Genomic DNA, 55,058 nt, shown 5'->3' on the forward strand with positions numbered 1-55,058 from the left:
CGCTCACCAACGGAGACCAGCCGCCGGCTGAGTCCTCAAATCAGAAAGTCTCCGAACTCACCGGGGCGATTCACACCGGTCACACGAAACGAGGTGTGCATCAAACCCGGGATGGTTCAGAATGCGGTTGACGCAAGCCGCTGACCTGCCCTCGATGATGCGCAGCAATGTCTCTGATGCAAAACATACTTCGCGCGTCCACCAGGGCAAGCCGGGGAGCAAAAGGGGCGTGACAGACGCTCCAGAATCAGCCTGATCAGCGGTTTCTTGGGTAGGCCCAGGTCTGTATCGGCTGACGACTGATCATGTGCCGTTATAGCACCACCACACCAAGGCCTGTCTCATATTCATGTCATATAAGTGACATTGGAATGACACGCAGATTGAGACAGTGACATCGCATTTGAGAACTGACACGAACCGCTTTGTTCCTCGCACACCTACCCAAAGCTGCCATTGACTAATGTCACCATTTGTTGTTGACTGCGTTGCATGACGGACGGCGTTCCGGCTCGCGGGTCGTTGCGATCCCGCGGCGCGGCAGCGGTAAGTACGTACACCCTGCGGCCGATCACCAGCGTGATCCCGCCCGAACGGGCATGGGGCCTGTGGTTATCGCGCCAGATCGTTGCCAGAATCATGGGGACCTTCGGTCCCTCGCTCGCGGGCACCCGCGTCGAATCCGTCGACACCAGGCTGGCCGATGGCCGACGCGTCAAAGGTGAATGGGTCTACGGTCCCCGAACACCCACCAGTGACACCGCCCGCTCGTCGACGAGCGAGGGTGCGATCTACTACGTACACGGCAGCGGGTACGCCGTGTGTTCGCCAAAGACGCACCGCCGGTTGACATCCTGGCTTTCGTCCTTGACCGGCCTTCCGGTGTTCTGCATCGACTACCGACTCGCCCCAAAGCATCGCTTCCCCAGCGCGGCCGACGACGTCCGCACGGGCTGGGACTGGCTGGTCGATACGTGCGGCGTTGCGCCGAAACATATTGTGATTGCGGGAGATTCGGCGGGCGGTCATCTGTCGGTGGACTTGCTGCTGCAGCCCGGGGTCGACCACCCCGCCGCAATGGTGCTGTTCTCTCCCCTGTACGACCTCACGTTCGAACTGGCGCTCGCCCGGGAGCGAATCCGCCCCGACCCCGCTACCCGGGCCGCCAGCGCGGTCCGGCTGGTCGGCCTTTACCACCGCGGCATCGACCTCACCCATCAACGGCTGACGCTCGACGTCGCCGGCGGCCCCGCGCTCCCCCCGGCCCTGATTCAGGCCGGTGGCGCCGAGATGCTGCGCGAGGACGCGCGACAGCTCGCCGCCGACATCCGAACTGCCGGGGGCAGATGCGAATTGCAGATCTGGCCCCATCAGGTGCACGTCTTTCAGGCGCTGCCTCGCATCACACCGGAAGCCGCCAAGGCGATGGCCTATGTCGCGCGGTTCATCGCGCACGCCCTGCAGGATGCGCGTGCCGTCACCGAGGGGGCCCACTGACATGTTGGACAGACTGCTCAACCGGTCGAAGACCAGCCGCGGCGCCTCGGCGGTGGTGACCGGCGCCGGAAGCGGCATCGGTGCCGCGTTCGCCGTCGAGCTGGCCAAGCGTGGCGGGGCGGTGGTGTGCAGCGACATCGACGAGGCGGCCGCGCGGCGGACGGCCGACTCGATCACCGACCACGGCGCAAGGGCGGTCGCGATCCGTTGCGACGTCTCGCGTTTCGAGGATGTGCAGGCGCTGGCCGAACTGTCTCAGGCGTGGTTCGCGTCCCCACCCACGCTGGTGATCAACAATGCCGGTGTCGGCGCGGGTGGTGCCGCCATCGGCGACGCGCCACTCGACGATTGGCTGTGGACCCTGGGCATCAACCTATGGGGCCCGATCCACGGCTGCCATGTGTTCGCCCCCATCCTGCGCGAGGCAGAGCGGTTACCCGCCCCCCGCGGCATCATCAACGTGGCCTCGGCCGCCGCGTTCGGCGCCGCGCCCGGCATGGCCGCCTATAACGTCAGCAAGGCCGGTGTGGTCTCCCTCTCGGAAACTCTCGCCGCCGAATTGGCCGGCGCGCCGGTGCGGGTCACGGTGCTGTGCCCCACCTTCGTCAAGACCAACATCCTCGAAACCGGCCGCATCAGTGAGCAATCCAGCCGATTGGCCGCAAAACTGATGCGCTGGACGGGCTTATCCGCCGACAAGGTCGCGCGGGACTGCCTGGACGCGCACGACCGCGGCGAGCTGTACTGCATGCCCCAGTTCGACGCCAGGATCGGCTGGAACATCAAACGCCTGGCCCCGCAGACCTATACGCGTGCGGCCGGCCTGGTGTCACGCATCAACCTGCCCTGATCACCGGAACGAAAAGGAGCACCCAATGGCCATCGACATGGAAGCCATGCTTGCCAAGATCAAGGATCGCCAGTGGGCGCTCGCCGACATCGATTGGGACGCACCCGGCGCCGACATGATCACTGATGAACAGCGACCGCAGCTCAAGGCATTCATGGCCGACCTGTGCTGGATCGAAAACATCGGCGCCAGGGGCTTCGCGGCGTTGGCGAAGAAGGCACCTACACCGACCATCGCCGAGATCTACCGCTACTTCCACGCCGAGGAGCAGCGCCACGCCAACGCCGAACTGGCGCTGATGAAGCGCTGGGGCATGCTCGAGGACGGCGAGATTCCCGAGCCGAACGTCAACATCCGCCTGGCGATCGACTGGCTGGACCGCTGGGCCGATGACATGCCGCTGTCTCTGCTCGGCACCGTCATTCCGATGCTCGAAGTCGCACTGGACGGCGCCCTGTTGAAATTCCTCCTCGACGAGGTGCACGATCCCATTTGCCACCAGGTCTTCGAGAAGATCAACAATGACGAATCACGCCATCTGGTTGTCGATTTCGAGGTTCTCGACATGATCGGGCACGCGAAGATGCGGCGGTTGCTGATCGATTTCGTCGGTCACAATGCCACTCCCGGTCTCATCATCGGCGCGATCACGGGCGCACCGCTGATCAACAGGATCCGCAACGAGATCACCGCCATGGGTATGGAGCCCGAGCGGCTTTACCGGGCCGTGAAGCGGTTCAAGGAGCTCGGTGACCGCGGCGAACGTACCGGGCGGGTACCGACTTATCGTTTCCTGAGGCGTTACGCCGGGGTGGTCACGAGTCCACGCCACCCGTACCACCTGCTGGCCAATTCGATGGTGTGGCTTTCCGACCGATATCCGCGGCCTCTGCTTCCGCCGGTACCGACTTGGGTTGGAGAACTCACCCACGAGCCGGCGGCGTGACCGTGGCGAACGACCGCGCCCATGCGGCGCTCATCATCGGGGCAGGCTTCACCGGACTGGGGGCGGCGATCCGCTTGGCCGAGGCCGGGGTCGACGACATCGTGATGCTCGAGCGTGCCGACCGCGTCGGCGGGACCTGGCGCGACACAACGTATCCCGGTGCCAGCTGCGACGTCCCATCGCTGCTGTACTCGTACTCGTTTGTCAAGAACCCGACCTGGTCACGGACCTACTCCCCCGCGCCTGAGATCTACCGGCACCTCGAGGACATGGCGGACAGGTTCGGCATCCGCAGCCGCATCAGGTTCGGCCACGAGGTCAAGGGCTTGGCCTTCGACGAGGAAGCAGGCGTCTGGACCGCGACCACCAAGAACCGCAAGAGGTTTCGGGCCCGCACGGTCGTGCTCGCCTCGGGTCCGCTGTCCGACGTCAGCTTCCCCGACATCCGGGGCCTGGACAGCTACCGCGGACACAAGATCCACAGCGCACGCTGGGATCACGACTACGACTTCACCGGCAAGCGGGTCGCGGTCATCGGTACCGGCGCCAGCGCCATCCAGATCATCCCGGAGCTGGTCAAGCGGGCCGGGTTCGTCAAGGTCTTTCAGCGCACCCCGTGCTGGGTGTTACCACGCCTGGACGTCGCCACCCCACCGGCCGTGCAATCGTTGTTCACCAAAGTTCCTGCTGTCCAACAACTTGCGCGCCAGGCGCTGTACTGGGGCCACGAGGCGAGCGCCACGGCGCTGGTATGGGACACACCGCTGACGTCGCTGGTCGCCCGGCTGGGCCGGGCCCACCTGCGCGCCCAGGTGAAAGACCCCTGGCTGCGCCGTCAGCTGACGCCGGACTTCAGGCCGGGGTGTAAACGCATGCTGGTGTCCAGCGACTACTACCCCGCGGTGCAGCGCGACAACTGCAAGCTCATCGACTGGCCGATCGCCACGTTGAGCCCGGTCGGCATTCGCACCAGCGATGGCATCGAACACCACCTCGACTGCATCGTGTTCGCCACCGGCTACGACGTGCATCTGACCGGACCGCCCTTTCCCGTCACCGGGCTCGGCGGCCGGTCGCTGGCCGCCGAATGGACCGGCGGCGCACAGGCTTACAAGAGCATCAACGTGCACGGGTATCCGAACCTGTTCGTCATGACCGGCCCCAACTCCGGGCCCGGCCACAACTCGCTGCTGGTCTACATCGAGGGCCAGCTTGACTACGCCGTGCGGGGCATCACCACCATCCTCAACGACGACCTGCGTTATCTCGATGTCCGTGACGAGGTCCAGCGTCGGCACAACGAGGAACTACAGCGTCGGCTCACCAGGACGACGTGGATGTCGGGGTGCCGCAGCTGGTACCTCACCAAGGACGGCTTCAACGGGTCGATGTACCCCGGCTTCGCCACGCAGTATCTTCGCCAGATGAGGAATTTCCGCTACGAGGACTACCAGGCGGTGGCACGCCGCGCCCCAACGCAGGCCACTGCGTCGGCCTGAAATGCCGCACTGACATGGCCACCGAGCGCGCATCGCGGCCCGAACCCGGCACCATCGCCGGCGTGCTGCACAACGTGCGGCGCGCACCCAAGCGCGTGCGGCGCCAATCGCGGGAATACCGCCAACTCATCGAGGGGGCGGTGTCCCAGCTTTTCGAGTCGGCCGCCCGACACCCGCACGGCGCAGCGAACTCCGGTGAATACCGCATCGACGACCTGGCCCGGCTGGCGGGCACCACGACGCGCAACATCCGCGTGTACCGCGACCGCGGGCTGCTGCCGCCCCCGCTGCGGGTGGGGCGCATCGCTCTGTTCAACGACACCCACCTGACCCGGCTGCGGCTCATCACCTCGATGCTCGACCGCGGTTACAACATCGCACATGTGCGAGAAATGCTCAGCGCATGGGAGGAAGGCAAAAACCTCGGCGACGTGCTGGGCCTCGAAACGGCGATCGCGGGCCCGTGGACCACCGAGAAGCCGGAGAGCATGCCGCTGTCGGAGGCGCAGCGATTGGTCGACGACGCCGATGCGTTCGAACGTCTGGTCGCGCTGCAGGTGATCCGGATCGATGGGACGCAGGCCACCGTCACCCGCCCGAAACTCATCGAGGCGTTCAACGAAATCCGCGGCTACGGCGTCAAATTGGACAAGCTCATCGACCTCCACGAACAGATCGTCCCCGAGATCGACAAGATCAGCGACATGCTGGTGCGCGCCGGCGCGGAACACGTGCTCGACCGGATCAAGCCCGGCGAACCGCTGCCGGAAGACGCCGAGATCGCCGAGCTGATCACCATGTTGGTGCGCTTCCGCACTCAAGCGGTGGCGACCGTCACCGCCACACTCGCATCCTCGATCGAATCCAACATCGAGTCGCTCGTCGGCCGCATCTTGGCCGACTACCTCGAATCGGGCTCGTCGGTCTGAGTCTGGTTCGCGCGCACCTCGGGCCGTGCGCGCGCAAACTAGACGGCGGGCAGCATCAAATAGGAGTACTGACCACCGTGCAGGTTAAGCACGTGTAAGTGCCCGTGCAGGCCGCAGCCGTCGGGTAAGTGAGGGCCAGCATTATGGCAAGAATGACTTTGGACTTACGGCCAGACACAAATACTCCATCCCGTTGAAGTTGGCACAGATGCTAAGCGGGGCACCGTCGGAAAACCGGAAAATGATAGATTTTCGCTGCAAATCCGCAGCAGCCATACAGAATGGCGCGTCGCACCGGCCCGACGGCGGGCGTCAGCAGCGCATAACCGGCGTCAGTGTTGGCTCAGCGTCAGCGTTCCTTTTGTCTGCAACACTTTGCTAGCGGTGATCTTCTCGGTTCTGCGCGCCTCACGCTCGAGGTAGCGCTGCTTGGACTCGTCGAATTTCACCGAAGCGTCCTCGAGTTCCTTGACCAGCAGCGCGAGATCGTCGCGCATCGCGGCGGCCTCACCGGTGAAGTCTTCGCGTTCGAAAATCCGCCACTTCTTCAGGACGGGCAGCACGACTTCCTCGAGATGAATGCGCGGGTCGTAGACGCCACCAACGGCGATGATCACCGCCTTGCGGCGGAACTCGGGCACCGTGAATCCGGGCATCTTGAAATTGCGCAGAATCCGATGCACGGACCTCATCGCCTGATCGGGTGCGATGTCCAAACCCGCGGCGCTGATATCGCGGTAGAAGAGCATGTGCAGGTTCTCGTCGTGCGACACCCTGGCCATCAACTGCTCGGCGATGGTGTCATTGCTGGCTTTGCCCGTGTTGCGGTGTGAGACGCGGGTGGCGAGTTCCTGAAACGAGACGTACATGACCGAGTCGAACAGGCTCTCAGCGAACATGTCGCCCTGCTTATTCTGTCCCGGACTGAAGCCTCTGGTCATTTGCTCGAGCCGGAGCTTCTCGAGCTCCACCGGGTCGACGGCGCGGGTCACCACGAGGTAGTCGCGCAGCGCCGTGCTGTGCCGGGCCTCCTCGGCGGTCCACCGATTCACCCACTGTCCCCACGGACCGTCCATGCTGAAATTCATCGCGATCTCACGGTGGTACGACGGCAAATTGTCTTCGGTCAGCAGGTTTTGCACCATCGCCACCTGCGCGACGTCGGGCAGCGTGCTCTGCCCGGGCTGCCAATCCTGGCCGTCGGGCCCGTAGAAATTCTTCCCGTCCGACCAGGGCACATAATCGTGCGGGCTCCACTCTTTGAACATCGAGAGATGGCGATTGAGCAGGCGCTCGACCACCGGCTCGAGCTCGTGAAGTAGCTGCAGGTTGGTCAGGGGTTTGGACACTTAGCCCTCCCGGTTATCCGTCGCGGTCGTAACGCGCATGTATCTGTGTCATGCGGTTACATAAAGATGGCACGCGAGCGGACCGGGCAAATAGGGCCGAAAGTCCCCACGGCGCCAACCGTGACGCAGAGAACACCCGACCGCCGATCGGGACCGGCTTATCGATTAAAAGCTATTGGCGCGCAATCAAATACGGGGCCAGGGTGGACAGCTTCTCGCAGGTCTCTTCGAACTCGCGATCGGGTGTGGACTCTTCGATGATGCCGGCGCCCGCCCGCAGCCACGTCTTGCCATCGCGCTCGTAGGCCGCCCGCAACGTCAGCGCCGCGTCCAGGCCGCCGTCGGCCGAAATCATCACGACCGCACCCGAATACAGACCGCGTGGTCCCTCGTCGAGGCGCATGATCGCTTCGACGCCACCGGCTTTCGGGATGCCCGACGCGGTGACGGCCGGGAACAGCGCTTCGAGCGCGTCCATCCGGTCGTTCGAGGTGTCGAGCCGGCCGCTGACCGTGGACCCGAGATGCTGCACGCTCCCCCGTTCGCGCACCGTCATGAAGTCGGTGACGACGGCAGTACCGGGCTCGGCGATCTCGGCCATTTCCTGCAGCGAGCTGCGTACCGAAATAGCATGCTCGACAATCTCTTTGGAATTCGATTCCAAGTCGTCGCGGGCTTGACGGTCGCGGACCGCGCCACGGCCGAGCGCTCGGGTGCCCGCCAGCGGTTCGGTCACCACGACGCCGTCGTGGTGGACGGCCGCAACCAGTTCGGGGCTATAACCCACGGCGCGAATTCCGCCCAGCCGCAGCAGAAATGACCTCACCGGTGTGTTGTGCCGGCGAGCCAAGCGATAGGTGGATGGGAAGTCAAGCGGGAAAGGCACTTCGAGAGAGCGCGAAAGGATGACCTTGTGGTAGCGGCCCGCGGCGATCTCGCCGACGGCCGACGCGACCCGATCGCGGTAGCCGGACGGGTCAGCGACCACGTCGACCGCCGAGGCGTCGCGCACGTCGGGCACACCGTCGCCGAGCACGCCCAGGACCTCGTCCCGGTGGTCGGCCGATGTGCCGAACAGGCGGATCCCCTCCCGGGTCACCACGATGCGCCCATGCGGCCAAAACACCCGGGCCAGTGGGGTTCCCGGTGCCAGCCGCTGCTGCAGCCCGTAGCGATACACGCCGAATTCGAAGGCAATCCAGCCGAAGAGCTGGTCGGTCTCCAGCAGCAGCCGGTCAATGGCTTCGCCGAGAACCGGCCCCGGCCGGCCCGACCACTGTTGGCACTGGGTCACGCCGTCGCGGATCACCCGCAGCTCGTCACTGTCCAGCTCGATCATGGCGCGCACGCCGGTGGCGAGCACCCATTCACCGCCGCGCTCGTAGAGCAGATACTCGTCCCCTACGCGCTCGGACAGCACCACGGCCAGCTCGGCCGCCAGGTCCGCGGGATCGATATGCACGGGAAGCGGGATCGACGGCGACTCACAGCCGGCGGAACTTGTCTCGACGCTGACCTCGGTCACGGTTAGTAAATGTAGCCTAACCTATGTAGCTACGCGCAACCGATCCCGCCAACTGATCCCTCGATCGCCGCGTTCAGCTAAAACTTCCGCGGAGTTAAAGCCCCGGCCGGTCCGTGTCCAGCGGGCCAAGTCGGCTGACATGCGGTGGCCTCCGTCGCGTTCCCGCAGTTAATTGGCGCTACGGGAGGTCGCCGCAGCGCCGACCAGGGGCCCGCCTGTGAAGATCGCCACTCCAAAGGTTTCCCTACCGTTTACGTCGTGGCCGCACAACGTGGCGCTTTGGCGGCCAGACTTTTCCTAGCGCACATTGCACCCTGCCCACACCCGCCGGATTGGAGGAACACGGTGTTCATCATTCGGCTTTTCAACGGCGAGGAAGTGCATGCGAGCGAGGGCGACGAGCTCGAAATCAATCCACAGACCGGGGTGCTTTCGGTTTCCCGGATCGATGGCTTCGAGGAAATCACTACGCATTTCTCGCCGTCGGCGTGGCTGTCGGTGACGCACCGCAAAAAAGGGGCCGGCGTGCGGCCCTCACTCGTCCCGTCGGCGCGTTGATCCGAATTTGACTGCACAGTAAATGCACAGCACCTTCACACCAAACTCGCGGCACCCGATGCACACCCGTGCGCGGGATTCCTCGCGGTTAATTTCGCTCTGACCAGCACTTTTACCGGGCATTAGCGGATCCCGACACGGCCTTCGCCCTGTGAGCGTTGAACTGGCGACGAGTCGGCCGCGGGGATAAATTCTTGACGGTCGTCGGGATGTTTCGTGGTTGCTCCGCTTGCGGACGGTGCTTCCCCCAGATCAGCGCGCTAACCAACGGAGGCATCGATGCTGCAAGAGTTTTGGCACAACTTCACCCATAACCTGTTCAAACCGCTTCTGTTGTTCTTTTACTTCGGGTTCCTGATTCCGATCCTCAAGGTGCGGTTCGAATTCCCGTATGTCATCTATCAGGGATTGACCATGTACCTGTTGCTGGCCATCGGCTGGCACGGCGGGGAAGAACTAGCGCAAGTCAAGGCATCCAGCGTCGGGGTCATCGTGGGCTTCATGGTGCTGGGCTTCGTGCTGAACTGTGCGATCGGCGGCCTGGCTTACCTGGGCCTCGGCCGCCTGAAATCACTGCGAAAGGTCGACCGCGCAACGGTCGCCGGCTACTACGGGTCGGACTCGGCGGGAACGTTCGCCACCTGCGTGGCCGTCCTGACCGCGGTGGGCATCGCGTTCAACGCGTACATGCCGGTGATGCTGGCCGTGATGGAGATCCCGGGCTGCTTGGTGGCGCTGTATTTCGTTGCCCGACTGCGGCATCGGGGCATGGACTCCGCCGGCTACATGCCCGACGAGGCCGGCTATACGCCGCCGGTCAAGGTCGGCGTGGGACCCGGGACCGCCGCGCGTCCTCCGCAGGGGCAGAGTCTCGAGAGTCAAGAGGAAGCCGGGATCGAGCAGGAGCTGGAGCTCTCGCTGGAAAAGCTGGAGCACCCGGATTGGGAGCCCGACCAGAGCCCGCCGCGCCCCAAGGGCAAGAAGGTGCCCATCTTCTCCCGGGAACTGTTCCAGGAGGTCTTCCTCAACCCCGGCCTCGTCCTTTTGATGGGGGGCATCATCATTGGCCTCGTCAGTGGGCTGCAGGGGCAGAAGGTCGTCGCCGACGACGACAAGTTCTTCGTGATGGCCTTCCAGGGCGTGCTGTGTCTGTTCCTGCTCGAGATGGGGATGACGGCGTCGCGCAAGTTGAAGGACCTGCGCGCGGCCGGTCCCGGATTCATCGTCTTCGGCCTCGTGGCACCGAATGTCTTTGCGACGCTGGGCATTATCGTCGCCTGCAGCTATGCGTCGCTGACCCACACCGACTTCAAGACCGGAACCTACGTGCTGTTCGCGGTGCTGTGCGGTGCGGCGTCCTACATCGCCGTTCCGGCGGTGCAGCGCCTGGCGATCCCCGAAGCGAGCCCGACGTTGCCGCTGGCCGCCTCACTGGGCCTGACGTTTTCCTACAACGTCACCGTGGGGATCCCGCTCTACATCGAGATCGCCCGCATCTTCGAGCGTCTGTTCGGAGTGTGACCACGCCCGGAAGGCCGCTACCCCAATAGCGTTCGCACCACAGCGTCGGCCAGCAGCCGTCCGCGCGGCGTCAGCACCAGCCTGTCACCCTCGGACACCAACAAGCCGTCGACCACCACGCTCTCGGCGCGGCCGCGCTCGGCGGCACTGAGCAGGTCAACCAGAAGTCCTTGGCGCAGACGCGTTTTCAACAGCACGTCTTCGGTGTGCAAGGCGTCGGCATCGAGCCGCTCGAATCCGGCCACCGGCAGCTCCCCGGCGCCCAGCCTCTCCGCATACGCGTTGGGATGCTTGACGTTCCACCACCGCGTCGTGCCGAGGTAGCCGTGCGCGCCCGGTCCGGCGCCCCACCACTGACCGCCGTCCCAGTAGCCCAGGTTGTGGCGGCATTCACCGCCGGGCCGCGACCAGTTGGAGACTTCGTACCAAGACATCCCGGCCTGCGACAACCGCGCATCGACCAATTCGTAGCGGTGGGCCAGCACGTCGTCGTCGGGTGGGGCCAATTCGCCGCGACGGACCCGCCGGGCCAGCGCGGTGCCCTCCTCGACGACGAGCGCGTAGGCGGAGACGTGATCCACGCCGGTCTCCACCGCCGTGTCGACCGACCGCAGCAGGTCGTCGTCGGACTCCCCCGGCGTGCCGTAGATCAAATCGAGGCTGACGTGCTCGAAGCCCGCCGCCAAGGCCTCGCGGGCGGCGGCCGCCGACCGGTTCGGGGTGTGGATGCGGTCGAGGACACCCAGCACCCTCGGCGCCACGGACTGCATCCCCAGCGATACCCGGGTGAAGCCGGCCGCGCGAATGGCGTCGAAGAAATCCGGCCAGGCCGACTCGGGGTTGGCCTCGGTGGTGACCTCGGCGCCGGGAGCCAGCGTGAAGTGGCGACGCAGCATGTCCAGCAGTGTGGCCATCCGGGCACCCCCCAGCAGCGACGGCGTTCCGCCCCCCACGAACACGGTGTTCACCGGGGGCGCCTGCAATCGCGCGGCCGCCAGTTCGAGTTCGGTCCCCAGCGCGCCGAGCCAGGCGTCCGGGTTGACGCCGCCCAATTCGGCCGGGGTGTACGTATTGAAATCGCAATAACCGCAACGTGTTACGCAAAACGGAACGTGCACATAGATGCCGAATGGCCGCCCGGCGACCACCCCGACGCCGGGGAGCTCGACCGGTTTTTCGCGAATGGCCATGCCAAATGATCCCACGACAGGCGGAGTGACCCGGGGTCGTCGATGGCCACTAGGGAACCGGCCCGCACGCAAGGGAACAGTCGCATCAACTTCTAAGGGTTTGCCGGGGAGATCTCCCAGGCTCGGCCGGTAGTTTTAATCACCGTGAGCCAAGATTTGACCTGCTCGCACGGCCCTTCGGCATCCGTGGCACAATGGTGGCGTGACTGTCGACCGGCCCGGCCCCCACATGGTGCTCGTGGCGCGACGGCACATTGATCTCAAGCGCGTTTGCAGCTGTATCTGTCTGCCTTGACGTGGTAGACCCAGGCCCCCTGTGTCTCCAGCTGGCCGATGGTTCCGCGCCGCCTGAAAGTGCCGGTGAACTGTGCTGGCCGCGCTGGCGATCTTTTTAAAGGAGAGAACTTCCCGATGACCACCGCCAGAGCCGCGAAGCCCCGTAACGAGGGCCAATGGGCACTGGGAAATCGTGAGCCGCTGAACCCGAACGAGGAGATGAAGCAGGCCGGCGCCCCGCTGGACGTGCGGGAGCGCATCGAGACGATCTACGCCCAGAACGGCTTCGACAGCATCGACAAGAGCGACCTGCGTGGGCGTTTCCGCTGGTGGGGGCTCTACACCCAGCGTGAACAGGGCTACGACGGGTCGTTCACCGGCGACGACAACGCCGAGTTGCTGGAAGCCAAGTACTTCATGATGCGGGTGCGCTGCGACGGCGGAGCCCTGTCGGCGGCCGCGCTGCGCACCGTCGGCCAGATTTCCACCGAATTCGGCCGCGACACCGCCGACATCACCGACCGTGAGAACGTCCAGTACCACTGGATCGAGGTCGAAAACGTCCCCGAGATCTGGCGGCGGCTGGCCGCGGTCGGCCTGCAGACCGCCGAGGCGTGCGGTGACTGCCCCCGCGTGATCCTGGGCTCGCCGCTGGCCGGTGAGTCGCTCGACGAGGTGCTGGACCCCAGCTGGGCGATCGAGGAGATCGCGCGCCGCTACATCGGCCAACCCGACTTCGCCGACCTGCCGCGCAAGTACAAGACCGCGATCTCGGGTCTGCAAGACGTGGTGCACGAGGTGAACGACATCGCGTTCATCGGCGTCAACCACCCCGAGCATGGCCCGGGGCTGGACCTGTGGGTCGGCGGTGGCCTGTCGACCAACCCGATGCTGGCCCAGCGGGTCGGCGCCTGGGTGCCGCTCGACGAGGTTCCCGAGGTGTGGCACGCGGTGACGTCGATCTTCCGCGACTACGGCTACCGCCGGCTGCGGTCCAAGGCGCGGCTGAAGTTCCTGGTCAAAGACTGGGGCATTGCCAAATTCCGGGAAGTTCTCGAAACCGAGTACCTCAAGCGTCCGCTGATCGACGGCCCGGCCCCCGAGCCGCTCAAGCACCCGATCGACCACGTGGGCGTGCAGCGTCTCAAGAACGGGCTCAACGCGGTGGGCGTCGCCTCGATCGCGGGCCGGGTGTCGGGCACCATCCTCACCGCGGTGGCCGACCTCGCCGAGCAAGCCGGCTCGGACCGGATCCGGCTCACGCCCTACCAGAAGCTGGTCATCCTCGACGTGCCCGACGACAAGCTCGACGAGCTGGTCGTCGGCCTGGAGGCGCTGGGCCTGCAGTCGCGGCCGTCGCATTGGCGGCGAAATGTGATGGCGTGCACGGGGATCGAGTTCTGCAAGCTGTCCTTCGCCGAAACCCGGGTCAAGGCGCAGTCTTTGGTGCCCGAGCTGGAGCGCCGGCTCGCCGACGTCAACGAGCAGCTCGACGTGCCCATCACTGTCAACATCAACGGCTGCCCCAATTCCTGCGCCCGCATTCAGGTCGCCGACATCGGGCTCAAGGGCCAGATGGTCGATGACGGAGAGGGCGGCTCGGTCGAGGGTTTCCAGGTTCACCTGGGCGGAAGCCTGGGCCTGGACAGCGGGTTCGGCCGAAAACTGCGCCAGCACAAGGTCACCAGCGACGAGCTCGGCGACTACATCGAGCGCGTCACACGCAACTTCCTGAAATATCGCGGTGAGGGTGAACGTTTCGCACAGTGGGCTATGAGGGCAGACGAGGACGATTTGCGATGAGCGAACGAACAACCAAGCTTCCAGAAGCCGAATTGCGGGCGCTCGCCGCCCGCGGCGCGGCCGAGCTGGAGGGCGCCAGCGCCGCCGAGGTGTTGCGCTGGACTGACGAGACATTCGGCGGCATCAACGGGCCCCGCGGCTGGGCCACCTGCAATTACGTGGTGGCCTCCAGCATGCAGGAGGCCGTATTGATCGACCTGGCGGCAAAGGTGCGCCCGGGCGTGCCGGTGGTCTTCTTGGACACCGGCTATCACTTCGTGGAGACCATCGGTACCCGAGACGCGATCGAATCCGTATACGACATCCGGGTGCTCAACGTCACTCCCGAACACAGCGTCGCCGAGCAGGACAGGCTGCTGGGCAAGGACCTGTTCGCCCGGGATCCCGGCGAGTGCTGCCGGCTGCGCAAGGTCGCGCCGCTGGGCAAGACGCTGCAGGGGTACTCGGCGTGGGTGACGGGGTTGCGCCGGTCTGAGGCCGCGACGCGCGCGAACGCGCCGGTGGTCGGCTTCGATGAGGGCTTCAAGCTCGTCAAGGTCAACCCGATGGCGACCTGGTCCGACGAGGACGTGCAGAACTACATCGACGAGCACAGCGTGCTGGTCAATCCGCTTATCTACGAAGGCTATTCATCGATCGGCTGCCAGCCCTGCACGGCCAAGCCGCTGGCCGGCGCCGACCCGCGCAGCGGCCGCTGGCAGGGCCGGGCCAAGACCGAATGCGGTTTGCACGCCTCGTAAGAGGCTCACGGTCAACGTGTTTCGCCGCCCCCGGCCGGGTGAGAACCGGGCCGGTGAAAAGCGATAGCGCGTTCGCGGAAAGCAACGGTCGGCCCGGGGTTACCCACGCGGGATAAGGGGCCCATGCATCACGCGGAGGTCAGCGTGCTCTCATCCTGGTCGGCCTCATCGGCGCCACTTGCGTTGTCGGCCAAGGCGATCGGCGGGACCCTGGTGGCACGCACGTAGACGGTGTCGCCCTCGCGAAGGGCCAGGGCCTCGGCGTCGCCGCGGGTGATCTGGGCGGTGAAGAATCCACCGGTGGCCGCGCTGGTCAACTCGACCCGCACCTCGAAGCCCAGCGTCACCACCCGGTCGACGATGGCGCGCACCACCCCCACGGACTCGGCCGTGCCGTCGCCGCCGGCGATCGCCATCTCGGGGTTGCGGCCCACCCGGATATCGTGCGGCCGCACCAGGGTGCCGTTCAGGGTGGACACCGCACCGAGGAACGACATCACGAACGCGTTCGCCGGGGTGTCGTAGACGTCGGTCGGGGATCCGATCTGTTCGACGCGGCCCTTGTTCAGCACCGCGATGCGGTCGGCGACGTCCAGCGCCTCGGCCTGGTCGTGGGTGACAAGCACCGTGGTCACGTGCACCTCGTCGTGCAGGCGCCGCAACCACGCGCGCAGATCCTCGCGCACCTTGGCGTCCAGCGCGCCGAACGGCTCGTCGAGCAGCAACACCTGCGGGTCGACGGCCAACGCCCGCGCCAGCGCCATCCGCTGCCGCTGACCACCGGACAGCTGGTTGGGATAGCGGGCCTGAAACCCGCTCAGTCCCACCACTTCCAGCAGGTTGTCGACTTTGGCTTTGATCTCGGCCTTGGGTCGCTTGCGGACCTTGAGTCCGTAGGCCACGTTGTCGCGGACGGTCAGGTGCTTGAACGCCGCGTAGTGCTGGAACACGAACCCGATGCCGCGGCGCTGCGGCGGCACCCGGGTCACGTCCCGACCGTAGATGGTCACGGTTCCGGTGTCGGGTTGGTCGAGGCCGGCGATGGTGCGCAGCAGGGTCGACTTGCCCGAGCCGCTGGGACCCAACAGCGCGGTCAGCGAGCCGGTGGGCACGACGAAGTCCACATGGTCCAGCGCGACGAAATCGCCATAACGTTTGTTGGCGTCGCGCACGACGATGGCGATGTCGTCCCGGTTGGCGTGAGTCACGGTCATTCTCCTCGTCAGGCCTGCCTGGCCGCTCGTGCGCGTCGCGCGTCCAGCACCACTTGGAAAACCAGCACCAGCACGGCCACCTCCATCAGCAGTGTGGACAGCGCGTAGGCGCCGTATTCCGCACCGCGGTTGTACCGGTCGGAGACAAGCAATGTCAGTGTCTGCGACTTCCCCGGCAGGTTCGACGACACCATCAGCACGGCGCCGTACTCCCCCAGGGTACGTGCAATCGTCAACACGATGCCGTAGGTCAGACCCCACCGGATGGACGGCAGGGTGATCCGCCAAAAGGTCTGCCACCAGCCCGAACCCAGGGTGGCCGCGGCCTCCTCCTGGTCGGTTCCCAGCTCGTGCAGCACCGGCTCCACTTCGCGCACCACGAAGGGCAGCGTGACGAAGATGCTGGCGAGCACGATGCCCGGCAGGCCGAAGATGATCTTGAACCCGAGGTCTTGTTCCACGAACCCCAGGGCACCGGCCGACCCCCACAACACGATCAACGCGACGCCCACGATGACGGGTGAGACCGCGAACGGCAGATCGATGACCGCCTGCAGCACGCCCTTGCCGCGAAACCTGTTGCGCGCCAGGACCAACGCGGTGGGGATGCCGAAGACGACGTTCAGCGGCACCACGATGGCCACCACCAGCAGCGTCAGGTTCAGCGCCGATATCGCCGCGGGGGTGCTGACCCAGGCGTAGAACTGCCCCAGTCCGGGTTGGAACGTCCGCCACAGAATCAACGCCACCGGAATGACCAGCAGCACGAAGATGTAGGCGAGCGCGACGAATCGCAACCAATAACGCACTCCCGCAGACGATGTCATGCGGACAGCTCCTCCCGCTTGGCCGCATGGCCGCCCACGATCCGCAGGACGAGCAGCACGACAAACGAAATGCCCAACAGCACAATCGATATCGCGGCCGCGCCGGTGCGGTCGTCGTTCTCGATCAACGTGCGAATCCACTGCGACGACACTTCGGTCTTGCCGGGCACCGCACCGCCGATGAGCACCACCGAACCGAACTCGCCGATCGCCCGCGAGAAGGCCAGGCCCGCCCCGGACAACAACGCGGGCAACAGCGACGGCAGCACCACCGAGGTGAAGATCTTCGGGCCGCTGGCACCCAGCGACGCCGCCGCCTCCTCGGCTTCACGATCGAGTTCCAGCAGCACCGGCTGCACGGCGCGCACCACGAACGGCAGCGTGACGAAGGCCAGGGCCACCGCCACACCCCACGACGTGTGCTGCAGTTGCAGACCGATGGGGCTGTGGTTGCCGTACAACGCCAGCATCACCAGGCTGGCGACGATGGTCGGCAGCGCGAAGGGCAGATCGATGATCGCGTCGACGAGGCGTTTGCCCGGAAAGTCGTCCCGCACCAGCACCCACGCGATCACCAGGCCGAAAACCAGGTTGAGCACGGTGACCCCGGCCGAGATCGTCAGGGTGACCCGAAACGATTCCAGCGCGGCATTCGAGGTGACGGCGAGCCAGAAAGCCTGCCAGCCGCCGCTTGCGGATTGCCACGCGATCGCGGCCAGCGGCAGCAACACGATCACCGAGAGCCAGATTGTGGCCGCGCCGACCCGAAGGGCGGTGGTGCCGCGGCCGCGCTCGGGAAGCGGGCCCCCTGGCACGTCGCCGCCGAGCTCGGGGCGGACTGCCAGCGGGTCCGGCGTGATGGCCGTCATCCGGTGGCCTTCGTGTAGATCTTCGTGATGCTGCCGGAGTTCTTGTCGAACAGCTGCGGATCCGCTGTGGCCCAGCCGCCCAGGTCGGCGATGGTCCACAGTTTCGCCGGCACGGGGTACTGGTTGCGGAAGTCGGCGGCCACGGCCGGGTCGACCGGGCGGAAACCGGCTTGCGCCCAGACCTTTTGGGCCGCGGCCGTGTATTGGAAGTTTTTGAAGGCGACGGCGGCGTCCAGGTGCGGGCTGGTGTTGACCACCGCCACCGGATTGTCGATCTTGAAGGTCTGCGCCAAGTTGATGTGTTCGACCGGCTTTCCGGCCCGCTCGGTGGCGATGGCCTCGTTCTCGTAGCTGATCAACACGTCACCGCTGCCCTGGACGAAGACGTCGGTGGCTTCCCGGCCCGATCCGGGTCGCAGTTTCACGTGTTCGGTGACCAGCTTCTTGATGAAATCCACCCCGGCGTCGCTGTGTGCGCCGCCTTCGCTCTTGACGGCGTACGGCGCGAGCAGGTTCCACTTGGCCGAGCCGGAACTCAGCGGACTGGGGGTGATGACCTCCACACCGGGGCGCAGCAGGTCATCCCAATCCTTGATGTTCTTCGGATTGCCCTTGCGCACCATCAGCGTGACCACCGAACCGAACGGAATTCCCTTGGTGGCGTCGGTATTCCATTCCTTGGAGACCTTGCCGGCCTTGACCAGTCGAGCGATGTCGGGTTCGACGGAGAAATTCACGACGTCGGCCGGCTTGCCGTCGACGACGCCGCGGGACTGGTCACCGGAGGCGCCGTAGGAGGTGACCACCTGGACGCCCTTGCCTTCGTCGGAGGCGTTGAACGCCGGAATTATCTTGCTCCAACCGGGTTCTGGGACCGAATAGGCGACCAGGGTGATGCTGGTGCGCGCGTTGGCCAGACCACCGCCGCCGACGGCATCACTGGCCCCGCCATGGCACCCGGCGATCAGGCCGGCGACGACGGCGAGGGCGAGGACGGGCCGCCAGCTTGATGCGGTCCTGGTGTCCATGGAGGGCCTTCCGGTGCGAGACGTATGGGAGTCGTGTCCCGTTTCTGCGGAAAGGCACCTAGAACTTCAGGAGAATTCGAAAACTCCAGACCAGACCGCGCACGGGTGTGGGAGTCAGCGACAACAGTGCACGAGGGCATGGCACTCCGAGATGCTCATCGCCACGCGCATGGCGGGAAGCCTAACAGGAATTGACGTTGCCGCCACCGCAGCGGTGGCTGTGCAGACGGCCCATGGCCGTTAGCGGTGCATCGCGTGGGTCACCAGCCACGTGACGACCACCAGCGCCACCAGGATGACCAGAATCAGGGTCACGTGTGACCGAGGCATGCGCTACCCGGGCGTCCCGTCGTGGCGGGCACGGCGCATCAGCTCGATGCCCTTTCCGAGCACGCCATCCAGCAGTGCCGCCGTGGCGTAGGCCACCACCAGCACAGCGGGCATCACCACCAGGGCCTGCAGCACGAAAGGCAGCCCCGACAGCCACAGCTCGTTGCCGTCCCACCAATTGAGGAACGCGTTCACGTGGCTCACCCTATTCGGCCGGGCCGCCGAAGACCATCGGCCCGGCGGGAACGCGCACCGGCACAGGCCCGATGCAACGGACGGCGGCGCGGCACGCCAGCTCGGCGAAACGTTGGACGCGAGACCGCTGAGCAGCGATGATGTCCAGATGGTTCTGCATGCCCAGCCCGAAGACCAGCCGGCCGCACCGCTCGACGCCCTGCCCGGGGAAGAGCGTCAGGCCGCCTCCGCCACGTCGATGTCGTCGTCCATCGACCTGCGCACACCCGGGCCCCTCGCTCCCAGCGCTGCCCTGCGGAACCCGTTCCCGCCGATCGCCGACTACGCGTTCCTGTCGGACTGGGAAACCACCTGCCTGATCTCCCCCGCCGGCTCGGTGGAATGGCTCTGCGTGCCCCGACCGGACTCGCCCAGTGTGTTCGGGGCGATCCTGGACCGCAGCGCCGGTCATTTCCGGCTGGGGCCCTACGGGGTCTCGGTGCCCTCGGCGCGCCGCTATTTGCCCGGCAGCCTGATCATGGAAACCACCTGGCAGACCCACACCGGGTGGCTGATCGTGCGCGATGCGCTGGTGATGGGCCCGTGGCACGATCTGGAGCGGCGGTCGCGCACACACCGCCGCACCCCGATGGACTGGGACGCCGAGCACATCCTGCTGCGCACGGTGCGCTGCGTCAGCGGCACCGTCGAGCTGATGATGAGCTGCGAACCGGCGTTCGACTACCACCGCGTCGGCGCCACCTGGGAGTACTCGGCCAACGCGTACGGCGAGGCCGTCGCCCGCGCCACCAAGGATCCCGACGCCCACCCGACGATGCGGCTGACCTCCAACCTGAGGATCGGGTTGGAAGGCCGCGAGGCGCGCGCACGCACCCGGATGAAAGAGGGTGACGACGTGTTCGTTGCCCTGAGCTGGACCAAGCACCCGGCGCCGCAGACCTACGAAGAGGCCGCCGAGAAGATGTGGCAGACCACCGAGTGCTGGCGGCAGTGGATCAACATCGGGAACTTCCCCGACCACCCATGGCGGGCCTATCTGCAGCGCAGCGCGCTGACGCTGAAGGGCCTGACGTACTCGCCCACCGGCGCGCTGCTGGCGGCCAGCACCACGTCGTTGCCGGAAACGCCTCAGGGCGAACGCAACTGGGATTACCGCTACGCCTGGGTGCGCGACTCCACCTTCGCGCTGTGGGGCCTGTACACGCTCGGACTGGATCGCGAGGCCGACGACTTCTTCGCCTTCATCGCCGACGTCTCCGGCGCCAACAACAACGAGCGCCATCCGCTGCAGGTCATGTACGGCGTGGGCGGCGAGCGCAGCCTGGTCGAAGAGGAACTGCATCACCTGTCCGGCTACGACCATGCCCGGCCGGTGCGGATCGGCAACGGCGCCTACGACCAGATCCAGCACGACATCTGGGGCTCCATCCTGGACTCCTTCTACCTGCACGCCAAGTCGCGCGAGCAAGTGCCCGAGACGTTGTGGCCGGTGCTGAAGAAGCAGGTGGAGGAGGCGATCAAGCACTGGCGCGAGCCGGACCGCGGCATCTGGGAGGTGCGCGGGGAGCCGCAACACTTCACGTCGTCGAAGGTGATGTGCTGGGTGGCGCTCGACCGCGGCGCCAAGCTGGCCGAGCGGCAGGGCGAGAAGAGCTACGCCCAGCAGTGGCGGGCGATCGCCGAGGAGATCAAGAACGACATCCTGGCGCACGGCGTGGACGCCCGCGGGGTGTTCACCCAGCGCTACGGCAGCGACGCGCTGGACGCCTCGCTGCTGTTGGTGGTGCTGACGCGGTTCTTGCCCCCGGACGACCCGCGGGTGCGCAACACGGTCCTGGCGATCGCCGACGAACTCACCCAGGAGGGCCTGGTGCTGCGCTACCGGGTCGAGGAAACCGACGACGGGCTGTCCGGCGAGGAGGGCACCTTCACGATCTGCTCGTTCTGGCTGGTGTCGGCGCTCGTCGAGATCGGCGAGGTGGCGCGCGCCAAGCGCCTGTGTGAGCGGTTGCTGTCCTACGCCAGCCCACTGCACCTCTACGCCGAGGAGATCGAGCCGCGCACCGGTCGGCAACTAGGCAACTTCCCGCAGGCCTTCACCCACCTGGCGCTGATCAACGCGGTGGTGCACGTCATCCGCGCCGAGGAGGAAGCCGACGGCTCCGGGGGGTTCCAGCCGGCTAACGCGCCCATGTAGCGGCGATCGCGAGGGCGGCGCAGCCGGACGAAGCGCGTCGCCGCCATCAGGTAAGCGCGTTAGCCGCGGGCGTTGAGCTTGTCCATGAGCGCGTGGGTGAGATCGATGGCGGTGGTGTTGATGTCGGCGTTGCCCGCATCTCCCGGACCGTAAAAGGGACGGAATTCGACCCTGACCTCGACCAGGTAAGGTCCCTTGACGCCAAGGGCCCGGGCCTCGGGGATGGCGTTCAAACCATCGTGTGGGCCCGACCCCCTCGAAACCGTGGCCGCGACAACCGAATCCGAGACGCGCACGTCGGAGATGGCGTCCGCCCCCCATGCGTCGATCGGCTCCACCATCAACGTGGTCCCGTCGCATCTCTGCCACTGCGCGGTGAACTTCACGAAGAGCGCATCGGCGTCCGCGACCGTTCGCAACTCGACGATGCCTTGCTCGACGCTGTCGACCTTCACGGAATCGCCTTTGTGCACCCACATTTCGGCGGCCGTCTCCTGGATCGGTGCCGAGGCGTACGTGACCCGCTGCATCGGGTGAACGACCCCGATGCAGTCGGCCGGCCGCCCGTTGTCCCAGTTGGACCCCAGTGTGTCGAGTCCGCCGAACTCCGAGTAATGCGGGTAGGGCTGGAACGGCTGCCCGAGCAGCCTCGCCAGCGCGGTGCCGTCGAACAATACCCGTTTGATGGGCGGTACCCGCCCCGCGGACGGCGCCAGAACTGCGGTGCCGGAGGTGGTTTCGGTGCACCCGGCCGTCAGCAGCACCGCGATCAAAGCGGCCAACGAACGGAAGCTGCTCTTCACTTCGCCCCTGCCCTTCCCGCAGCCCGGCGCGCCGTCAGCCCAGGGCGCTGACCCTGTCCATCAGGGCGTGCGCAACGTCGATGGCGCTGGAGTTGATGTCGGCCGAACCGGGATCCGACGACCGCCGCCCGCCGAAGAACACGACCTGCACCTCGACGAGACAGTTCGACCGGATGCCGATGGCGCGCGCCTGCGGGGTCGGCCGCAGCGGCGGCATGTTGGGCAGTATCGATGTCGCGGTTTTGGTCGCGGCGATGGTGGAGTCCGTGACGCGGACGTCGCTGATGACGTTCGTGGTGCTGATCGGGCCGGACTGTTCCGACGTCGTCATGCCGTTGCACTGCTGCCACTGCCCCGAGAACTGCGCGAACAGCGCCTGGGCCTGCCCGGCCGACGGGAGCGTGACCACACCCTCCTCGACCACGATCACCTGCGCCGGTTCACCGTTGTTCCACCACGACTCGGACGCCACCTCTTGCACGTCGGCGGACCGGTACACGCCCTGCTGCAGCATCGCCGTCACGCCCAGGCAGCCGGCCTGCGACATCGTCCGCTGGACCTGATAAAGCCTTTCGGGCCCACCGAATTCGGCCGGATCCCGCGCCACGAAGGGCTGATTGAGCATCCGCGACAGCGTCGGGCCGTCGAGAAGCACCTGCTTGACCGTCGCGCCGCTGAGCGGTCGGGGCTTCAGGGTGGGCGCCGGCTTCGCCGTGCCCGCCACCACCCCACCGCAGCCCGTCGCCAGCACGGCGACCGCCATCAGCGCCGTCGCTATCCCCCGAATCCGCATGGCTATTTCTTGCCCTTGTCCCCCGCGGCGTCGGCGGACAGCGCCGCGACGAACGCCTCCTGCGGCACATCGACCCGCCCGATGGTCTTCATCCGCTTCTTGCCTTCCTTCTGCTTTTCGAGAAGTTTGCGTTTACGGGTGATGTCACCGCCGTAGCACTTGGACAACACGTCCTTGCGGATCGCGCGAATGTTCTCGCGCGCAATGATTTTCGATCCGATGGCCGCCTGAACGGGCACCTCGAACTGCTGGCGCGGAATCAGCTCTTTGAGCTTGGTGGTCATCTTGTTGCCGTAGGCGAACGCCGAATCCTTGTGCACGATGGCGCTGAACGCGTCGACCGCCTCGCCCTGCAACAGGATGTCGACCTTGACCAATTGCGCCTCCTGCTCGCCGGCCTCCTCGTAGTCGAGGCTGGCGTAACCGCGGGTGCGTGACTTCAGCGAATCGAAGAAGTCGAAGATGATCTCGCCCAGCGGCATCGTGTAGCGCAACTCGACGCGTTCCGGCGACAGGTAATCCATGCCGCCCAGCTCGCCGCGGCGCGACTGGCACAGTTCCATGATGGTGCCGATGAATTCGCTCGGCGCGATGATGGTGGTCTTGACCACCGGCTCGTAGACATCCCGGATCTTGCCTTCCGGCCAGTCCGACGGGTTGGTCACCACGATCTCGGTGTTGTCCTCCTTGACCACGCGATAGACGACGTTGGGTGACGTCGAGATCAGGTCCAGGTTGAACTCTCGCTCCAGGCGTTCACGGGTGATCTCCATGTGCAGCAAACCCAAGAAGCCGCAACGGAATCCGAAGCCGAGCGCCACCGACGTCTCCGGCTCGTAGGTCAGGGCCGCGTCGTTGAGTTGCAACCTGTCCAGCGCGTCGCGCAGATCCGGGTAGTCGGAGCCGTCCACCGGATACAGACCCGAGTAGACCATCGGCTTGGGCTCGCGGTATCCGGTCAGCGCTTCGGCGGCACCGTGCCGCGCCGTCGTCACCGTGTCCCCCACCTTGGATTGGCGGACGTCCTTGACGCCGGTGATCAGGTAGCCCACCTCGCCCACGCCCAGGCCGTCGCTGGCCTTCGGTTCGGGCGAGACGATGCCGACCTCGAGCAGTTCGTGGGTGGCGCCGGTGGACATCATCGCGATGCGTTCGCGCGGGGTGATCTTGCCGTCGACCACGCGCACATAGGTCACCACGCCGCGGTAGATGTCGTAGACCGAGTCGAAGATCATCGCCCGCAGCGGCGCGTCGGCCCTGCCCTGCGGCGGCGGCACCTCGCGCACCACGTGGTCGAGCAGGTCGGCGACGCCGTCTCCGGTCTTGCCCGAAACCCGCAGCACGTCGCCCGGCTCGCAGCCGATGATGTGGGCGATCTCGGCCGCGTAGCGGTCGGGGTCGGCGGCGGGCAGGTCGATCTTGTTGAGCACCGGGATGATGTGCAGGTCGCGGTCGAGCGCCAGATAGAGGTTGGCCAGGGTCTGCGCCTCGATGCCCTGGGCGGCGTCGACCAGCAGCACCGCGCCCTCGCAGGCCTCCAGCGCGCGGGACACCTCGTAGGTGAAGTCGACGTGGCCGGGGGTGTCGATCAGGTGCAGCACGTACTCGGTGTCTGCGACCTTCCACGGCAGGCGCACGTTCTGGGCCTTGATGGTGATCCCGCGTTCGCGTTCGATGTCCATCCGGTCCAGGTACTGCGCGCGCATGGACCGCTCGTCGACGACGCCGGTGAGCTGGAGCATCCGGTCGGCCAGCGTGGACTTTCCGTGGTCGATGTGGGCGATGATGCAGAAGTTCCGAATCTGCGCCGGATTTGCCTGTTTTAGCAGGTCAAGTGCCATTTTTGAGACCTTCCCGTGTCCAAAAGTGCCTTCCCGCTACCACCCCACTACCAGCAGAAATAGAAATCGGTGTGTCCATTGGACACAGACCCATGAGGAGAATTGATGAAGCTGGACGCACCCAAGAACAACAACTACGCCGCCACCATCGTATGTGTCCGCAACCTCATCGAGCTTGACGGTCTGGACAACCTGGTCGGCGTGCCCGTTCTGGGGCACCAGGCCCTCACCCAGAAGGACGTCAAGCACGGCCAGCTTCGCGTGGCCTTCACAGCCGAGACTCAATTGAGCGAGGACTTTTGCGCGATCAACAACCTGTACCGGGACGCAACCCTGAACAAGGATCCCGCGGAGACCGGCTACCTGGAGAAGAACCGTCGCGTCCGGGCGATCAAACTGCGTGGGCACACCTCAAACGCTCTCTTGATGCCGCTGTCATCGCTGGCCTACACCGGCTTTGACGTCCACGGCCTGCTGGAGGGTGACACCTTCGACACCCTGAACGGCCACGAGATCTGCCGCAAGTACGAGATCCAGCGTCACGTTCAGAATCCGGCCAAGAGCAAGGTGGAGAAGGCCTTCAAGCGCGTCGACAAGAAGCTGTTCCCGGAGCACCTGGAGACGGACCAATACCACAGGAACAAGCACTTGCTGAAGGCCGGCCGCGAGGTCGTGGTCACGCAGAAGCTCCATGGAACCAGTTTCAGGGCCGGCTGCGTCGTCCCTGTCCTTCGCCAGCTTTCACCGCTAGAGAGGCTATTGATAAAGCTTCGACTTGCCGAACTCGTATGAACGAAGTCGAGTGTGCGTGGGTGGCCGGACTGCTGGAAGGGGAGGGCTGCTTCAGCTTCGGGGTGAAAAATGGGAGGAAATTTCCCAACATCTCTTGCGGCATGACCGACCAGGACACGATAGAAAAGCTCTTACGCCTGACTGGCGTCGGTGGAATATGTGTTACTCACAGGGAAAACCTAAAGCCAATCTACTCCTGGCGCGTATCCAAGAGGGCTGACGTTGCCCCACTCTTGCATTCGGTACGTCCACACATGTCCACACGTCGAACGGCTCGCATAGATGAGCTTTTAGATTACATAGACACCCACCCGTTTTACAACGTTCAGCCGGCGGAATGCGGGACGCGCAAAAGTTATCGCCGCGGTTGTAGATGCACGCTCTGCCACGAGGCGAGTAACCAATACCAGCGCGATTCATATCAGAAGAGAAAGAGGCGTGGGGACAATGCCCTGGTTCAAGAAGATTAAGATTCCCCGTTACGAATACGACGTAGTGTTTGGATCTCGCAAGGTAATCAAGGATCCCAACAACCCGAGGCAGAACCATTACTATGATCAGGATATTTGGACACACTACGGCCAGAAGATTGCAGAGCTTTTGCCCGAGGGTGTCGTCCTCTATGGAGAGCTTGTGGGATGGACGCCTGGTCCCGATGCGGTACCTCTGCAAAAGAACTATACATATCACCTTTCCAAAGGCGAGGCTGAGCTTTTCGTATACCGGGTATCCACGATCAACTCCCAAGGTGTCCTGACCGATTTGCCCTGGGATGGCGTCAAGGAATTCTGCCAAGCCCGCGGCCTGAAATGGTGCCCGGAATTGAAGCGCATTCCGCTCCATGGCGGGCGTGAGCCCCTGGTGGAGGTGGAGGAGTTCCTCGGGAATTTCCTGGATGAACGCCTGGCCGATTTTGGCGGCTGGAATGATATCCCACTCATTGTGTCTAGCCACAAGACGGTTGACGAAGGCATCTGCTTACGCCAAGAGGGATTAGTCCCACTCATTCTCAAAGCCAAGTCACCCAAATTCCTTGAACACGAAACCAAACTCCTCGACAAGGGAGAGGTTGACCTAGAAAGTGCCGCATAAATGCAGAGCCGGCGTTGCGCTAAGCCAACATGTAATCGTGCAGAACAGACCGGGGGTTTCTGCAAACCCCACTATGAATTAGAGACCAGGCATTTACCCACAGGCAAGGCCGATCCAGGTCCTGTCATAGCCCATATCAAGGCACTGTCGGACGCGGGGATATCCAATGCGCGCCTGGGTCAGATGGTCGGCATTCCCCAGAACAATATCTGGGGCATCGTCGCCGGCCGCCGACGCTATGTGCTGGCCTCTACCGCAGCGAAGATCCTTTCCGTTCCCATTCCGGACGTGCCATGGAAAATCGCCAACGATGGATGTCCCGTTCCCGCGGTGGGAACTCAGCGCCGACTACAGGCCTTACATGCCATCGGATATCAGGGTCGGCACCTGGCTGAACTCCTGGGTGTAGAGCACTCGGTTGTCACAGCAATCACGTCGAGTAGACAGCCTGGCGTGAATGCGAAAACGGCGCGAGCCGTGGCCAGGTTGTTCAACGAATTGCAGATGACCCAGGGCCCCAGTAAAGAGAGTCGACGCCGCGCCGCAGCAAGGGGCTGGGTCGTCCCACTTGCCTGGGATGAGGATTCAATCGATGATCCCGCAGCCTCTCCTCAAATGCCAGAAGACGATAGCTCGGCTTGGTATGAGGACTACTGCGAGCTGAAAGAAATCGGCCTGGACGACACCCAAATTGCGGAACGCATGGGCATCCAGCGCAGCAGCCTTCTACACCGATTGCGGAGGCGATCACATGAGCTACAGGGACGTTCGTTGGCACGACCAAGCGGCTTGCAGGGGGATGCCTCTGAGCCTTTTCTTCCCGCCGCGGGGATGTAGTAGCGACGCCGGCAAGAAAGTGTGCAACACATGTCCCGTATGGCAGCAATGCCTTAGGGACACCCTCGCGATAGAGGTATCCGGTGCCCGCCATGGTGTGTTCGGTGGCATGTCGGCGAATGAACGCAAAGTATTTGATCAGGAAGGCGAGCCATGGGCGGTCTAGGTGTCACGGTTACCAATCTGAACCGGTGGGGCAAGAAGATGAACAAGTGGAAAGTCGTCATCGGTAAGCGCACCCGCTACTTCACCCAGGAAGAGTGGGAAAAAGACGGACTCGCCTGGGTTAACTCAGCACATCAGCAGGGTGGGTGAGCACGGATCCTCGTTGTCGCTCGGGTAGGCACTGCATAGGCAGAACCTCTGACGGTCCTGCCATCACGGCCAAGGTCAACACCATCTGCGCCGGCTGTATTCAGGATCTGCAACGCCAGTTAGAGGAGCTACCCCACCTGGCCGCGGCTCTACGATTGTTCCTCGGCGTCACACCGAAGACCGCTTTGCAGAGTCGGGTTAAGTCATCCCCCGAGCCGGCATGCCCCATCGATCCCCGCGTTGATGAACTCTTGGTCGACATCTCCGACGTCATTGAACGCACCGACAACCTTCGGGTGGCAGACCTCATCGCTCAGCCCCCCACCAAGTTTCAGGTCTGGTACAAGGACAAGGCCTACGACAAATACTTGGAAGGTTGGCAACGCGCCTGCGATATCCGCGGGGTGCATGTCAGGGCCAACGCCATCCTCGGCTTCGGCCGTATCGCAGTGAAGCGTCACGCCCCCTGCCCCAGATGCGGCCTGCCCACTCTTCAGCAGTGGATCGGCGACCCCACTATCGAATGCAGCGACGAGGAATGCGGATTCGTCATGTCCCTGGACGAATACGACCAGCACTGCAACGACCTCGCGAAGGACTCCAAGTGAAGAAGAGATACAAGAAACCACCGCCCGAATTCTTTCAGGTAGAAATCGTCTGCCCCGAGGTGTGTCTTCACCCCGTCGCCATCCACTTTGTGTGGATCGGCAACGCGGACGAGTCCGGTGTGGTTCAGGTCGAGGTGGCCAGGGATTTCCTGGAGAACATCGCGGGGCTGTTAGGTGACTAATGCTTTACTCCCTCCTCCCGCCCGAGATCAACTCGCTGAGGATGTATACGGGTGCGGGCGCTGGCCCTCTTGTGGCTGCAGCAGCCTCGTGGTCCCAGATAGCGAACGGGCTGAGCGATGCTGCGATGCAGCACGTCGCGACGGTTACGGCGTTAGCGGGTGTATGGACGGGTCCTTCATCCGACGCCATGTTGAAGTCCTCCCTGGCGTATACCAAGTGGTTAACGTCTACGGCAGCACAGGCGGAAGTGACGGCGACACAGGCACAAGCCGCGGTCGCCGCATACGAGACCGCCTTCGCCGCTACCGTTCCGCCATTCGAGGTCACTGAGAATCGCGCTCGACTCACTGCTCTGGTTGCTACCAATTTCCTGGGTGTGAATACGCCGGTCATCATGGCTACCGAGGCGCAGTATTCGGAGATGTGGGCACAAGACGCCGCCGCGATGACCACCTATCAGGTGTCATCTATGCAGGCGACCAGACTGCCTAGTTTTACCCCGCTCAAACCGCTCACAACGAACGTTGCGCAGCAGCCCAAGCAACTACCGCAGGGTGGCATTCAGAACGCTCTACAGGGGCTACAAAACATTGATCCCACAACGGGATGGCTGGGTCTATTCAATGACTACATCCAGTCCAACCTATCCTCCGGGGTCCTGTTCGATGTTCCCTTGGGTGTCATTCAATCCATCACCTCGACAGTGGCATTGATGAGCCTCTTTCAGGGTGAGAAGCAGATCGCCATCGGCGAGGCGCAACTCCCGCCTGAGCAGGTGGCCCAGATCGAATCCCGCTTCGGCGGGGGAATGACAGGTGGCCTCAACACCGCCGCGTCATTCGGTAACGCCCAGTCAGTGGGCAAGCTGAGTGTCCCCCAATCCTGGGAGCGTTCAGCATCCCTGCCGTTCACTAATCCTGAACCTGTCTCAGCATTGAACACGGGCGAGGGGTACTTCGGTCCCCCTGTCACGCCACTACTTGGCAGGCGGGAAAAGCCCGAGCCGGCACGCTACGGCTTCCGCCAAAAGAAACTCATTCCACGCCATCCATCCGGAGGGTAATTTGTACTTCAAGCAGCATCAGGAAAAGGCTAAGCCACAGCTTGGCTTTGGACCGAGCCTCGAATATTCCACCGCACTCGGGTCCACCCCCACGCTGACGGTTGAGTGGATGGGCCGGCGACTCACGCGCGAGGGTGTGCCCCTTAATTACAAGACCATTTTTCGCGTAGCCAATGAGCTACTGGCCGAGATCAAGATGTTCTACGGCATTATTTCTGATGAAAAGGAGTTCGTGGCACCGCCATGCCTGCTGACACGACGCTGACCATTGTCGGCAATCTAACTGCCGATCCTGAACTTCGCTTCACCCCCAGTGGTGCCGCGGTATCCAACTTCACCATCGCCAGCACCCCGCGGCTCTACGACCGCCAGAGCGGGGAATGGAAAGACGGCGACGCCCTTTTCATGCGCTGCAACATTTGGCGCGAGGCCGCCGAGAACGTGGCGGAAACCCTTCAGCGCGGCCAGCGTGTGATCGCCACCGGCCGGCTCAAGTCCCGCTCTTATGAAACCCGCGAGGGCGAGAAACGCACCGTCATGGAGCTTGAGGTGGACGAGATCGGCCCGAGCCTGCGTTACGCCACGGCACGGGTGAGCAAGAGCGACAACCGGCCATCGGGTGGTACCAAGACCAACTCCGATGCATGGGGCGGATCTGACGACGAACCGCCATTCTGACGAAATTCGTCTGAAACCCGAAAATCCACCCCCGGGGAAAACCCCCGAAATCGAAAATGTGGGCCCCTAATGCAAGGAGAAAAATGACCAGTCCCGCAGAAACCGCCAAGTTCGAAGCAGAAGCAGCTCACCTCTTGGCCCAGACCGAACTGCGCAAGGCCGAAACGCGCCGCAAGCTCGCCGAAGCTGTTGCCGCCGAATACCACATGGAGACGGCCCGCATCGCCCGTGACGCCGCTGTGCGCCAGGAGAAGATCGCGACGTCGGCCAACCACCACCACTACCAGTTCGACTTTCTGACTGGGGTGTACGACGAGCCGGTCACCGCCTGCCTCGCGCAACTGGCCATCTGGCACCGCAACGAACCGAACTGCCCGATGACCATCGTCATGGACTCCCCGGGTGGATCAGTGATCGACGGCATGCACCTGTTCGACCAGATCACCGCCTACTCCACACGGCCGTGGGACACCAGCAGTCGGCCCAAGGGCACGCACCACACCACCATGATTGTGCGCGGTTACGCCGCCTCCATGGCCGGCATCCTGCTGCAGTCTGCGGACCACAGGATTGTGGGGCCCGAGTCTTACATCATGGTTCACGAGGTGTCGTCATTTGCCCAGGGGAAAATCGGTGAACTCAAGGATGAAATAAAATTTCTCGATAAAATGAGTGATCGTGTGGCGAATATCTTTGTCACCCGAGCGCAGGCCACGGGCCGTCCCGACGCTATTGACCTGGATACCTTTAAGGCAAAATGGAACCGCCAAGATTGGTGGCTCGATTCCGAAGAGGCGTACAGGCTGGGTATCGTAGACGAAATTGGGTAGTTGCTCAGTTGCGGTCTGTGGCCGAGCGGCGGTTAAGAAGTCCCTGTGCGATGCGCATTATTTACGCATGCAACGCGGAGCCCCGCTAGATAGTCCAATCAGACCTTGGCGAAGCCGTCAAGATGCCATCGTTACTAACTGCGATGACTGCGTATCCAGTGGACAAATGTGCTCCACACATTTCGCCCAGACCAAGAGGTACAAGCTGGACCCAAAGATCCTGGCCCAAATGCTGTCGCGCGGTTGCTATGTCTGCGGAGCCCCGCGCGACAGGAATGGGCGGGCTCTGCGTATAGACCATGATCACACATGCTGCCCGGGTCGATTTGGCTGCGGCGAATGTGTGCGTGGTGTCTTATGTAACCTGCACAATATCCAGGCGGGGTATCTACAACATCCAGATCGAGATGCCGTACAGCGATATCTTAATGAATGGGAGTCGACAAGATTAGCCAATACTCCAAGGACGTAATCGAAAACCGGAAGTGGGCGCTGGGAATGGCCGGCGCCCTACTTCAACGCGTTCCCACTGGCATCGGTATCGCTAGTGCAGTGACGGACATGGCTGAGCACTTCTACAGGTGGGCCACCGTCCCACCGGAGAAAGGTAAGAATGGCTGACTTCCGCCTGGCCTACCTCCTAGAGGCTCGGGAATGCCACCGGCAGCGCCAAAAGCAGAGCCTCTACTCCCTACCCTTCTGGGCCAACCTCATCGGGGCCCTAGCCAACGGCATCATCGCCTGCGTACCTGATTCGGTCGCTGCAGCGTTTGAGGCCCAGCAGGCCTGGGATAGGGAAGCTCGCAACCATCTGCGTGACGCGGTAGAGGATGCCCTTGACCGAGCTGGATAACCTGGACTACCACCCGCTTACTGGTCCACTCATCGCCCTTGTTGCGCTCTTCTTCTTCGTGCTCGCCGCATGGGTTGCTGGTTACTTCTACAAGGGTCGGCACCGCGGTGAGTACGTTGAGAAACCGGAATGGCGCCAGAGGTGGCAGTTTGTCAACGTCGATCCTGAGCCGTGGCACGTCACCATTTTCGGCAATGTGCTGATTCGTGAGTGCAAGCCGGTGGAGATTAAGCCGGATACAACCCATCTGGACATAACCGTGCTTGGCGGTGGCGGGGGTAGTTATGGAAGATTTGGCGACAGCGATATTGACCTGGCCGATACAGCACCTCTATGGCCTTTTCTGGAGGCTGGGTCTCTTGGAGATCTTGAAGCAGAAGGATGGGTCGACATCGGAGTGTGCAAGGAGTTCAAATGAGTGAACGCTACGGCACCATTGACGAAGTGTATGAGTTAATGCCCGATTTCGAGGATTGGGTCCGCAAGGAGATCGAGAAGGTTCGCAGCGGAATATACACCGTGGCAACCGTGGGCGAGGCTCAGGTCATGCACGGACGCTGGGAGGCATTTCAGGACGTTCTATCGTGGTGGGGCGTTGGCTGACTGGCACACAAGGTACCGCCGGATCATAGACGCCTATCGCACGAGGCTGATGGAGGTATCGCTAGCCGCATGCAATGAGGTCGATGATCGTATGTGGGCAAGCGGGGAAAAGTGGCTTGTTAACGACGCCCCCATTGACTTAGATCGGCTGATGTCAGCCCGCGATCTCGCGGAGCGCTTCGGGTTCACTGAGCAGAATATCCGTGACTGGGCGCGTCGACACCGCGACAAGGTACCCACGCATAAACAATCAGATGGACGTGCGTTATATCGTGTGCGCGATGTCCTAAGATATCGAGCCGAGCGCGAGCGCAATGGCTAGCCGCCTGGGGGGCCTTAAGGGATGCCTGTATATAGTAAGATTCCGGAATGGCGTACTAAAGGTTGGCAGGACCGTCCGTCCCGTGCAGCAGAGATTCACCGAGTATGAGCGCGAGGCCAGGGTCCATGACAATCCAATCGTGGCTGCGTTCGCCTCCCGCCAGTTTATGGGCATAGACACTGCCGAGAATGATCTAATTGGCTGGATGCATAAGCATGCTATCGGCATGTCGACGAAACGATCTGAATGGTTTCGCCCACGCACCGGGGAGTCCGATTCCGTGTATGTCGGGGCCAGGGTGACCATTGCACAGTTATCCGACTCCAAAATGGCATGCTATAGGCCATTGGTGCAGCCCAGCATGTATTTTGCCGGGGAGTGGCCCGTCCCGCACGCGATAGCGTGCTAGGCTTTTTCCGTAGCACAGCTATATCTACAATCAAAAATCTTTAGGGCATGACCTATAAGCCGCCGCAAGGTGGTGAAAGGCGAGGTGACAACTCGCCGCCGGCAACGGTACCTCATGCAATCCCAACTCAACACCGTCACTGATACTGGCGGTGCGCTACCGAGTTACGCCCCCGGCCCAGGGCTGTGAACCAGTGGGGCTGACCATGCCGTACGTGCGGCTGAAAAGGCTATCGAACAAGGCTAGCGTGAGTGCGGAAGGAATATCAGTCCGACCCCGGCAGGGAAGGGCGGATTCCATGACGGTTTTAGTGCGGTGGTCGACGGATCACACGACGAATCCTGAGGGTGCGAAACAGGTGAGCCGACCTGAAGCACGAGAGGCGTGAAGCATTCTGTACCTCAAAAGGGTGCGGACCTTCATGGGGAAGCACGTCTCCAGTCAAAAACACACTTAGCTCATTGGCAGAGCATTGATATTTGGAATCAACGGAGTGGGTTCGATCCCCACAGTGTAATCATCGCTATATGGTTATATAAAGCAAAAGCCTTTCCCTGCTGTAAAGTTAAAGCGTCTTAATCCCCTGCCGAGGTCGGAACAGGGGCCGTCACGAGCCCGCAAGGCGACGGCGGTTCATGGACAAGTAGTGCAGCTCTGGGCCCGCGAACCCAGTGTCGAAGCGAACGTCGTGGAGTAGCTTGCAGCATAACGAGTGGTTAGCGTAACTGACCAGGCGTGGTAAGTACCGATGGGAATCGGTGGAAAAGTCAGGAATCCATAATCTGGCGAAAGCTTACTGAGGAACGGTGTATTCTCAGCCTCTACAAACTTTAATAGGACCGCGCCGGGGCGCTATGGGCAGGAACCGACCTGCCACCCGGCCGTCACCGCGCTTATCCCGACGCGCCTGATAAGTATCGGGACAAAACTTAAGCTCCCTCGCGCCCACGCTGGTGGCCGGTTTATCCGGTGGTAAATTCCATAGCAGGGAGAGCTGCACCGAGGGGCGTAAAGGTGCGGACCCAAAATTACGTGATGTAAAGGATGGCGTGATGCCAAAAGAAATCATTCAGTTCGCACAGACCGAGCTGCCCAGTGGGCAGCCAGTCGCTGATGCCACCAGCGTGGAATTGCGCTGGTCGAAGCCCGAGGCCGGCGGTAATCTCCAGTTGCGCTTTCAGCGCCACGTCTGGGATCAATCCTTCCGTGACTCAGGCGTCGAAGAGATCGACCAGTACACCGACCAACTCAGCCGTGATGATTGCAACCGGCTGATTCGGGCGCTGAGGCGTGCTCGCGACCAGGTTTACGGCGCGGACGCATAAAACTCTCCCACCCTAGTCGTCGGGGTGGGGTGATCTACAAAGGCGACACGACGTCTGACATAGCGCAGTATGTCCGCTGATTGCCGGCGTTAGGGCAGTCGGGGGCCAACTCACGCCCACCCCTTGTGAACAACCTATGGGCGTCTAACTTCTAATTCTGGCGCTCCCCGGCCACTATCCCTTCCTACTAAATGCAGTGGAGTTGAGGGTTTTGAGCGCCACGCACCGGGGTGCCCCCGTTAAGGCTGAGGCACCCCGGCTCTCTTTATGTAAGGAGCCATTGAGTATGAACGCTGGCTGGAAATGGATGCAGTTGTTCCTCAATGTGCTGGATTACGAACTTGACGATGGCCCGATGTTGTCGGAAGGCGCGGATTCGCTCGTGGAGCAACATCCCATCGCCGGCCGCGTGTTCATCGTGTCAGTCGGCTCGATCATCACCCTCCATCTCGCCAACCTCATGGACGAGAGATACGACCTGTTAGCCCAATCATTTTGGAAGAGACTTCGTAAGGGAAGATAAATGGCATCCAGAGCCGAACGCAAACAATTGAATAAGAATTGGCTGCGGAAGCTGCTGACTGGACAACCACACTTTATCATCGGCGGTGAGCACAACCCCTATTTACTTAGGTGGTTTTTGATCCCCCGCAACTCCTTTATCAACATCTATCTGCATAAATTCAAGCGCAGCGACGACGACCGCGCCTTGCACGACCATCCCTGGTGGTTCGCCTCCCTGATCCTCAAGGGTCAGTACATCGAGCACCGCGACGATGGCTCTACAAGGCACCGGAAAGCGGGCTCAGTTGCCCTCAGGCGGCCGAACACGCTTCACCGGGTGCAACTCCTACAAGAGGTTGTCACCAGCGATGCCGGCTGGACCATGCAGCGCGAGCGTCCCACCTGGACGTTGATTGTCACCGGGCCTAAATTGCGCAATTGGGGATTCGAATGCGCGCGCGGATGGGTTCCCTGGGAGTACTTCGAACACAATAATGGATGCGGCGAATACGCTTGAATAAACTGAGTGACAAGTTCTGGTATTACTACTGGTACTTCTATTTGTGGCTGCAGGAACAGGTTGATTACTTCCAACTCGGGCCGTTAGGTGTAGTTAAATGAATTGCCATCCCATCCTCGATGAGGTACGAGTCACTAGTGAGACCGGTGGCCAAAAGGGTTCTAAGCTCGCGCGCTTCGACCTTATCCCGGCAGAAATCCTCTGGGAGATCGCTGAGCATTTTGGAAAAGGCGCAGCTAAATATTCAGATTCGAATTGGAAAAAAGGCTATGACTGGAAGTACTCCTACGCAGCCTGCCAGCGCCACCTGAATTCTTTCTGGGCTGGCGAGGACATCGATCCCGAGACCGGGACTAAGCACGTTGTCGCCGCAGCCTGGCACTGCATCGCCCTGGCTTGGTTCATGGACAACATGCCGGAATACGACTCGCGTGGCTAACGGCCCCAAGACTCTGATCTATGACATTGAGCTAGCACCTAATGTGGTGTCGGCCTGGTCTCTTTTTAAGCCGATGATCGGCATAAATCAGATCATTGAGTCTTCGCACATCATCTGCTTTGCCTACCGCTGGCATGGCGAGAAACGCACCAAGTTCGCCTCCGAATGGGGCGATGGGTACAGCGACATGATCGCAACCCTGCACGCCCTCTTCGAAGAGGCTGATGTGGTCTGCGGGTACAACAGTGTCGGATTTGACGATAAGCACACCAGGGCGGCATTCCTAACCGAAGGATTAGCCCCTCCAGCCCCCTTTAAGCAGCTAGATCTCTACAAGGAGATTCGCCGCCAGTTCAACTTTCCGAGTCGCAAGCTGGATTACATCTGCCAGCGCTTGGGGCTGGGGCATAAGGTGGCACACACCGGCCAAGAGCTGTGGAATGAAGTCCTGCGGCCCTCCAGTGAGCAGTCGGGCAAGAAGGCCCGCGCCCTTATGGCCAAGTATTGCAAGACCGACGTCGACTTGACGGTTGACCTGTATGACCTTCTTTACCCATGGCTCAAGATGCCGATTAACGCTGGCTTGTTTGTTGACGACAACGAGCCGGCGTGCCCCCACTGTGGCCATGCTGTACAGCGCCGGGGGTGGGCATATACGACAAACGGACGTTATCGCCGCTACTACTGCCCGGACTGCCATGTGTGGTCGAAGGGCAAGACCGGGGATAAATTCGCAGAATTGAGAGCAGCATGATCCAGACCTATGTCCAAAGAATATAACGACCGCTGTGATAGGCCGCTGCGTGAACAATATGCCGCACTTGAGCAGCAACCCCTCCAGGTTATTGCTGGCCCCATGCCCTGGAGCACGGGGCAAAGCCTGTGACTGACGGGATTGCATTGCCGACACCAAACTGGTGGGCTTACGTGCCCTGGCGCGACATCATCGATCACGTCGAGGCCAATAGGCCCGGTAGCCTAGCCAACAACATCTCCCGCGAGAACGCGAGGAAGATTCTCGGTGGGTAATCCCATTGCCCGCCAGACGCTAGATGGCCCATGGGAATCTGACTATGCCCGCATGATCGGCGGTCCCATGCCCATCGTGACCGGCTACGACGCAACGATACAGGCCGCGGTCGACGGATGGACATACATATTCGATGGCGCCGGCAACTATCTAGGCCGTAAGCGCACCAACCCCGCCTGGGCGTTCGCCCATGGGGATAACTCCTGGGTTGATGAGATCCACGATTATGTAGGAGAAGAAAGTGACGACGCTGTTTCCGCTCGATCAGGAACAGAACGACAAGCTTCTCCTACAGGAAGCTCAGCGTAAGCAAGATTTAATAGACTTCGCCACTCGGCGATTTGCACCTCATCTGGTTGACAAACCCGATGTCCGACTAATCAATTTGTACTCCACGAACGCATCCCTGCGGAAGGAGATCCGCGCCCTATGTGGCGACCGGATAATTTGCGTGGAACATGTGGTGGCCGCGACCGGGCGTAAAGACCGCAATGAGATGGTGCAAGAGGGCATGTATCTGGATCTGCCTCAATCGGCGGATCTGGTTGCCACCAAGTCGGCGTTGAACACAAAGGTGGAATGGTTGGCAGCGCGTTTAGGTGCGTTGCCAATCGTTCTGCCTGAAGCCACTAACTACCTCATGGCACTTCTGGAAAAGAAGCACGTCCTGACGATTGTCGGGGGCGAGCAATCAAGAAGCTGAGTCGACTAAAGGTGTCATGATGGATAACTATTACTACTGCTGGTATCCCATGCGGGTGCTGCCGTATCAGGTTCTCACCCCATCCCTAACCATGTCGGGATGCCAATGCGGACTAGGCAATGGCCAGCCCGCAGCGCGACTCTTCGCGACGTCTCTAACGGCCGAGCAGGAACTGATCCACACCCAGTACAAGGGTGGTATCAGCATGGAGGAGGATTTCTATCCGGAGACTTTGACTGCGAACTTCATCGCCCCCGAGGCTGCCGCGGTTATGATATTCGGCATCTGGATCCACCCCAAGGCTTATCGCAAGGGTTCCGTCTACTTCGGCTTCTACGAGAAGGTCAAACGCACCCCTCCTATCGCCGGCCGGCTTCTCGACTCTTCACTCAATGAGGTTATTGAGCTTGATCCATATTCACCGCTGGTCTAAGTGGTCTGTGCCGTTTCAGCGGTATGACCTGATGTGGAAGTCGAGTCGACGCTGTCGCAGGTGCGGGAAGGAACAGGTGAAACTGATATGAGTGATCTTCGTGCGCGCCTCGCGGACGCACTGTGGCATCAGTGGGTTCCATCCCATGTCGTGTACGGCAGTGATGAGCCGGTCGGATTCCGCTCTCTGTGTGAATGGTCAGAATCCGTTGCCGATGTGCTGTTGTCGTTACCCGGCATCGCCATCCTGGACGAACAAGGCATCAAGACCGTCAACAAAGCCGCATCCGTCCTCGCGGGACACATAGGCGGCGATCTGTCACGCCGACTCAGCGCACTGATCGCGGCTAAGGAGGTTAATTGACCGACGCTCATGAGCAAGAGGTCACGCATCACTACACGATGCACTACCCCGAACACGAGCCGCGCGAGCACGATCCCCACTACCACGATTTCGAGGCCTACCGGCGCCGCACAAAGGCGACCGCGGTGTGTGCCATAGGTGAGTGGCGGAAAGACTTCTCGGGCTGTCGGGGGCCGCTAGAGCTGCATCACGCGCACATCGAGTTCGCCCTGCAAAACGCCGTCGACTTAGCCGTCCTGGAGGCGCACTATCCCGGTGTGTCCAATCCGGACGAGGTTGGCGAATGGGTGGAGTCCGCGGCCAACCTGGAATGGCTCTGCCAGTTCCATCATCGAGGCCATGGCGGGGTGCATGTCGCGTCCTCTAGTGACTTCGAAGCCCAGAAATTCATCGAGGGACTAATCAGCTAGGACTCCGCATGGACAAGTCATCGATCCCCTACTGGGTGGGTCTGCGTAACCAAATCTCTTACCGCGCCCACCAGCGTCGCGAGCCTATTACTTGCGCCAGCGGGGAAGAGACAACGTCCTACCTTGACCTCAAGAGCCTATTCACCCACAGCGGTGCGATGCTGCATCTAGCCGAGGCTATGCGTATCTATCGCCGCCAACTGGGCATCCCACTCCCCACGGCGGTGGGTGGGCCGACAATGGGCGCTGACTTCATGGCGTTCTCCATCGCTGTCGCACAGGTGGGCATTGACTGGTTCTCCGTGCGCGACAAGCCCAAAGATCACGGCCTACAGAAGCTGATCGAGGGCGCCGAGCTTGACGAGTTCGACAAAGGTCGTCCTCGTGGATGACGTGGTCTCTACTGGTGCTTCACTCATGCGCGCCTTCGATGCCGTATGGGATACCGGCGCTGAGATCCTAGCCGTCATGCCTTTAGTGGACCGTGCCGGCGTGGCCGATACGTCTTTCCGCGAACGAGGGGTGCGCTATCACCCACTGTTCACCCACCATGAGTTGGGAATTGATCCGCTGTAATGGATCACAAAGAGATCGCCGAAGCCCTTCTAGGCGCCAGCGACGTGTGGGCTCATGGCGGTATCGCACCGGATGGCCGACCACAAGCCTGGCCTTCAGCCCTCACCCACGCCATCCTGGCCCTGTGTGACCGCCTGGACGCCTTGCCGGCCGTCATCGCCCTAACTGATGCGGAAGAGTGCGAAGAGGGCCCAGAGGACCGATAAGACGCCTTACGTCAGGCCTCAGGGAAGTGAACCGAGAGCTTTGCGCGCCCGTCCTGCGCGGCCTCAACGATGGCGTTCCATTCCGGCTCGGGGACGTCGTACCTGCTCCCGTCCGTGAAACGGACCTCGACATCCCCGTTTCCGCGCCCGATGGCGTAATCGAAAACCTTCATGTCATCTCCCTGTCGAAGTGCCGATAATCAAGCGGTCTTATGTCGTCTGTTCGGGATGCCAGGCGGCGATGTTGGCGCGCACAGCGCGGTCACGCGCCGCCAGCGCATCGTTGTATCTCTGTCGAGCCTCATCGACTTCATGCTGCGCCGCTAGCAGGTCAATTAGGGCAGCATCGACTGCCGCATTGGCCTCTAGGCGTTCACGCCAAGTGCGCTCTTTCAGTGTCTCGCTCATGTTGACCCTTCTGCCGATAACTGCACGGTCTTATGTCGGGCTCAGCGGCTTGACGTTGGGCAGCGCGTAGTACGGATATGCGTCGAACGTGTCGCAGTCGTCCAGCTCGTCATCGTCGGCGTCAAGGTACTCGCGGGACTCGTCAAACTCCCACTGGAAGATGCCGTCGTCGTTGAAATAGCCGTGGTCGGTGGCGTGCCCGGCAGAATGCTTTGTCCCGATGCGCCCGAACTTGTCCGCGAACGCGGTGCCACTGGGAATGTCCTCGAAACGGCGGTAGTCATAGTCAGCCATCTTGGTTCTCCTTGTGATTTGTTAGCCGATAACGTTGCGTTTATGAAATCCGGTGTCGTCTAACGGCAGGACGTCGGGCTCTGGACCCGAAGGTTGGGGTTCGAATCCTTGCACCGGAGCCACCGCTGGCAGTCGGCACACGGACACCGCGCCGGCCAGTTGGGACACCGCGGGGCTGCTACCTCCATGAGTTTCATTGACACATCCTTTGCACTGTCGGAATAGACATACCAATAGCTTCTGCAAGCTCTTCGTACGTGTGTCCCGATAACTTCGCTTCCTTGACCGCTTCATTGAGGCCAGCTCGGGTATACGAGGCTTTTTCAGCCTGTTGCTGCCAGATCTTCGCTAGGCGACGCACGCGGGCAAGATGATCCATCACTGCCCCACCAGCGTCAGCAGCGTCACGCGCTTCCACCCCATCGGCTCACACGCATACGCTGTTTCGCCGATCACCACGACATCCCCAACCGAGAGGCTGCGGTTACCGTTCCTGCGGTATTCCTGCGCCCAGGTTGTCCCAGGATCGTCTTTGTTCAACTGACTGAATACGATCTTCAGCAGCATCTCGATATGCCCACACGCGGGCAATGAGGACTGGAAAACGATGGCCTCAGTCAGATCGTCACCAGCCGTGTACCCACGAAATGCTGCGGAGTTGTTCAGCAGAACTTTCACTGTCGCTTTGTCGCCCATCAGAGTCCAGCCTCCAGGATCTCCCCGGCCACCTTGGCAATCCTCTCGCCATGCTCGTCGGTGGCCTCGCAGTGCATCAGCACATAGGACAGGTAGTCCAGCTCTTGATTCATGTCGAACTCGACGCCGGCCATGCCCGCGGCGAAGATGGCGACTGAGTGAGCCTCGACCTCATGCAGATCCTCGTTGGCCACCTTCTGCGCCAGCGCAGGTAATGCCGCCCACATCTCTTCGACCGTTTCGGGGAACTTCATGGTGTGCCCGAGCAGTATATGCGCCATCTCGTGCATGGCCACGAATTCGGGGTAACGCTCCTGCGGGTCTATCGCCACTTCTCGGCCGATGCTGTACCCGCGTGGCTCTCCTTCCATGGGTCGATAAGGGACTGGCGTGATGTCCAGCCTTTCCATGGCTTTACGGATATCCCATTTTGGTTGAGTCATGCTAGTCCTCCTTATACTGAGGGTTGGTAGTTTAGTGAATGACGTCAGCTTATCACGTGTGATAAGTGAGACACAAGACTTATGCCCGACTGAAAAGTACCGACTCCAATGTTTTGCCGACTCGCCAATGCTATTCAGTTAATGCGCTGTAGCCAGAAATTTTACGGGCCAATTTTGCGCCGATAGATCCAACGATCCCCCACCCGCTGCCACTCCAGGACAGCGGCAGACAGTGCGCGGCAGCCCGCGAAATGCCACCCATCCGTACGCCTACAGTGCTGACACATCTACGAAATTCCTGCCTTGGCCAATACCATCTGAATGGTGCCCACGCCGAGACCGGTGGCGTCACGCATCTCTCGAAACGATGCGCCGGCCTGCCTGGCGTCACACAGCAACTTGTTGACCTGGGCGCGCTCATCGTTGGCCGCGGCCACGGCCGAACGCCAGGTCTGGGTACGCCCACGCAACCGCGACAGAATCGCATCCACCTGGTCGAATTCGTCCGAAACGGTCATCAGCCACACTCCTTGGTCACACGTCCACAGCGGACTGCTGTATGCACCCCGTGATCCGATTTGACCACATAGAAGCCGTTGCCGGTCTGCTCGACTCGCCCAAACGTGCGAACGCCATCGCGTTCCCGTACCCACGAGACGCGATCACCGCGGTAGATCCTATCCGGGCTCTCCATGCGTACAGTATACGTACGCTCGTTTGTTGTGTCCATACCCTGATTTCCTAGTTGCTGTAGCGAAAATTTTTGTAGCGGAAATTTTTAGCCGGCCAGCTCCGACTCGGCCCTCTCCACCGCCTCCTGGTAGGTGAGGCCCAGATTGGACTGGTACATGCAGACCAGCGCGATAAAGCGTGTCGAGTCGTTCACGTCCATAGCTCCTTAGCAATCTTCAATGCCTCACGCCGCACTGTGGCAGGAATCGTGAGGCCCCGCGCGAGTATCCGCCACCCGCTAGGCCATAGGGACACGCTGAATTCCTCACGCCGGCCGGATTTATGCGTGGCGACAAAATCCACACTGGGGATCGTTCCCCACTCCGCGCCGGTAACGTGCAGTGTCCAGCTCATTTACTCACCTCCTAGTCTCAGTGGCATTAGACCGCTCACCTGTTTAGATGAGCGATGTAATGTCACTCAGATGATTCAATTTTTCGTAGCTCGTAGGGCTCTACGGTGAACTGGTCTCGGCCAGATACATTCTCAACAATGGGGAGCCCGGCATCTGGGTCAAATCCAACAAGTTCTACGGTTAGAACCTGTCCCACTTCGTAGCGCTCCGTGTCGCGCTCTGTTGCGATGAAGTGATATAGCTTCATTTCACTGTCCTTACTACTTGTAGTGATGTAACTCCGTAAGGCTCACTAGACACGTAGTGAGCCAAGCGCAGTCACAAGCGCGCCACTGTGGCTATTACTTTCACGTCACCATTACGCCAGACTCTCGAATAGACGTCTCCCACGCGTTGCGGCTGATCTCCCACTAGGATCAATCCGAGACTCCGCGCATACTCGCGCGCCAAGCCTTCTGATGCCCGTATACCAGAATTGAACGCATATTTGCTTGCCTCGCCGACTAGCTCGATTTCGTCGCCGCTGACCCGCTCAAGAGTGACATTTACAGTTGAACGTTTCATCAGTTGTAACCTCCTACATAAGAACCGTTGTCATAGGCGTTAGGACCCGTTGCGAAGTCGGCGAACTTAGTCCGCTGCACTGCCCGGTCACTGTGGCGCTGATGTAAATGCTTACTCACGGGCAAATAGCTGCCAGGATCCTTATCCCAATCGCTTCCGTGAGGTTGACCGGAGCAATCGATCTGTCCGGTATACAGGTTGATTTCGCAGCTATCGGGATATGTGATACTTCCGTCGCCGTGACGATAGCCATCGCTAGGTTTCCATGGCTCGCACGGCCATTCTGCGAATAGCACGCCGCCATCGTCATAGCAGCCGGCAGGAGCATGGTTGGCATTGTTCGGACCACAGACACGGTTACCGTCGTCAACGCACGACCAGCACGGTTCATCTTCCATGCATTTAGCCGTGATGGTCCCGTGGTGGGTCGGAGCTAATCCGAGTGCTCCTACTGCCAGTGCGACACCAATTGCTTTAATCACTGTCATCTCCCGAATGTGTTTGCATCCATGCAGCGGAGTCCGAGACTTCTAACTCCGCTCCCACGTCGTCTATCAGGTAGTGATAGAACCTGCTAAGTAGCGCGGGCATGACTCACCTGTACCAGTACGTCACGCCGTCATATTCGACGCTGGTGTAGTCCATTCGCAGCTCGCGCGCGGCACGTTCCCAATCGATGCAATTGTGTGGCCACTGCTCCGCGCCGGTAATCGCCCCGATGTCCTCTGCCAACTCTTGCGCGTAGTCCTCGAAATACGAGTCGCGAATCAACGTGACCGGGTACCAGTCACCGCGCCATTGCTCATCGCCACCGTTGCCGCGCAATTCGTCTAGCAGCGCAGTAAGCTCGGCGTATTCCTCGTGATCATCTTCGTGACCCTCGTATTCCGCGCCGGCAGACCCGTCGACCACAGACCCGTTTGACGTCTCTTCCAAGTACTCGACGCGTTCGATGATGTCTCGGACATCGATGATGTCTTCATAGTTGTCGATTCCCATTGCCTTCTCTCTTCCCTGAATTGTGTAGGTTGGTAGTCCTATCCCTAGTGTAAACCCGTACAGTACCCGTACGCAAGGAGTAATTTGATTCACAGCGAACCATCAGCAATCGATTGCCTAGAAAAGCGTCTGGAGCTACTAGAGCACCCGACAGGCCCGGTCAAGCTGGTACAGTTCCACCACAACAGTCCCCAATTGCAGAAGCTCCGCAGACACATCGCGGAGGCAATTGTGATTACGCTGGAATCTAACGGCTACGTGGTGAAGAAACGTGCGAAGTAAAGACGTCCAGCTCCGCACTATCGAGGTAGCGAAGAAGCTATGCGAATACGCTGGTTGCTCTGTCTCGGCCGAACATTGCGCCGATGACACGGTTAACCTCATCATTACCGTGACAGGTACTGATGACCATGCCGGCGATCTACTACAGGCTGCGCTGGCGGCGCGGGATGCCTAGTTAAACCCGACTCTCCGCCATGCGTAGACGGTCGTCACGCTGGGTTATGCGGCGACCTACGACTAGATCGTCATATCCACGCGCGACCAGCTCGCCATGCAGTCCCGCGTATTCATACTCGCGAGCTGGCACGGTGGTGTAGTACCAGTCTTTAGAGCATGCGCTATGCTGGCCCAAGTGCGCGTAGCAGGTCATTTCGCGGCCGTTGTATGTCGCGGCGATCTGCGGAAAGACTGCTACTACCTCGTTGGCCGCTTTGTCCTTGCGGAAGATAACTTTAGTGCTCATCGCGCCATACTCCTCACTGCGTTCTGCGCTGATTCCTTAGTAAAGTAGTGCTGACGTAACCGATGCCCATTCACCACTACGGCATAGACTTGTGGGCGGATCTCGATGACCATCACATTCCCCTACCTACGGTTACAGACTCGGTAACATCCTTTACCTCGGACCATTCCCGCTCGACAACGGAATCTGTTACTAGAGTCGCGTTACCGATTTCCCACTCAAACTCTTCCGCTAGCTGTTCGTCATCTGACGAGTCGTAGTCGCGCCCGGGGTGGACAGCGCGAAGTAGCGCTAGCACCTCTTCGCGGGAGAACTCCGAGTGTAAGACTGTGGTCAACTCGCGGCGGACTGTGAATGTCGACATGACTTACCCCTATCGCGTAATGGTTGTCTCGCTCATGCCTCTATCGTACGCCTACTGTACGGCAATGTGAATACCTCACGCATAAAAAAGAGAGCCGGATTGCTCCGACTCTCTTGGTTCCTACCTCCCTCCTTATCGCCCCAACTCCCGGTCTAGCCGCTCGGCTACGGCGTTTAACCCGCACTCGTAGCAGGTGACGTAATCGTTCTCGCTGCTGTCATACCATTGGCGGTCAGTACTCGCGTCCTCTGCGCTGTCCGCGTCATAGTTGGCGTAGTCAATATAAGGCTGCACGAAATGCTCCTCGCATAACGTCGCCTCTGACATCGCCGTGCCTTGATCCGTGATCCGTGAGTACTGTTTCACGATTTGTCCTATCTCCTATCGGCTAATGGGTTCGTTGTCCAGCTGGTTTAGGTAGTCCCCTACCGCTAATGCCAGTCCGATACCAGCGTTAGCCGTGTCTAATCCGTGCGCGTCGCGGGCTTCGACGTGGTTAAACTCGCGTAATGCTTCCCGTAGCCGCCCTAATGCGTCCATGGTGCCCTCCTAGCTGGGTTGGTAATTTCAGTGTACCCCTACAGTACGCACTCACACAATAGGAATGTCCCCATATGCTTCCCAATGTCAACAATAGTTCCAGCACACGAGCGAAGGTATTCAAGAACGCATCCAACACCTGGACCGGCATTCACCGATACCTAGGCGCCCGAGGGTTCGACACTTGGCGTGAGGCGATGAAATGGGCCACTATCAAATTAACGCTGGTCAATTGAAGCGTCCCCCTAGACCCTGCACAGTGTGCGGACAGCCCGTATACCGACAGGCCCGTTGTCGCACCCATTACAAGCAAGCGGAGAAGCGTCGTGGGAATAGCTCCGAACGCGGATATGGGTCTCGACACGAGAGAATGTTCCGCCGTCCCGTCCTAATGCGGGATCCAATATGCGTAATGCAGGACTGCGATGAACCATCCGTACACGCAGACCACTACCCCTACACCCGTAGGCAGCTAGTGCGTATGGGCCTAGACCCTGATGACCCACAGTACGGGCGTGGACTCTGCACCCATCACCACAACCAGTGGACAGCTAGCCAGCCCCGTACCTAGAGGGTTGCATGGTGTATCTATCTGCATTACATTCCCACCACTATGAGCGGTAGAGAGCCGTCGACCACCCGCGTTGTCGTGCTGGTATGAGCTAAAGAGAGCCGCTGTCCCCCTTGACGTTTGGAGGGGAGGGGGTGGGTCGAAATCCCTGCAGTGTCATAAGCGGGGCGACCGTTCCGGTTCGATCCGTGTCGAAGCACGTAATCCGTTCTTGTGCAAGGGTTTTCGGAAAATAATCCAAACCCAGCTTCCCAAAAACCTCACCCCGAAACACTAAGCAGTGCAAGGGTTTTCGATTAACGCCAACCAAGGACTCCTCGACTGAAATGCGTAGACTGCGGCGTTGACCTGGAGCCGCATCAAGGGCGTGGCCGGCCGCGTAAGCGCTGCCCATCATGCTCCCCACCAGGTCGTTACTACGTTCCCACGACAAATCGCGACCAGGCAATTTGCACCTTCTGCTCCCGGTCGTTTGAGGTGACGTCGCGTCGTGGTCCGATTGCTTTATATTGCTCACGCGCATGTCGCATGGCCAACCTTTACCGAAATCGCACCCCTAACAGGGAGTGTTCCCATTGCGGGGTCGTGATACCGGTTGGATCCGCTCAAAGGAGATTCTGCTCCAAGGATTGCCACAACGCTTCGATGCGAAAGGGCTATCCGGTCACGAACTGCGAGACCTGCGGCATAAAGATCATCTCGGGAAGTTCGCAGCCCATCCGTTTCTGCGATGCCCACAGGCCGCCCGACTCGGCATATTCCCAAAGACGCCGCGACTTGATTAAGGGCGGCGAGCGCATCGATCCTGTCGAGGTGTTCGAATCCGACGACTGGACGTGTGGCGTCTGCGCCGGCCCGGTCGATCCGGAGCTTAAGTTCCCCGACCCCATGGCCGCGAGCCTCGATCACATCATCCCCCTATCCCGGGGTGGCGAACATGTCAGGTCAAATGTCCAGTGCGCTCACTGGATCTGCAACTGCCGGAAGTCCGCAAAGGTTGCAGCCTGATCAGTCACGACACAGCGTCCCGCGGTAGCTGCTCTTCCTTGTAGCCGCAATGGCCACAAGTCACCATAATGAGGTCTGCAGCGCTGTCGTAACTGGCCTTATGGGATCTGCTCTCACACTTGGGACAGAGCCACCAGCTCGAATACATCTCCATCGCTTTGGTAAATCCGCCTTATGTCGCCTTAGATTGCTTGATTTCGAGTGCTTGACGTAGCCGCCAGGCGTTCGCCAAGTGCCGCGCCGACAGACCATCCTGGTAGGCGATCTGGCGCTCTAGCTGATCCTGTGGCCACTCGGCCATACCCTCGATAACCTTGCGCTCAAAGGCGCACTGCTCGTCATCGCAGTCATAGGCGGGACCGGGCACTGACACCTGACACGATGTGCCGTCGATGTCGATAACGTGGCTGTGGAAGTCAATCTTGCTCATGGTGTCCTCTCTGCCGATAACGTTGCGAAATCGACATCACGCCAGCACCGCTGTCCTGACCTGATGAACCCCACCACAGCTCCACCCATCCCGCTCATACCGCCATCCCCGCTGCCGCACGACCGCGTCCGCGTCTTCCTCACAGACTGCGTCGACCACCTGCACATGTGTACATGGCTGCGCCACCTCCCCGCGATGGCCGCGTCGACTCACGGTCTTGTCGCAGGTGTAGAGGTATCTGTTGATGACTTGTCTGGGCATTCTTTTCCTTGGCGTGTAGCTCAATGGGCAGAGCAGCGGATTGTTAATCCGCCGGTTGGAGGTTCGAATCCTCCCGCGCCAGCCTGTAGCCGTCGAGATAGGGCTCCAGTGGCATTGAGAACTTGAGATGGACGACGCCGAGGTAATTGCCGACTTCGTCATAGACCTCGCAGAAGCTGTACATGCCGTCGAGGTGGTCGAATTCCACCCACCCGTCCGGATAGTCCCCAGGGCATAGCCCATGGATCTTCGGCCGCGGATTCTGCCGCTGCGGTAGGTCGCTTAACTGCATGATAGATCCTTCACGCCAGTCCCCACTCAAAGTCGGATATGCGTCGCTTGAGGCGCCAGTTCCACCACCGCACGGGCGTCCAGAATGACGTGGGCGGCGCACAGCCGTCAGTGTCGAATGCGTACAGGTACCGGCCGCACTCGCAGAGCCATATGCTCCCCAGCGGACGGTCGGGCGGATCGCAACGATGCCTCTTGCCCGCTACGTACACGTCAGTCATACGTACTCGGCCTCTCGCAGTGCTTCGAAGACCCGATCAGCGTCGGGAACCACCAGCTCGTTCAGTAGGGTGAGGATGCGCTCGTTGATGGGCGGGGCGTCGGCCGGCCAATGGTCGGTGGCGTTCTCCATCAGGGCCTCGTAGATGGTCTGCCACGCAGGATCGTCCTGATATTCGGACAGCTCCTCACTGGCGTCTCTCCTCTCGGCTAGACGGCTCTGCCAGTCCCCCAGGCCCCACCATTGCGGATTTGGGACGATATCGCCCATAATCCCTCCCTAACCTCACTAAACTCGGCGCAAAGCGCCCTAAACCCCCCCGAATCCTACTGTACCCGTACGCAGGGTGTCCATAGCCTCTACGCTGACTGTTCTAGTTCGCGTGAGGGATCGTGGTTGTGAATTCCGTAGTCACGCAGCATGGAGGACATGGCCAGGTAGCGTCTGGCGTCACGGAACTGCCGAGCACACGGCTTGGCGAGCCTGTCGTCACACCAGTAGGCGACGACCCGGGCGTACTGGGTGCGAAAGCCCTTGGTGCCGATGATGGTCTGGCCCTCGGCGGCGACCACGGCGACGACATGCTGGGCGCTGTCGCCGTACTGCTTGTTGAGGCATTCGAGGGACAGTGTGGCGTAGATGCCACAGTGGCAACCCTCGCCTGGGGCTTCGTGTTCACCAAGGTGATTCAGCGCCTTTATCAGTGCTGATACCGACTGCGGATCGTCCACGCACTCGGCTTTGCAAGTCCCGTCAGCCCAATGCGATCCCGGCATGGTTACCGAGCACAGGGTCAGTGGATCCGCGGGATTGTCCGCAAATGGATCCCAGGGCTCGGTGCCGAACAGGATGTCGAGCCTTGTGAATGAATTAAAGAATCCCCACCGGTTGCCCGCATCCACCTGACTGGCGGGCAGCGCCCTGAATGTACGGAGCCCGTACCGGGCTACCTCCAGGTCAACCTTTTCCCCAGAGTAGTCACTCATGCCGGCACCGGCTCCTTCTCTGGAACCTTCACGGGTGAAGGTGCGGGTTCGGGTGCTGGTTGCCGAACAGGCTTGGTCGCGGGGAGGACTTCTACCCTGCGTGGATTGGTGCCGATGTCGCCCATTTACGCTCCTAAGTTTTAGTCGGGCTCAATTCCCGTTAATCGTTATCCTACTGTACCTGTACGGAGGTGTCTATATTATGGGCCAACGTGGACCCAAACCGCGGCCAACTCACCTGAAGGTGGTGGCCGGCGAGCAGGAGTCGCGCATCAACCGTGATGAGCCATTACCCACCGAGGGCGAAGTTGTCGCCCCTGAGGGCATGTCAGAGGCCGCAAGGGCTATCTGGGATGAACTGGCTCCAGACCTGATCGACAAGGGCTGCCTCACGCCGTGGGACGTCTACACGTTCGAAGCGTTCTGTCAGGCCGTCGCCCTCTACCGAGAGTGCCGCGACCTGCTGTACGAAGGCCAGTCGGAGTACGGCCGGTTTGTGGAACGCGGTGCGGCCGGCGGTGTTATCAAGTCCCCCTACCACCAGATGATGAGGGACCACGTCGAGACGATGGCCAAGCTGGGATCCCGCTTCGGCTTCACCCCGGGTGATCGTGCCAACCTCCGACTCGACGCCAGTGATAACGGGCCCGCACAGGGCGCCGAGAGGCTACTTAGTTAGTGGCCACCTACCGCTTAGAGGCGTGGCTCAGCCACCCCGAGGGGGACATGGAAGACGAGTTGCAGGATCGCGTCGCGATGGCCATTCGTGGTGCCCAGGTCGGCATCAAAGAGGGTCCGGTGATCTTCCGCATCTACCCCTACGACCCGTCTGACACCGCCGCGTCGCTCTAGCGCCGAGTACACCCTACGTAAGGCTGCGAGCGCGATCCACAGCAGCGAAGTGGTTGTTTGCCTTGACAGTCTCGCGCCATTCGGCAGATGGATTGTGAAACAGTCCAAACTGAACATGCTCCTCGCACAGGCCGCATCGCGTGCAGCGCCGCAGGCTGTACCCATCCCATTCCCACGAATGGAACCACGATCCTTTGTTGTGGGCCACTGTGTCTCCTATGCCGATAACGGGCGCTATGAAAGCTTCCCTACCCGCACAGTACCCGAACTGTGAACATCCATCAACACCCCGAAAGGTGAATATGTCCGTAAACATTGAACAGATCGTCAAGGACATCGAGGACGCGGTTGCCAAGGGCGTCATTGACGTTAAGGCTGTCGAGCCCCTGGTGAACAAGGCTCTTGACATCCTGACCCTGGCCGAGCCCCTGGTCCCCCAGATCGCGCCGGTCGTGACCGTGGTTCGGCAGGTCGAAAACCTGGTGAACGAGGCCATCGCCAAGCTGTAATGGCTGGCCCCTCAAACCGCATCATCCATAAACGCCTGAAAGAACGATTTCTCCAGCATCGCGAAAAGCTGGACCTCCATAAACAGCGAGGTCCAGCTTTCGCTGCTGCAGTCGAAAGGCTTGAGCAGACGATATTCCCAGAGGGGGTGCCGTGCGACGAAGAAAGTACCCTGAGTGCGGATACACCCTCGACGGAGTCACCTGCGTAGAGAAGGGCGAACACTTCTGTGTTCCCCGCGCTAATCGCGTCCAGAGGTTCTTTGAGGAACTTTTAGTACACACCAAGGGTCGTTACGCCCGCAAGAAGTTCATCCTCGCCAAATGGCAGCGTGACGACATTATCCGGCCGCTCTTCGGCAGGGTGGTGTGGTCGGATGAATTCGAATGCTACAAGCGACGCTACGAAATCGCCTGGATCGAGCTGGCCCGTAAGAACGGCAAGACCGAACTCCTGGCCGGCGTCATGCTCTACCTGCTCTGCGCAGACGATGAAGAGGCTGGCGAGATCTACGGTGTGGCCCGCGACATTAAGCAGGCCCAACTCGCCTTCGACGTCGCCGCACAGATGGTCCTCTTCTCCCCCGTGCTGTCTAAGCGCCTGAAGGTCAGCGACTACAAGAAACGAATCTACGATGTCAAAACCCGGTCTTTTTACCAAGTTATCGCGGCTGACGCTAAGTCTGCTCTTGGTAGTAACCCTTCAGGTGTCGGGGCAGACGAAATCCTCGCCTGGCAGTCAGGTGATATGTGGGACTCCCTCCGCACCGGTATGGGTTCAGGAGCGCGTCTACAACCTCTAATGATGGCCAGCACCACCGCTGGTAACGATCCAGAGGGCTTCGCCGGCCAGATGCACAAGAAGATGGAAGCGGCGCTAGAACATCCAGACCTTGAAGAACACCGCCACGTCTTCGTTTATCTGAAGAACACCCCAGAACAGGCCGACCCCTGGAAAGAGGAGAACTGGCCGCTGGCCAACCCCGCGCTGGGTGACTTCCTCACCCTGGAGGGCTTGCGCAAGCAGGCTCATGAGGCACGCACCAACCCCATTGCGGAGATGGCCTTCCGTCAGTATCGCCTCAATCAGTGGCAGTCCTCGACGGTGCGCTGGATGAACATGTTCCTCTGGGACAAGGCGTCCAACCGCGACATCGTCTATCCGGACAATGACTCACTGCTGAACTCTTTCGCCGGCTGCGATTGCTACTTCGGCCTTGACCTTGCAGCGAAGCAGGATCTCTGCTCTATCTGCTACCTGTTCCCCTGTGCCGATCCCTCCTATGGCGTGGACGTTGTCTGGCGCCACTGGATCTGTGAGGCCGGCTTAGAGAAGCTGGACCGCCTCAATAAGGGTCGCTTCACCCACGAATTCGTGGAAGGCAAGTGGCTCACCGTCACTCCCGGTGACGTTCTGGACTTCGAACAGCTCTACGCCGATATCAAGGCTGACTCTCTCCGGTTCACGTTCCTTGGCGGGGACGTCGACAAGCACATGTCCGAACCCGTCATTCAGCGGATCCGGCTGGAAACCGGTATCGGCGTGGAGGATATCTACGCCTACGACAACCAGTTCGCGACGATGTCAGACGGTATGCACCGCGTCTACGACATGGTGACCGATGGCATCTTCCGCCATCACAACAATCCACTGGCGCGATTCTGCTTTGACGCCTGTGAAGCTAAATACAAGTCTTCGGACCCCGACTTGATCATGCCCGAGAAGCCGAATCGAATGCGAGCATCTAAGCGAATCGACGCTGTACCAGCGGCAATCATGGCGACAAATGCCTGGTGGACGAGGGACGGTGCCGTCTATTCGATTTACAACGAGAGGGATGTTCTGGTCCTATGAGACGGCGGCCAATCGTTCCTGTCGCACGATACGGCTGATATTGGATTGGTTAACGCCATACTCGTCGGCCAGCGCATACTGCCGCTCACCCGCTTCGTAGCGTTCACGGATTTCGCGCACCTGGCTATCGGTCAGCTTATTATGGCCACCCGGTCGGCGTGGGGCATTGCGCCCCTTGGCTGCGCGGTCCTTGTTGTTGCCCCCTATGGTTCCGACCCTTAGGTGACCAGGGTTCACGCATGGCGGGTTATCGCACAGATGCAGGATGACCAAGCCCGTGGGGATATCGCCCCTATACAGACGGTAGGAAATTCTGGCGGCGACCTGCTCTCCGAGTAGCCGCATTCTTCCATAGCCCTGACGGTCACGGTATCCGCGCCATTCCCAGCATTCGTCGGGCTCGCCCCGCACGTACTTGGCCTCAAACCTGGCCCGTAACTTTTCCAACTCCACCCCGACAGCATACCACTACTGTACGGGTATCGCACCCTGGAGGGGTATTTGAAAAATTTAATACACAAAAAGCTCCGCGAACGCTTCCATGTCACCCCTCGGGTGGGAATGCAGTTCTCGGGTGTACTCTTATCCGAGGATCGCACTTATGCCGTCTTTGGTGACGTTATCGCCTATCCTGACGATGCTACGCCCGAAAAGGCCGATGGCGACTTATATATTCGCCACGAAAATGTCGCCTACGTCCAAACCGTTCCGGTGAGACATGCGGACGAGTAAGGGCAAAAACCTACCTGTTCGTGTCAGTGGTGGTTCTGTCCCGATTGCCCCCGAGGCGCTTGCTGAACTTCAGCCCATTATCCCCCAAAGCTATTACTACGCAGACTATTTGGGGATGGAGCTGGAGTACCGCTACGCCCTGTACGGCGAGATCTATCAGCGGTCTCCCTGGGTGCATGTCGTTATCGACAAGCGAGCAAACGCTCTTGCCCGCCTCCCCGTCAATGTCTGGGATGTCAACGGGGATACGCGAGAGCTAGACACCCGTTCGCAGTACGCACAACTCATCGCCAACCCGTGCTTGGAGATTGAGGGCGCTCCATACCTGGACCCCTTCCGCTTCTGGCACTGGATACAGACCACCATCGACATCTACGGCGAGGCCTACCTGGCTATTGCCCGCGATGGAAATGACGTGCCTATCGGATTCATGCCGATGCACCCCTCACGCGTGGCGATCCGTCGTAACGCCAAGGACGGTAGCTACGACTACTACTTCCAGGCCGGCTCGGGCATCAACACCGAACTGGTGCATTTCCCCCAGCGTGACGTCGTCCCCTTCCGGCTGTACAACCCCGGCAAGCTTGAGCGCGGTATGTCCAAGATGGAGGCGATTCGCCAGACCATCTTTGCCGAGGATTCCTCACGCAACGCCGTGTCTTCCATGTGGAAGAACGGTGCGCGCCCCAACCTCATTCTGCAGACGCCCAATCGACTGACGGACGTCGGCGCCAAGCGGCTCAAGATCGCCTTCGATCAGGCGCACGCCGGCTCATCGAACGTCGGTCAGACCCTGGTCCTAGAGGATGGCGTCGAGGCCAAGGAGTTCCAGATCTCTGCAGTGGATCTGCAGTTGGTCGAATGCCGCAAGATGAACCGCGAGGAGATCGCGGCCGTCTATGACGTTGCTCCGACCCTTATCGGAATCCTTGAGCACGCAACGTTTTCCAACATCACCGAGCAGATGCGCGGCTTCTACCGCGACACGATGGCCCCGGTCATCGAGTTCATCCAGAGCGTCATGGACACCTACGTCGGATCGTTCTGGTCCCGCAAGAACATCATGCGGTTCGCCACCGACGAGGTGATGCGTGGTGACTTTGAGATGCGTATGGAGGCTGCCCACAAGGGTGTCTCTGTTGCAGCCATCACGCCCAATGAAGCACGAGAACTGTTGGGCTACAACAGATATGACGATCCTAAGGCGGACAAGCTCTATTGCAACTCTGCGATTCAGGAACTCGGCACGCCCGGCGAGGTTATCCGCATGAACACTGAAGCGACCGGGGTTACGCCAGATGGCATCCACCTAGACCCTGGCCCCCAGACCAC

General features: G+C 61.3%; 66 protein-coding genes, 2 tRNA genes and 1 pseudogene (1 of these 69 running past the window's edge). 45 read left to right on the forward strand and 24 right to left on the reverse strand.

Annotation, left to right across the window (positions count from 1 at the left end):
- The first annotated feature begins 492 nt into the window (after positions 1-492).
- The 5 genes from DQP57_RS00005 to DQP57_RS00025 are packed head-to-tail and all read left to right on the forward strand — an operon-like array spanning position 493 to position 5,721.
- Entirely contained in the window at positions 493-1,497 is a 1,005-nt protein-coding gene (locus DQP57_RS00005) for an alpha/beta hydrolase (protein ID WP_112630530.1), read from the forward strand.
- Position 1,498: 1 nt separating this feature from the next.
- Complete coding sequence (locus tag DQP57_RS00010) at positions 1,499-2,347, forward strand: SDR family NAD(P)-dependent oxidoreductase (protein WP_112630532.1); 849 nt, start codon at positions 1,499-1,501, stop codon at positions 2,345-2,347.
- 25 nt (positions 2,348-2,372) lie between these two features.
- Positions 2,373-3,293 carry a ferritin-like domain-containing protein gene (locus tag DQP57_RS00015; protein WP_112630534.1) on the forward strand — a complete coding sequence of 307 codons (921 nt, stop codon included), beginning with the start codon at positions 2,373-2,375 and terminating at the stop codon, positions 3,291-3,293.
- Positions 3,290-4,792 (forward strand): flavin-containing monooxygenase, encoded by a 1,503-nt coding sequence (locus DQP57_RS00020; protein WP_112630536.1) that lies wholly within the window; start codon positions 3,290-3,292, stop codon positions 4,790-4,792. The genes DQP57_RS00015 and DQP57_RS00020 overlap by 4 nt, the downstream gene beginning before the upstream one ends.
- 14 nt (positions 4,793-4,806) lie before the next feature.
- Positions 4,807-5,721 carry a MerR family transcriptional regulator gene (locus DQP57_RS00025; RefSeq protein ID WP_112630538.1) on the forward strand — a complete coding sequence of 305 codons (915 nt, stop codon included), beginning with the start codon at positions 4,807-4,809 and terminating at the stop codon, positions 5,719-5,721.
- Between the two features lie 332 nt (positions 5,722-6,053).
- Here DQP57_RS00025 and DQP57_RS00030 read toward each other — a convergent pair whose 3' ends face one another.
- Positions 6,054-7,070 (reverse strand): acyl-ACP desaturase, encoded by a 1,017-nt coding sequence (locus DQP57_RS00030; protein WP_112630540.1) that lies wholly within the window; start codon positions 7,068-7,070, stop codon positions 6,054-6,056.
- A gap of 172 nt (positions 7,071-7,242) precedes the next feature.
- The gene (locus DQP57_RS00035) at positions 7,243-8,595 is read right to left on the reverse strand and encodes a salicylate synthase (RefSeq protein WP_112630542.1); all 1,353 of its coding nucleotides are present in this window, start codon (positions 8,593-8,595) and stop codon (positions 7,243-7,245) included.
- Between the two features lie 345 nt (positions 8,596-8,940).
- Here DQP57_RS00035 and DQP57_RS00040 point away from each other — a divergent pair, with 345 nt between their 5' ends.
- A complete protein-coding gene (locus DQP57_RS00040; RefSeq protein ID WP_112630544.1) occupies positions 8,941-9,153 on the forward strand; it encodes a hypothetical protein in 213 nt (70 codons plus the stop codon).
- Positions 9,154-9,432: 279 nt separating this feature from the next.
- The gene (locus tag DQP57_RS00045) at positions 9,433-10,674 is read left to right on the forward strand and encodes a sodium-dependent bicarbonate transport family permease (protein ID WP_112630546.1); all 1,242 of its coding nucleotides are present in this window, start codon (positions 9,433-9,435) and stop codon (positions 10,672-10,674) included.
- Positions 10,675-10,691: 17 nt separating this feature from the next.
- Here the strand turns inward: DQP57_RS00045 and hemW are convergent, their stop codons facing one another.
- The gene (gene hemW / locus DQP57_RS00050; protein WP_112630548.1) at positions 10,692-11,864 is read right to left on the reverse strand and encodes a radical SAM family heme chaperone HemW; all 1,173 of its coding nucleotides are present in this window, start codon (positions 11,862-11,864) and stop codon (positions 10,692-10,694) included.
- Positions 11,865-12,093: 229 nt separating this feature from the next.
- On the opposite strand from hemW, the gene DQP57_RS27560 reads away from it, so the two are divergent.
- From DQP57_RS27560 to DQP57_RS00060, 3 genes are all read left to right on the forward strand, one after another.
- Complete coding sequence (locus DQP57_RS27560) at positions 12,094-12,159, forward strand: Ms4527A family Cys-rich leader peptide (protein WP_353852123.1); 66 nt, start codon at positions 12,094-12,096, stop codon at positions 12,157-12,159.
- Positions 12,160-12,275: 116 nt separating this feature from the next.
- Positions 12,276-13,943 carry a nitrite/sulfite reductase gene (locus tag DQP57_RS00055; RefSeq protein ID WP_112630550.1) on the forward strand — a complete coding sequence of 556 codons (1,668 nt, stop codon included), beginning with the start codon at positions 12,276-12,278 and terminating at the stop codon, positions 13,941-13,943.
- Entirely contained in the window at positions 13,940-14,683 is a 744-nt protein-coding gene (locus DQP57_RS00060; RefSeq protein WP_112630552.1) for a phosphoadenylyl-sulfate reductase, read from the forward strand. Before DQP57_RS00055 ends, DQP57_RS00060 begins: the two co-directional genes overlap by 4 nt.
- Positions 14,684-14,811: 128 nt before the next feature.
- Here DQP57_RS00060 and DQP57_RS00065 read toward each other — a convergent pair whose 3' ends face one another.
- The 5 genes from DQP57_RS00065 to DQP57_RS00085 form a co-directional block, all read right to left on the reverse strand.
- Positions 14,812-15,897: a sulfate/molybdate ABC transporter ATP-binding protein gene (locus DQP57_RS00065; RefSeq protein WP_112630554.1), complete on the reverse strand. Its 1,086-nt coding sequence runs from the start codon at positions 15,895-15,897 to the stop codon at positions 14,812-14,814.
- 8 nt (positions 15,898-15,905) lie between these two features.
- On the reverse strand, positions 15,906-16,724 hold the full coding sequence (gene cysW / locus DQP57_RS00070) for a sulfate ABC transporter permease subunit CysW (RefSeq protein WP_112630556.1): 819 nt from the start codon (positions 16,722-16,724) through the stop codon (positions 15,906-15,908).
- The gene (gene cysT / locus DQP57_RS00075; RefSeq protein ID WP_112630558.1) at positions 16,721-17,593 is read right to left on the reverse strand and encodes a sulfate ABC transporter permease subunit CysT; all 873 of its coding nucleotides are present in this window, start codon (positions 17,591-17,593) and stop codon (positions 16,721-16,723) included. The genes cysW and cysT overlap by 4 nt, the downstream gene beginning before the upstream one ends.
- On the reverse strand, positions 17,590-18,621 hold the full coding sequence (locus DQP57_RS00080) for a sulfate ABC transporter substrate-binding protein (protein ID WP_112630560.1): 1,032 nt from the start codon (positions 18,619-18,621) through the stop codon (positions 17,590-17,592). The genes cysT and DQP57_RS00080 overlap by 4 nt, the downstream gene beginning before the upstream one ends.
- Before the next feature lie 333 nt (positions 18,622-18,954).
- Complete coding sequence (locus tag DQP57_RS00085) at positions 18,955-19,146, reverse strand: hypothetical protein (protein ID WP_112630856.1); 192 nt, start codon at positions 19,144-19,146, stop codon at positions 18,955-18,957.
- A gap of 148 nt (positions 19,147-19,294) precedes the next feature.
- On the opposite strand from DQP57_RS00085, the gene DQP57_RS00090 reads away from it, so the two are divergent.
- On the forward strand, positions 19,295-21,343 hold the full coding sequence (locus DQP57_RS00090; protein ID WP_112630562.1) for a glycoside hydrolase family 15 protein: 2,049 nt from the start codon (positions 19,295-19,297) through the stop codon (positions 21,341-21,343).
- 59 nt (positions 21,344-21,402) lie between these two features.
- Here DQP57_RS00090 and DQP57_RS00095 read toward each other — a convergent pair whose 3' ends face one another.
- The 3 genes and pseudogenes from DQP57_RS00095 to lepA all read right to left on the reverse strand — a co-directional run.
- Positions 21,403-22,125: a sensor domain-containing protein gene (locus DQP57_RS00095; protein ID WP_240631633.1), complete on the reverse strand. Its 723-nt coding sequence runs from the start codon at positions 22,123-22,125 to the stop codon at positions 21,403-21,405.
- A 55-nt stretch (positions 22,126-22,180) separates the two neighbouring features.
- Positions 22,181-22,939: a sensor domain-containing protein gene (locus tag DQP57_RS00100; RefSeq protein WP_112630566.1), complete on the reverse strand. Its 759-nt coding sequence runs from the start codon at positions 22,937-22,939 to the stop codon at positions 22,181-22,183.
- Positions 22,940-22,941: 2 nt separating this feature from the next.
- A pseudogene (lepA, locus tag DQP57_RS00105) lies at positions 22,942-24,750 on the reverse strand (translation elongation factor 4); the annotation flags it as partial.
- 135 nt (positions 24,751-24,885) lie between these two features.
- Here lepA and DQP57_RS00110 point away from each other — a divergent pair.
- The 26 genes from DQP57_RS00110 to DQP57_RS00220 all read left to right on the forward strand — a co-directional run bounded on the left by DQP57_RS00110 (position 24,886) and on the right by DQP57_RS00220 (position 39,668).
- Positions 24,886-25,572: a hypothetical protein gene (locus DQP57_RS00110; RefSeq protein WP_205868988.1), complete on the forward strand. Its 687-nt coding sequence runs from the start codon at positions 24,886-24,888 to the stop codon at positions 25,570-25,572.
- Between the two features lie 447 nt (positions 25,573-26,019).
- Entirely contained in the window at positions 26,020-26,664 is a 645-nt protein-coding gene (locus DQP57_RS00115; RefSeq protein ID WP_112630568.1) for an RNA ligase family protein, read from the forward strand.
- A 183-nt stretch (positions 26,665-26,847) separates the two neighbouring features.
- Positions 26,848-27,501, forward strand: coding sequence for a hypothetical protein (locus DQP57_RS26735; protein ID WP_165821712.1), 654 nt, complete (start codon positions 26,848-26,850; stop codon positions 27,499-27,501).
- Positions 27,464-27,667 (forward strand): WhiB family transcriptional regulator, encoded by a 204-nt coding sequence (locus tag DQP57_RS00120; protein WP_240631638.1) that lies wholly within the window; start codon positions 27,464-27,466, stop codon positions 27,665-27,667. The genes DQP57_RS26735 and DQP57_RS00120 overlap by 38 nt, the downstream gene beginning before the upstream one ends.
- Complete coding sequence (locus tag DQP57_RS26740; protein ID WP_165821713.1) at positions 27,655-27,816, forward strand: hypothetical protein; 162 nt, start codon at positions 27,655-27,657, stop codon at positions 27,814-27,816. Before DQP57_RS00120 ends, DQP57_RS26740 begins: the two co-directional genes overlap by 13 nt.
- Entirely contained in the window at positions 27,813-28,424 is a 612-nt protein-coding gene (locus DQP57_RS26485) for a hypothetical protein (RefSeq protein ID WP_133259186.1), read from the forward strand. Before DQP57_RS26740 ends, DQP57_RS26485 begins: the two co-directional genes overlap by 4 nt.
- A complete protein-coding gene (locus DQP57_RS00130; RefSeq protein ID WP_112630574.1) occupies positions 28,421-28,606 on the forward strand; it encodes a hypothetical protein in 186 nt (61 codons plus the stop codon). The genes DQP57_RS26485 and DQP57_RS00130 overlap by 4 nt, the downstream gene beginning before the upstream one ends.
- A complete protein-coding gene (locus DQP57_RS00135) occupies positions 28,606-29,670 on the forward strand; it encodes a PPE family protein (RefSeq protein ID WP_112630576.1) in 1,065 nt (354 codons plus the stop codon). The genes DQP57_RS00130 and DQP57_RS00135 overlap by 1 nt, the downstream gene beginning before the upstream one ends.
- A 1-nt stretch (position 29,671) precedes the next feature.
- Positions 29,672-29,935, forward strand: a complete 264-nt coding sequence (locus DQP57_RS26490) for a hypothetical protein (RefSeq protein ID WP_133259187.1) — start codon at positions 29,672-29,674, stop codon at positions 29,933-29,935.
- Positions 29,914-30,348 (forward strand): single-stranded DNA-binding protein, encoded by a 435-nt coding sequence (locus DQP57_RS00140; protein WP_112630578.1) that lies wholly within the window; start codon positions 29,914-29,916, stop codon positions 30,346-30,348. The genes DQP57_RS26490 and DQP57_RS00140 overlap by 22 nt, the downstream gene beginning before the upstream one ends.
- Before the next feature lie 83 nt (positions 30,349-30,431).
- Entirely contained in the window at positions 30,432-31,178 is a 747-nt protein-coding gene (locus DQP57_RS00145; RefSeq protein WP_205868989.1) for an ATP-dependent Clp protease proteolytic subunit, read from the forward strand.
- Between the two features lie 229 nt (positions 31,179-31,407).
- Entirely contained in the window at positions 31,408-31,650 is a 243-nt protein-coding gene (locus tag DQP57_RS27565) for an endonuclease domain-containing protein (RefSeq protein WP_165821714.1), read from the forward strand.
- A gap of 364 nt (positions 31,651-32,014) precedes the next feature.
- Positions 32,015-32,449 carry a hypothetical protein gene (locus tag DQP57_RS26495; RefSeq protein ID WP_133259188.1) on the forward strand — a complete coding sequence of 145 codons (435 nt, stop codon included), beginning with the start codon at positions 32,015-32,017 and terminating at the stop codon, positions 32,447-32,449.
- On the forward strand, positions 32,446-32,634 hold the full coding sequence (locus tag DQP57_RS00160; RefSeq protein ID WP_112630586.1) for a hypothetical protein: 189 nt from the start codon (positions 32,446-32,448) through the stop codon (positions 32,632-32,634). The genes DQP57_RS26495 and DQP57_RS00160 overlap by 4 nt, the downstream gene beginning before the upstream one ends.
- Before the next feature lie 151 nt (positions 32,635-32,785).
- The gene (locus DQP57_RS27570; RefSeq protein ID WP_205868990.1) at positions 32,786-32,956 is read left to right on the forward strand and encodes a MerR family transcriptional regulator; all 171 of its coding nucleotides are present in this window, start codon (positions 32,786-32,788) and stop codon (positions 32,954-32,956) included.
- 1,461 nt (positions 32,957-34,417) lie between these two features.
- On the forward strand, positions 34,418-34,690 hold the full coding sequence (locus DQP57_RS00175; protein ID WP_112630592.1) for a hypothetical protein: 273 nt from the start codon (positions 34,418-34,420) through the stop codon (positions 34,688-34,690).
- 286 nt (positions 34,691-34,976) lie between these two features.
- Entirely contained in the window at positions 34,977-35,213 is a 237-nt protein-coding gene (locus tag DQP57_RS00180) for a DUF7427 family protein (RefSeq protein ID WP_133259189.1), read from the forward strand.
- Positions 35,214-35,711, forward strand: coding sequence for a hypothetical protein (locus tag DQP57_RS00185; protein ID WP_112630596.1), 498 nt, complete (start codon positions 35,214-35,216; stop codon positions 35,709-35,711).
- A gap of 100 nt (positions 35,712-35,811) precedes the next feature.
- The gene (locus tag DQP57_RS00190; protein ID WP_112630598.1) at positions 35,812-36,153 is read left to right on the forward strand and encodes a dATP/dGTP diphosphohydrolase domain-containing protein; all 342 of its coding nucleotides are present in this window, start codon (positions 35,812-35,814) and stop codon (positions 36,151-36,153) included.
- Positions 36,146-36,907: a ribonuclease H-like domain-containing protein gene (locus DQP57_RS00195; protein WP_133259190.1), complete on the forward strand. Its 762-nt coding sequence runs from the start codon at positions 36,146-36,148 to the stop codon at positions 36,905-36,907. Before DQP57_RS00190 ends, DQP57_RS00195 begins: the two co-directional genes overlap by 8 nt.
- A gap of 517 nt (positions 36,908-37,424) precedes the next feature.
- Positions 37,425-37,886, forward strand: coding sequence for a hypothetical protein (locus DQP57_RS00200; protein WP_112630602.1), 462 nt, complete (start codon positions 37,425-37,427; stop codon positions 37,884-37,886).
- 19 nt (positions 37,887-37,905) lie between these two features.
- Positions 37,906-38,319: a hypothetical protein gene (locus tag DQP57_RS00205; RefSeq protein WP_133259191.1), complete on the forward strand. Its 414-nt coding sequence runs from the start codon at positions 37,906-37,908 to the stop codon at positions 38,317-38,319.
- 33 nt (positions 38,320-38,352) lie between these two features.
- Positions 38,353-38,682 (forward strand): hypothetical protein, encoded by a 330-nt coding sequence (locus tag DQP57_RS26500; RefSeq protein WP_133259192.1) that lies wholly within the window; start codon positions 38,353-38,355, stop codon positions 38,680-38,682.
- Positions 38,679-39,092, forward strand: coding sequence for a hypothetical protein (locus tag DQP57_RS00210; RefSeq protein WP_112630606.1), 414 nt, complete (start codon positions 38,679-38,681; stop codon positions 39,090-39,092). Before DQP57_RS26500 ends, DQP57_RS00210 begins: the two co-directional genes overlap by 4 nt.
- Before the next feature lie 8 nt (positions 39,093-39,100).
- Positions 39,101-39,484, forward strand: coding sequence for a hypothetical protein (locus tag DQP57_RS00215; RefSeq protein ID WP_112630608.1), 384 nt, complete (start codon positions 39,101-39,103; stop codon positions 39,482-39,484).
- Positions 39,477-39,668: a hypothetical protein gene (locus DQP57_RS00220; protein WP_165821715.1), complete on the forward strand. Its 192-nt coding sequence runs from the start codon at positions 39,477-39,479 to the stop codon at positions 39,666-39,668. The genes DQP57_RS00215 and DQP57_RS00220 overlap by 8 nt, the downstream gene beginning before the upstream one ends.
- A 217-nt stretch (positions 39,669-39,885) precedes the next feature.
- Here the strand turns inward: DQP57_RS00220 and DQP57_RS26750 are convergent, their stop codons facing one another.
- Genes DQP57_RS26750 through DQP57_RS00230 form a run of 3 tightly spaced genes read right to left on the reverse strand, consistent with a single transcriptional unit; the run spans position 39,886 to position 40,576 of the window.
- Complete coding sequence (locus DQP57_RS26750) at positions 39,886-40,047, reverse strand: hypothetical protein (protein WP_165821716.1); 162 nt, start codon at positions 40,045-40,047, stop codon at positions 39,886-39,888.
- A 37-nt stretch (positions 40,048-40,084) separates the two neighbouring features.
- Positions 40,085-40,282, reverse strand: a complete 198-nt coding sequence (locus DQP57_RS26505) for a hypothetical protein (RefSeq protein ID WP_133259193.1) — start codon at positions 40,280-40,282, stop codon at positions 40,085-40,087.
- Between the two features lie 30 nt (positions 40,283-40,312).
- Positions 40,313-40,576 (reverse strand): hypothetical protein, encoded by a 264-nt coding sequence (locus DQP57_RS00230; protein WP_112630611.1) that lies wholly within the window; start codon positions 40,574-40,576, stop codon positions 40,313-40,315.
- 48 nt (positions 40,577-40,624) lie between these two features.
- Between DQP57_RS00230 and DQP57_RS00235 the strand changes: the two genes are divergently transcribed.
- Positions 40,625-40,698 (forward strand) — tRNA-Gln (locus DQP57_RS00235).
- Between the two features lie 256 nt (positions 40,699-40,954).
- Here the strand turns inward: DQP57_RS00235 and DQP57_RS00240 are convergent.
- The 6 genes from DQP57_RS00240 to DQP57_RS26515 form a co-directional block, all read right to left on the reverse strand.
- Entirely contained in the window at positions 40,955-41,272 is a 318-nt protein-coding gene (locus DQP57_RS00240) for a hypothetical protein (protein ID WP_133259194.1), read from the reverse strand.
- Entirely contained in the window at positions 41,272-41,715 is a 444-nt protein-coding gene (locus DQP57_RS00245; protein WP_133259195.1) for a hypothetical protein, read from the reverse strand. The genes DQP57_RS00240 and DQP57_RS00245 overlap by 1 nt, the downstream gene beginning before the upstream one ends.
- A 287-nt stretch (positions 41,716-42,002) precedes the next feature.
- Positions 42,003-42,233, reverse strand: coding sequence for a hypothetical protein (locus tag DQP57_RS00250; RefSeq protein WP_133259196.1), 231 nt, complete (start codon positions 42,231-42,233; stop codon positions 42,003-42,005).
- Positions 42,234-42,863: 630 nt separating this feature from the next.
- Positions 42,864-43,049, reverse strand: a complete 186-nt coding sequence (locus DQP57_RS26510; protein ID WP_133259197.1) for a hypothetical protein — start codon at positions 43,047-43,049, stop codon at positions 42,864-42,866.
- 911 nt (positions 43,050-43,960) lie between these two features.
- Positions 43,961-44,458, reverse strand: a complete 498-nt coding sequence (locus DQP57_RS00255) for an antirestriction protein ArdA (protein WP_346427292.1) — start codon at positions 44,456-44,458, stop codon at positions 43,961-43,963.
- 364 nt (positions 44,459-44,822) lie between these two features.
- On the reverse strand, positions 44,823-45,110 hold the full coding sequence (locus DQP57_RS26515; RefSeq protein ID WP_133259198.1) for a hypothetical protein: 288 nt from the start codon (positions 45,108-45,110) through the stop codon (positions 44,823-44,825).
- Positions 45,111-47,230: 2,120 nt separating this feature from the next.
- Here DQP57_RS26515 and DQP57_RS00270 point away from each other — a divergent pair.
- On the forward strand, positions 47,231-47,593 hold the full coding sequence (locus DQP57_RS00270; protein WP_165821717.1) for an HNH endonuclease: 363 nt from the start codon (positions 47,231-47,233) through the stop codon (positions 47,591-47,593).
- A gap of 172 nt (positions 47,594-47,765) precedes the next feature.
- On the opposite strand, the gene DQP57_RS00275 is transcribed toward DQP57_RS00270, so the two are convergent.
- Positions 47,766-48,023, reverse strand: a complete 258-nt coding sequence (locus DQP57_RS00275; RefSeq protein WP_112630619.1) for a hypothetical protein — start codon at positions 48,021-48,023, stop codon at positions 47,766-47,768.
- A gap of 270 nt (positions 48,024-48,293) precedes the next feature.
- On the opposite strand from DQP57_RS00275, the gene DQP57_RS00280 reads away from it, so the two are divergent.
- Positions 48,294-48,366, forward strand: a tRNA-Asn gene (locus DQP57_RS00280).
- Positions 48,367-48,792: 426 nt separating this feature from the next.
- Here the strand turns inward: DQP57_RS00280 and DQP57_RS00290 are convergent.
- Both DQP57_RS00290 and DQP57_RS26520 read right to left on the reverse strand, forming a co-directional pair.
- Positions 48,793-49,065: a hypothetical protein gene (locus DQP57_RS00290; RefSeq protein ID WP_112630620.1), complete on the reverse strand. Its 273-nt coding sequence runs from the start codon at positions 49,063-49,065 to the stop codon at positions 48,793-48,795.
- 89 nt (positions 49,066-49,154) lie between these two features.
- On the reverse strand, positions 49,155-49,781 hold the full coding sequence (locus DQP57_RS26520; RefSeq protein ID WP_133259199.1) for a hypothetical protein: 627 nt from the start codon (positions 49,779-49,781) through the stop codon (positions 49,155-49,157).
- A 247-nt stretch (positions 49,782-50,028) separates the two neighbouring features.
- On the opposite strand from DQP57_RS26520, the gene DQP57_RS00300 reads away from it, so the two are divergent.
- The 4 genes from DQP57_RS00300 (at position 50,029) to DQP57_RS00315 (ending at position 52,994) form a co-directional block, all read left to right on the forward strand.
- Positions 50,029-50,460 (forward strand): phage terminase small subunit P27 family, encoded by a 432-nt coding sequence (locus DQP57_RS00300; RefSeq protein ID WP_205868991.1) that lies wholly within the window; start codon positions 50,029-50,031, stop codon positions 50,458-50,460.
- 47 nt (positions 50,461-50,507) lie between these two features.
- A complete protein-coding gene (locus DQP57_RS27400; RefSeq protein ID WP_276310807.1) occupies positions 50,508-50,633 on the forward strand; it encodes a hypothetical protein in 126 nt (41 codons plus the stop codon).
- A 302-nt stretch (positions 50,634-50,935) separates the two neighbouring features.
- Positions 50,936-51,142 (forward strand): hypothetical protein, encoded by a 207-nt coding sequence (locus DQP57_RS00310; RefSeq protein ID WP_112630624.1) that lies wholly within the window; start codon positions 50,936-50,938, stop codon positions 51,140-51,142.
- Positions 51,143-51,293: 151 nt separating this feature from the next.
- Positions 51,294-52,994 carry a terminase large subunit gene (locus DQP57_RS00315; RefSeq protein WP_112630626.1) on the forward strand — a complete coding sequence of 567 codons (1,701 nt, stop codon included), beginning with the start codon at positions 51,294-51,296 and terminating at the stop codon, positions 52,992-52,994.
- Here DQP57_RS00315 and DQP57_RS00320 read toward each other — a convergent pair.
- On the reverse strand, positions 52,989-53,447 hold the full coding sequence (locus tag DQP57_RS00320) for an HNH endonuclease (RefSeq protein ID WP_112630628.1): 459 nt from the start codon (positions 53,445-53,447) through the stop codon (positions 52,989-52,991). The genes DQP57_RS00315 and DQP57_RS00320 overlap by 6 nt on opposite strands.
- Positions 53,448-53,841: 394 nt before the next feature.
- On the opposite strand from DQP57_RS00320, the gene DQP57_RS00325 reads away from it, so the two are divergent.
- Positions 53,842-55,058 carry the 5' portion of a phage portal protein gene (locus tag DQP57_RS00325; RefSeq protein ID WP_205868992.1) on the forward strand. It continues 313 nt past the right edge of the window, so only the first 1,217 of its 1,530 coding nucleotides appear in the window; its start codon is at positions 53,842-53,844; its stop codon lies beyond the right edge, outside the window.

The sequence above is a fragment of the Mycobacterium colombiense genome (assembly GCF_003284935.1).
In the GTDB taxonomy this organism is placed as follows: domain Bacteria; phylum Actinomycetota; class Actinomycetes; order Mycobacteriales; family Mycobacteriaceae; genus Mycobacterium; species Mycobacterium arosiense_A.

Coding starts and splice junctions, on each gene's coding strand:
- DQP57_RS00005 (WP_112630530.1), top strand. CDS start 493: ATGACGGACGGCGTTCCGGCTCGCGGGTCGTTGCGATCCCGCGGCGCG.
- DQP57_RS00010 (WP_112630532.1), top strand. CDS start 1,499: ATGTTGGACAGACTGCTCAACCGGTCGAAGACCAGCCGCGGCGCCTCG.
- DQP57_RS00015 (WP_112630534.1), top strand. CDS start 2,373: ATGGCCATCGACATGGAAGCCATGCTTGCCAAGATCAAGGATCGCCAG.
- DQP57_RS00025 (WP_112630538.1), top strand. CDS start 4,807: ATGGCCACCGAGCGCGCATCGCGGCCCGAACCCGGCACCATCGCCGGC.
- DQP57_RS00045 (WP_112630546.1), top strand. CDS start 9,433: ATGCTGCAAGAGTTTTGGCACAACTTCACCCATAACCTGTTCAAACCG.
- hemW (WP_112630548.1), bottom strand. CDS start 11,864: ATGGCCATTCGCGAAAAACCGGTCGAGCTCCCCGGCGTCGGGGTGGTC.
- DQP57_RS00055 (WP_112630550.1), top strand. CDS start 12,276: ATGACCACCGCCAGAGCCGCGAAGCCCCGTAACGAGGGCCAATGGGCA.
- DQP57_RS00060 (WP_112630552.1), top strand. CDS start 13,940: ATGAGCGAACGAACAACCAAGCTTCCAGAAGCCGAATTGCGGGCGCTC.
- DQP57_RS00065 (WP_112630554.1), bottom strand. CDS start 15,897: ATGACCGTGACTCACGCCAACCGGGACGACATCGCCATCGTCGTGCGC.
- cysW (WP_112630556.1), bottom strand. CDS start 16,724: ATGACATCGTCTGCGGGAGTGCGTTATTGGTTGCGATTCGTCGCGCTC.
- cysT (WP_112630558.1), bottom strand. CDS start 17,593: ATGACGGCCATCACGCCGGACCCGCTGGCAGTCCGCCCCGAGCTCGGC.
- DQP57_RS00080 (WP_112630560.1), bottom strand. CDS start 18,621: ATGGACACCAGGACCGCATCAAGCTGGCGGCCCGTCCTCGCCCTCGCC.
- DQP57_RS00090 (WP_112630562.1), top strand. CDS start 19,295: ATGGTTCTGCATGCCCAGCCCGAAGACCAGCCGGCCGCACCGCTCGAC.
- DQP57_RS00100 (WP_112630566.1), bottom strand. CDS start 22,939: ATGCGGATTCGGGGGATAGCGACGGCGCTGATGGCGGTCGCCGTGCTG.
- DQP57_RS00110 (WP_205868988.1), top strand. CDS start 24,886: ATGAAGCTGGACGCACCCAAGAACAACAACTACGCCGCCACCATCGTA.
- DQP57_RS00115 (WP_112630568.1), top strand. CDS start 26,020: ATGCCCTGGTTCAAGAAGATTAAGATTCCCCGTTACGAATACGACGTA.
- DQP57_RS26735 (WP_165821712.1), top strand. CDS start 26,848: ATGGTCGGCATTCCCCAGAACAATATCTGGGGCATCGTCGCCGGCCGC.
- DQP57_RS00120 (WP_240631638.1), top strand. CDS start 27,464: ATGCCTCTGAGCCTTTTCTTCCCGCCGCGGGGATGTAGTAGCGACGCC.
- DQP57_RS26740 (WP_165821713.1), top strand. CDS start 27,655: ATGGGCGGTCTAGGTGTCACGGTTACCAATCTGAACCGGTGGGGCAAG.
- DQP57_RS00135 (WP_112630576.1), top strand. CDS start 28,606: ATGCTTTACTCCCTCCTCCCGCCCGAGATCAACTCGCTGAGGATGTAT.
- DQP57_RS00140 (WP_112630578.1), top strand. CDS start 29,914: ATGCCTGCTGACACGACGCTGACCATTGTCGGCAATCTAACTGCCGAT.
- DQP57_RS00145 (WP_205868989.1), top strand. CDS start 30,432: ATGACCAGTCCCGCAGAAACCGCCAAGTTCGAAGCAGAAGCAGCTCAC.
- DQP57_RS27565 (WP_165821714.1), top strand. CDS start 31,408: ATGCTGTCGCGCGGTTGCTATGTCTGCGGAGCCCCGCGCGACAGGAAT.
- DQP57_RS00160 (WP_112630586.1), top strand. CDS start 32,446: ATGAGTGAACGCTACGGCACCATTGACGAAGTGTATGAGTTAATGCCC.
- DQP57_RS27570 (WP_205868990.1), top strand. CDS start 32,786: ATGTCAGCCCGCGATCTCGCGGAGCGCTTCGGGTTCACTGAGCAGAAT.
- DQP57_RS00175 (WP_112630592.1), top strand. CDS start 34,418: ATGCCAAAAGAAATCATTCAGTTCGCACAGACCGAGCTGCCCAGTGGG.
- DQP57_RS00180 (WP_133259189.1), top strand. CDS start 34,977: ATGAACGCTGGCTGGAAATGGATGCAGTTGTTCCTCAATGTGCTGGAT.
- DQP57_RS00185 (WP_112630596.1), top strand. CDS start 35,214: ATGGCATCCAGAGCCGAACGCAAACAATTGAATAAGAATTGGCTGCGG.
- DQP57_RS00190 (WP_112630598.1), top strand. CDS start 35,812: ATGAATTGCCATCCCATCCTCGATGAGGTACGAGTCACTAGTGAGACC.
- DQP57_RS00205 (WP_133259191.1), top strand. CDS start 37,906: ATGGATAACTATTACTACTGCTGGTATCCCATGCGGGTGCTGCCGTAT.
- DQP57_RS00215 (WP_112630608.1), top strand. CDS start 39,101: ATGGACAAGTCATCGATCCCCTACTGGGTGGGTCTGCGTAACCAAATC.
- DQP57_RS26750 (WP_165821716.1), bottom strand. CDS start 40,047: ATGAAGGTTTTCGATTACGCCATCGGGCGCGGAAACGGGGATGTCGAG.
- DQP57_RS26505 (WP_133259193.1), bottom strand. CDS start 40,282: ATGAGCGAGACACTGAAAGAGCGCACTTGGCGTGAACGCCTAGAGGCC.
- DQP57_RS00230 (WP_112630611.1), bottom strand. CDS start 40,576: ATGGCTGACTATGACTACCGCCGTTTCGAGGACATTCCCAGTGGCACC.
- DQP57_RS00240 (WP_133259194.1), bottom strand. CDS start 41,272: ATGGGCGACAAAGCGACAGTGAAAGTTCTGCTGAACAACTCCGCAGCA.
- DQP57_RS00245 (WP_133259195.1), bottom strand. CDS start 41,715: ATGACTCAACCAAAATGGGATATCCGTAAAGCCATGGAAAGGCTGGAC.
- DQP57_RS00250 (WP_133259196.1), bottom strand. CDS start 42,233: ATGACCGTTTCGGACGAATTCGACCAGGTGGATGCGATTCTGTCGCGG.
- DQP57_RS26510 (WP_133259197.1), bottom strand. CDS start 43,049: ATGAAGCTATATCACTTCATCGCAACAGAGCGCGACACGGAGCGCTAC.
- DQP57_RS26515 (WP_133259198.1), bottom strand. CDS start 45,110: ATGAGCACTAAAGTTATCTTCCGCAAGGACAAAGCGGCCAACGAGGTA.
- DQP57_RS00270 (WP_165821717.1), top strand. CDS start 47,231: ATGCGAAAGGGCTATCCGGTCACGAACTGCGAGACCTGCGGCATAAAG.
- DQP57_RS00275 (WP_112630619.1), bottom strand. CDS start 48,023: ATGAGCAAGATTGACTTCCACAGCCACGTTATCGACATCGACGGCACA.
- DQP57_RS00290 (WP_112630620.1), bottom strand. CDS start 49,065: ATGGGCGATATCGTCCCAAATCCGCAATGGTGGGGCCTGGGGGACTGG.
- DQP57_RS26520 (WP_133259199.1), bottom strand. CDS start 49,781: ATGAGTGACTACTCTGGGGAAAAGGTTGACCTGGAGGTAGCCCGGTAC.
- DQP57_RS27400 (WP_276310807.1), top strand. CDS start 50,508: ATGGAAGACGAGTTGCAGGATCGCGTCGCGATGGCCATTCGTGGTGCC.
- DQP57_RS00310 (WP_112630624.1), top strand. CDS start 50,936: ATGTCCGTAAACATTGAACAGATCGTCAAGGACATCGAGGACGCGGTT.